General features: G+C 68.3%; 57 protein-coding genes, 4 tRNA genes and 1 riboswitch (1 of these 62 running past the window's edge). Of the genes, 25 read left to right on the top strand and 36 right to left on the bottom strand.

Going from position 1 to position 55,517, the window contains the following annotated elements; genetic code table 11:
• The 3 genes in view from valS to E3O42_RS10780 are tightly spaced (at most 10 nt apart) and all read left to right on the top strand, a layout consistent with a single transcriptional unit that may run on beyond the window.
• Positions 1-348, top strand: partial view of a valine--tRNA ligase gene (gene valS / locus E3O42_RS10790; protein WP_134453949.1) — the final stretch only. It extends 2,235 nt beyond the left edge of the window; 348 of the gene's 2,583 nt are visible here — the last part of the coding sequence; the start codon falls outside the window, past its left edge; it ends in the stop codon at positions 346-348.
• A gap of 10 nt (positions 349-358) precedes the next feature.
• Positions 359-805 carry a GNAT family N-acetyltransferase gene (locus E3O42_RS10785; RefSeq protein ID WP_134453948.1) on the top strand — a complete coding sequence of 149 codons (447 nt, stop codon included), beginning with the start codon at positions 359-361 and terminating at the stop codon, positions 803-805.
• Positions 806-807: 2 nt separating this feature from the next.
• Entirely contained in the window at positions 808-1,074 is a 267-nt protein-coding gene (locus E3O42_RS10780) for a hypothetical protein (RefSeq protein ID WP_134453947.1), read from the top strand.
• 83 nt (positions 1,075-1,157) lie between these two features.
• Here the strand turns inward: E3O42_RS10780 and E3O42_RS10775 are convergent, their stop codons facing one another.
• The 3 genes from E3O42_RS10775 to E3O42_RS10765 form a co-directional block, all read right to left on the bottom strand.
• Complete coding sequence (locus tag E3O42_RS10775) at positions 1,158-2,369, bottom strand: thiolase family protein (RefSeq protein ID WP_134453946.1); 1,212 nt, start codon at positions 2,367-2,369, stop codon at positions 1,158-1,160.
• Positions 2,350-3,813 (bottom strand): class I adenylate-forming enzyme family protein, encoded by a 1,464-nt coding sequence (locus tag E3O42_RS10770; RefSeq protein ID WP_134453945.1) that lies wholly within the window; start codon positions 3,811-3,813, stop codon positions 2,350-2,352. Before E3O42_RS10770 ends, E3O42_RS10775 begins: the two co-directional genes overlap by 20 nt.
• An 86-nt stretch (positions 3,814-3,899) precedes the next feature.
• A complete protein-coding gene (locus E3O42_RS10765) occupies positions 3,900-4,766 on the bottom strand; it encodes a class I SAM-dependent methyltransferase (protein ID WP_134453944.1) in 867 nt (288 codons plus the stop codon).
• A 67-nt stretch (positions 4,767-4,833) separates the two neighbouring features.
• Here E3O42_RS10765 and E3O42_RS10760 point away from each other — a divergent pair, with 67 nt between their 5' ends.
• Complete coding sequence (locus E3O42_RS10760; RefSeq protein WP_134453943.1) at positions 4,834-6,879, top strand: M3 family metallopeptidase; 2,046 nt, start codon at positions 4,834-4,836, stop codon at positions 6,877-6,879.
• Between the two features lie 136 nt (positions 6,880-7,015).
• Here E3O42_RS10760 and clpX read toward each other — a convergent pair whose 3' ends face one another.
• The 5 genes from clpX to E3O42_RS10735 all read right to left on the bottom strand — a co-directional run bounded on the left by clpX (position 7,016) and on the right by E3O42_RS10735 (position 11,437).
• On the bottom strand, positions 7,016-8,296 hold the full coding sequence (clpX, locus tag E3O42_RS10755) for an ATP-dependent Clp protease ATP-binding subunit ClpX (protein ID WP_134453942.1): 1,281 nt from the start codon (positions 8,294-8,296) through the stop codon (positions 7,016-7,018).
• Between the two features lie 157 nt (positions 8,297-8,453).
• A complete protein-coding gene (locus E3O42_RS10750; protein ID WP_134453941.1) occupies positions 8,454-9,125 on the bottom strand; it encodes an ATP-dependent Clp protease proteolytic subunit in 672 nt (223 codons plus the stop codon).
• A gap of 12 nt (positions 9,126-9,137) precedes the next feature.
• Entirely contained in the window at positions 9,138-9,737 is a 600-nt protein-coding gene (locus E3O42_RS10745) for an ATP-dependent Clp protease proteolytic subunit (protein WP_104166568.1), read from the bottom strand.
• A 165-nt stretch (positions 9,738-9,902) separates the two neighbouring features.
• Positions 9,903-11,306, bottom strand: coding sequence for a trigger factor (tig, locus tag E3O42_RS10740; protein ID WP_134453940.1), 1,404 nt, complete (start codon positions 11,304-11,306; stop codon positions 9,903-9,905).
• 54 nt (positions 11,307-11,360) lie between these two features.
• Positions 11,361-11,437 (bottom strand) — tRNA-Pro (locus E3O42_RS10735).
• Between the two features lie 207 nt (positions 11,438-11,644).
• Here E3O42_RS10735 and E3O42_RS10730 point away from each other — a divergent pair.
• Positions 11,645-11,718, top strand: a tRNA-Gly gene (locus E3O42_RS10730).
• A 28-nt stretch (positions 11,719-11,746) separates the two neighbouring features.
• Here E3O42_RS10730 and E3O42_RS10725 read toward each other — a convergent pair.
• Together E3O42_RS10725 and E3O42_RS10720 are read right to left on the bottom strand one after the other, a co-directional pair.
• Positions 11,747-12,700, bottom strand: a complete 954-nt coding sequence (locus E3O42_RS10725) for an oxidoreductase (protein ID WP_134453939.1) — start codon at positions 12,698-12,700, stop codon at positions 11,747-11,749.
• 3 nt (positions 12,701-12,703) lie between these two features.
• Positions 12,704-13,687, bottom strand: coding sequence for an L-lactate dehydrogenase (locus tag E3O42_RS10720; protein WP_134453938.1), 984 nt, complete (start codon positions 13,685-13,687; stop codon positions 12,704-12,706).
• Positions 13,688-13,770: 83 nt separating this feature from the next.
• Between E3O42_RS10720 and E3O42_RS10715 the strand changes: the two genes are divergently transcribed.
• Entirely contained in the window at positions 13,771-14,502 is a 732-nt protein-coding gene (locus E3O42_RS10715; RefSeq protein ID WP_134453937.1) for a hypothetical protein, read from the top strand.
• Here the strand turns inward: E3O42_RS10715 and E3O42_RS10710 are convergent.
• The 7 genes from E3O42_RS10710 to E3O42_RS10680 form a co-directional block, all read right to left on the bottom strand.
• Positions 14,499-15,173, bottom strand: a complete 675-nt coding sequence (locus tag E3O42_RS10710) for a response regulator (RefSeq protein WP_134453936.1) — start codon at positions 15,171-15,173, stop codon at positions 14,499-14,501. The two genes, E3O42_RS10715 and E3O42_RS10710, sit on opposite strands and share 4 nt — an antisense overlap.
• A 20-nt stretch (positions 15,174-15,193) precedes the next feature.
• Positions 15,194-16,702 carry a sensor histidine kinase gene (locus E3O42_RS10705; protein WP_134453935.1) on the bottom strand — a complete coding sequence of 503 codons (1,509 nt, stop codon included), beginning with the start codon at positions 16,700-16,702 and terminating at the stop codon, positions 15,194-15,196.
• 78 nt (positions 16,703-16,780) lie between these two features.
• Positions 16,781-18,262 (bottom strand): amidohydrolase, encoded by a 1,482-nt coding sequence (locus tag E3O42_RS10700; RefSeq protein ID WP_134453934.1) that lies wholly within the window; start codon positions 18,260-18,262, stop codon positions 16,781-16,783.
• On the bottom strand, positions 18,259-18,987 hold the full coding sequence (locus tag E3O42_RS10695) for an FMN-binding negative transcriptional regulator (RefSeq protein WP_134453933.1): 729 nt from the start codon (positions 18,985-18,987) through the stop codon (positions 18,259-18,261). The genes E3O42_RS10700 and E3O42_RS10695 overlap by 4 nt, the downstream gene beginning before the upstream one ends.
• Before the next feature lie 66 nt (positions 18,988-19,053).
• Entirely contained in the window at positions 19,054-20,040 is a 987-nt protein-coding gene (locus tag E3O42_RS10690; protein WP_134453932.1) for an Fpg/Nei family DNA glycosylase, read from the bottom strand.
• A 56-nt stretch (positions 20,041-20,096) separates the two neighbouring features.
• Complete coding sequence (locus E3O42_RS10685; protein WP_134453931.1) at positions 20,097-20,585, bottom strand: ribose-5-phosphate isomerase; 489 nt, start codon at positions 20,583-20,585, stop codon at positions 20,097-20,099.
• 41 nt (positions 20,586-20,626) lie between these two features.
• Entirely contained in the window at positions 20,627-21,253 is a 627-nt protein-coding gene (locus E3O42_RS10680) for a mycothiol-dependent nitroreductase Rv2466c family protein (protein WP_134453930.1), read from the bottom strand.
• 283 nt (positions 21,254-21,536) lie between these two features.
• Here E3O42_RS10680 and E3O42_RS10675 point away from each other — a divergent pair, with 283 nt between their 5' ends.
• From E3O42_RS10675 to E3O42_RS10665, 3 genes are all read left to right on the top strand, one after another.
• The gene (locus E3O42_RS10675; protein WP_134453929.1) at positions 21,537-23,111 is read left to right on the top strand and encodes an MFS transporter; all 1,575 of its coding nucleotides are present in this window, start codon (positions 21,537-21,539) and stop codon (positions 23,109-23,111) included.
• Between the two features lie 169 nt (positions 23,112-23,280).
• A complete protein-coding gene (locus tag E3O42_RS10670) occupies positions 23,281-24,792 on the top strand; it encodes an SDR family oxidoreductase (protein WP_134453928.1) in 1,512 nt (503 codons plus the stop codon).
• A 141-nt stretch (positions 24,793-24,933) separates the two neighbouring features.
• The gene (locus E3O42_RS10665; protein ID WP_241984769.1) at positions 24,934-25,689 is read left to right on the top strand and encodes an exonuclease domain-containing protein; all 756 of its coding nucleotides are present in this window, start codon (positions 24,934-24,936) and stop codon (positions 25,687-25,689) included.
• A gap of 35 nt (positions 25,690-25,724) precedes the next feature.
• On the opposite strand, the gene E3O42_RS18740 is transcribed toward E3O42_RS10665, so the two are convergent.
• The gene (locus E3O42_RS18740; protein ID WP_255455058.1) at positions 25,725-25,850 is read right to left on the bottom strand and encodes a hypothetical protein; all 126 of its coding nucleotides are present in this window, start codon (positions 25,848-25,850) and stop codon (positions 25,725-25,727) included.
• 182 nt (positions 25,851-26,032) lie between these two features.
• Here E3O42_RS18740 and pepN point away from each other — a divergent pair, with 182 nt between their 5' ends.
• The 4 genes from pepN (at position 26,033) to E3O42_RS10645 (ending at position 32,484) form a co-directional block, all read left to right on the top strand.
• Complete coding sequence (gene pepN / locus E3O42_RS10660; RefSeq protein WP_134453927.1) at positions 26,033-28,576, top strand: aminopeptidase N; 2,544 nt, start codon at positions 26,033-26,035, stop codon at positions 28,574-28,576.
• Positions 28,577-28,702: 126 nt separating this feature from the next.
• Positions 28,703-30,247, top strand: coding sequence for a mechanosensitive ion channel domain-containing protein (locus E3O42_RS10655; protein WP_134453926.1), 1,545 nt, complete (start codon positions 28,703-28,705; stop codon positions 30,245-30,247).
• Positions 30,240-30,740, top strand: a complete 501-nt coding sequence (locus E3O42_RS10650; RefSeq protein ID WP_134453925.1) for a globin — start codon at positions 30,240-30,242, stop codon at positions 30,738-30,740. The genes E3O42_RS10655 and E3O42_RS10650 overlap by 8 nt, the downstream gene beginning before the upstream one ends.
• 58 nt (positions 30,741-30,798) lie before the next feature.
• On the top strand, positions 30,799-32,484 hold the full coding sequence (locus E3O42_RS10645) for an FAD-binding dehydrogenase (RefSeq protein WP_134453924.1): 1,686 nt from the start codon (positions 30,799-30,801) through the stop codon (positions 32,482-32,484).
• A gap of 89 nt (positions 32,485-32,573) precedes the next feature.
• On the opposite strand, the gene E3O42_RS10640 is transcribed toward E3O42_RS10645, so the two are convergent.
• Positions 32,574-33,251 carry a DUF8185 domain-containing protein gene (locus E3O42_RS10640; RefSeq protein ID WP_134453923.1) on the bottom strand — a complete coding sequence of 226 codons (678 nt, stop codon included), beginning with the start codon at positions 33,249-33,251 and terminating at the stop codon, positions 32,574-32,576.
• A 63-nt stretch (positions 33,252-33,314) separates the two neighbouring features.
• On the opposite strand from E3O42_RS10640, the gene E3O42_RS10635 reads away from it, so the two are divergent.
• Complete coding sequence (locus tag E3O42_RS10635) at positions 33,315-34,190, top strand: acyl-CoA thioesterase (RefSeq protein WP_174844255.1); 876 nt, start codon at positions 33,315-33,317, stop codon at positions 34,188-34,190.
• A gap of 93 nt (positions 34,191-34,283) precedes the next feature.
• On the opposite strand, the gene E3O42_RS10630 is transcribed toward E3O42_RS10635, so the two are convergent.
• From E3O42_RS10630 to E3O42_RS10615, 4 genes are all read right to left on the bottom strand, one after another.
• Positions 34,284-34,760 (bottom strand): acyl-CoA thioesterase, encoded by a 477-nt coding sequence (locus E3O42_RS10630; RefSeq protein WP_134453922.1) that lies wholly within the window; start codon positions 34,758-34,760, stop codon positions 34,284-34,286.
• Positions 34,761-34,767: 7 nt separating this feature from the next.
• Positions 34,768-36,450 (bottom strand): energy-dependent translational throttle protein EttA, encoded by a 1,683-nt coding sequence (ettA, locus tag E3O42_RS10625; RefSeq protein ID WP_134453921.1) that lies wholly within the window; start codon positions 36,448-36,450, stop codon positions 34,768-34,770.
• A gap of 5 nt (positions 36,451-36,455) precedes the next feature.
• Positions 36,456-36,938, bottom strand: a complete 483-nt coding sequence (locus E3O42_RS10620; protein ID WP_134453920.1) for a DUF6993 domain-containing protein — start codon at positions 36,936-36,938, stop codon at positions 36,456-36,458.
• A 70-nt stretch (positions 36,939-37,008) separates the two neighbouring features.
• Complete coding sequence (locus E3O42_RS10615) at positions 37,009-37,494, bottom strand: single-stranded DNA-binding protein (RefSeq protein WP_134453919.1); 486 nt, start codon at positions 37,492-37,494, stop codon at positions 37,009-37,011.
• Between the two features lie 198 nt (positions 37,495-37,692).
• On the opposite strand from E3O42_RS10615, the gene E3O42_RS10610 reads away from it, so the two are divergent.
• From E3O42_RS10610 to E3O42_RS10595, 4 genes are all read left to right on the top strand, one after another.
• A complete protein-coding gene (locus E3O42_RS10610) occupies positions 37,693-38,700 on the top strand; it encodes an aldo/keto reductase (protein WP_134453918.1) in 1,008 nt (335 codons plus the stop codon).
• A 94-nt stretch (positions 38,701-38,794) separates the two neighbouring features.
• The gene (locus E3O42_RS10605; protein ID WP_134453917.1) at positions 38,795-39,130 is read left to right on the top strand and encodes a hypothetical protein; all 336 of its coding nucleotides are present in this window, start codon (positions 38,795-38,797) and stop codon (positions 39,128-39,130) included.
• Positions 39,131-39,193: 63 nt separating this feature from the next.
• A complete protein-coding gene (locus tag E3O42_RS10600) occupies positions 39,194-40,003 on the top strand; it encodes an EI24 domain-containing protein (protein ID WP_134453916.1) in 810 nt (269 codons plus the stop codon).
• Between the two features lie 162 nt (positions 40,004-40,165).
• Positions 40,166-40,852, top strand: coding sequence for a hypothetical protein (locus E3O42_RS10595; RefSeq protein ID WP_174844254.1), 687 nt, complete (start codon positions 40,166-40,168; stop codon positions 40,850-40,852).
• Between the two features lie 94 nt (positions 40,853-40,946).
• Here the strand turns inward: E3O42_RS10595 and nadE are convergent, their stop codons facing one another.
• Positions 40,947-41,768 (bottom strand): ammonia-dependent NAD(+) synthetase, encoded by an 822-nt coding sequence (gene nadE, locus E3O42_RS10590; protein WP_134453915.1) that lies wholly within the window; start codon positions 41,766-41,768, stop codon positions 40,947-40,949.
• A 160-nt stretch (positions 41,769-41,928) separates the two neighbouring features.
• On the opposite strand from nadE, the gene E3O42_RS10585 reads away from it, so the two are divergent.
• The gene (locus E3O42_RS10585; RefSeq protein WP_134453914.1) at positions 41,929-43,017 is read left to right on the top strand and encodes a YeeE/YedE family protein; all 1,089 of its coding nucleotides are present in this window, start codon (positions 41,929-41,931) and stop codon (positions 43,015-43,017) included.
• An 87-nt stretch (positions 43,018-43,104) separates the two neighbouring features.
• Positions 43,105-43,332 (top strand): sulfurtransferase TusA family protein, encoded by a 228-nt coding sequence (locus E3O42_RS10580; protein WP_134453913.1) that lies wholly within the window; start codon positions 43,105-43,107, stop codon positions 43,330-43,332.
• A 52-nt stretch (positions 43,333-43,384) separates the two neighbouring features.
• On the opposite strand, the gene E3O42_RS10575 is transcribed toward E3O42_RS10580, so the two are convergent.
• The 3 genes from E3O42_RS10575 to E3O42_RS10565 form a co-directional block, all read right to left on the bottom strand.
• A tRNA-Arg gene (locus E3O42_RS10575) sits at positions 43,385-43,457 on the bottom strand.
• A gap of 54 nt (positions 43,458-43,511) precedes the next feature.
• Positions 43,512-43,772, bottom strand: a complete 261-nt coding sequence (locus E3O42_RS10570; RefSeq protein WP_134453912.1) for a thioredoxin family protein — start codon at positions 43,770-43,772, stop codon at positions 43,512-43,514.
• Between the two features lie 8 nt (positions 43,773-43,780).
• Positions 43,781-43,999: an SCO4848 family membrane protein gene (locus E3O42_RS10565; protein WP_104167361.1), complete on the bottom strand. Its 219-nt coding sequence runs from the start codon at positions 43,997-43,999 to the stop codon at positions 43,781-43,783.
• 74 nt (positions 44,000-44,073) lie between these two features.
• Here E3O42_RS10565 and orn point away from each other — a divergent pair, with 74 nt between their 5' ends.
• The 4 genes from orn (at position 44,074) to E3O42_RS10545 (ending at position 46,546) form a co-directional block, all read left to right on the top strand.
• Positions 44,074-44,694, top strand: a complete 621-nt coding sequence (gene orn, locus E3O42_RS10560) for an oligoribonuclease (RefSeq protein ID WP_134453911.1) — start codon at positions 44,074-44,076, stop codon at positions 44,692-44,694.
• Between the two features lie 46 nt (positions 44,695-44,740).
• Positions 44,741-44,816: transfer RNA gene (locus E3O42_RS10555), tRNA-His, on the top strand.
• A 63-nt stretch (positions 44,817-44,879) separates the two neighbouring features.
• Complete coding sequence (locus E3O42_RS10550) at positions 44,880-45,230, top strand: metallopeptidase family protein (protein ID WP_134453910.1); 351 nt, start codon at positions 44,880-44,882, stop codon at positions 45,228-45,230.
• 23 nt (positions 45,231-45,253) lie between these two features.
• Positions 45,254-46,546 carry a D-alanyl-D-alanine carboxypeptidase family protein gene (locus E3O42_RS10545; protein ID WP_134453909.1) on the top strand — a complete coding sequence of 431 codons (1,293 nt, stop codon included), beginning with the start codon at positions 45,254-45,256 and terminating at the stop codon, positions 46,544-46,546.
• A 39-nt stretch (positions 46,547-46,585) separates the two neighbouring features.
• On the opposite strand, the gene E3O42_RS10540 is transcribed toward E3O42_RS10545, so the two are convergent.
• The 9 genes from E3O42_RS10540 to E3O42_RS10500 form a co-directional block, all read right to left on the bottom strand.
• Complete coding sequence (locus E3O42_RS10540; RefSeq protein ID WP_134453908.1) at positions 46,586-46,846, bottom strand: hypothetical protein; 261 nt, start codon at positions 46,844-46,846, stop codon at positions 46,586-46,588.
• 9 nt (positions 46,847-46,855) lie between these two features.
• A complete protein-coding gene (locus E3O42_RS10535) occupies positions 46,856-47,446 on the bottom strand; it encodes an AAA family ATPase (protein WP_166787967.1) in 591 nt (196 codons plus the stop codon).
• Between the two features lie 13 nt (positions 47,447-47,459).
• A complete protein-coding gene (locus tag E3O42_RS10530) occupies positions 47,460-48,254 on the bottom strand; it encodes an energy-coupling factor transporter transmembrane component T family protein (RefSeq protein WP_134453906.1) in 795 nt (264 codons plus the stop codon).
• Positions 48,251-49,903 carry an ABC transporter ATP-binding protein gene (locus E3O42_RS10525; RefSeq protein ID WP_134453905.1) on the bottom strand — a complete coding sequence of 551 codons (1,653 nt, stop codon included), beginning with the start codon at positions 49,901-49,903 and terminating at the stop codon, positions 48,251-48,253. Before E3O42_RS10525 ends, E3O42_RS10530 begins: the two co-directional genes overlap by 4 nt.
• 10 nt (positions 49,904-49,913) lie before the next feature.
• Positions 49,914-50,534 carry an ECF transporter S component gene (locus E3O42_RS10520; RefSeq protein ID WP_134453904.1) on the bottom strand — a complete coding sequence of 207 codons (621 nt, stop codon included), beginning with the start codon at positions 50,532-50,534 and terminating at the stop codon, positions 49,914-49,916.
• Between the two features lie 78 nt (positions 50,535-50,612).
• Positions 50,613-50,723: riboswitch (TPP riboswitch) on the bottom strand.
• Between the two features lie 399 nt (positions 50,724-51,122).
• Positions 51,123-51,449 carry a hypothetical protein gene (locus E3O42_RS10515; RefSeq protein WP_134453903.1) on the bottom strand — a complete coding sequence of 109 codons (327 nt, stop codon included), beginning with the start codon at positions 51,447-51,449 and terminating at the stop codon, positions 51,123-51,125.
• Positions 51,450-51,458: 9 nt separating this feature from the next.
• Entirely contained in the window at positions 51,459-52,742 is a 1,284-nt protein-coding gene (gene dinB, locus E3O42_RS10510; RefSeq protein ID WP_134453902.1) for a DNA polymerase IV, read from the bottom strand.
• A gap of 85 nt (positions 52,743-52,827) precedes the next feature.
• Positions 52,828-53,469 (bottom strand): hypothetical protein, encoded by a 642-nt coding sequence (locus E3O42_RS10505; RefSeq protein WP_134453901.1) that lies wholly within the window; start codon positions 53,467-53,469, stop codon positions 52,828-52,830.
• A 28-nt stretch (positions 53,470-53,497) separates the two neighbouring features.
• Entirely contained in the window at positions 53,498-54,532 is a 1,035-nt protein-coding gene (locus E3O42_RS10500; RefSeq protein WP_241984768.1) for an LLM class flavin-dependent oxidoreductase, read from the bottom strand.
• Between the two features lie 191 nt (positions 54,533-54,723).
• On the opposite strand from E3O42_RS10500, the gene E3O42_RS10495 reads away from it, so the two are divergent.
• Positions 54,724-55,359 carry a TIGR03086 family metal-binding protein gene (locus tag E3O42_RS10495; RefSeq protein WP_241984767.1) on the top strand — a complete coding sequence of 212 codons (636 nt, stop codon included), beginning with the start codon at positions 54,724-54,726 and terminating at the stop codon, positions 55,357-55,359.
• Positions 55,360-55,517 lie beyond the last annotated feature (158 nt).

The raw sequence follows: 55,517 nt of genomic DNA, 5'->3' as shown, positions 1-55,517 counted from the left end.
GTGCCGTTCGCCACCGAGGAAGCCTGGTCGTGGTCCAACGACGACTCGGTGCACCTGGCCCCGTGGCCCGTGGCCTCAGGCACAGCGCCGGATGCCGACAGGATCGCGCTTTTGGACCTGGCCAGCCGGGCACTCACGGGCATCCGCCGTGCCAAGACCGACGCGAAGGCGTCACAGAAATCTGCCGTCACCTCCGCCACCATCGGTGGACCGGAAGCAGAGGTTGCCCTGCTCGCGCAGGTCGCCGCCGACTTGAAAGCTGTAGGCCGCATCACTGACTTGACCTTCGTCAAGGCCGAGGAACTGGTCGTAACTGATATCGTGCTCGCCACGGTGTCGGAAATCTAAGGAGAACCGCATGTCAATCAAGGTCCGCCCGCTGGGCGACAAGGACTTCTTCCCGTGGCTCGGCCTCTTCGAAGGCTATAGCGAGTTCTCCAAGAGCGAACTGACCGATGAGAAGGCGCTGCGCGTGTGGAGCTGGATCATCGACAAGAACCATGACCTCGACGGCGCTGTCGCGGTCGACGACAACGGTGACTTCGTGGGGTTCACGCTCTACCGAGCGTTCCCGCGCACTCTCAGCGGCGATGTCGGACTGTTCATCGACGACCTGTTCGTCACCTCCGCCGTTCGGAACGGTGGGGTGAGCAAGTCCCTGCTGGAGTTCGCCCGCGAGTACGCCAAGGCGCACAACTACCGCAAGCTGCAGTGGATCACCACGGCAGATGACAAGCCCGCCCAGAAGCTCTACGACGAGGTCGGCGCCCGCACCAGCTGGGTCACCTACGAGGCCGAGGTCTAACCATGCAGCTCGGAACCCGCTGGCCCCTCGGCGCAGACCCGCCGTCCGGGCTGCCCGAGGTCGTCGTCATCGCCCTGCAGGCCGTGGAGGGAGACCTGGCGGCGCTGCCGGACGACACCAGCGCCTGGCGCTGGACGTTGACCTGGCTGGAGGGCAACCCGGTCATCGAACTCGATGACGGCACCGTCATCAGGTTCGACCCCAAGGAAGACAGCGCCACCATCACGCAGCCCGCCATCGTCGTGGAGGACGACGAAGACTGGATCTAGACTCCGTCCTCCCACTGCCACAGTTCTCCCACCCCCTAGTTCCCCACTGCCCTAGTTCCCCACTGCCCTAGTTCCCCACTGCCCTAGTTCTCCCACCGCCACAGGGCGGCGAGGCCCAGTCCGCCCGCGATGCTCAGGGCGCTCAAGGATAGCTCACCCGCCGAAGCCCCGGCGCGGCACTGGCTGAGCAGGCGCAGAACCAGGAGCGCACCGGACGCTCCGTAGGGGTGCCCGAGCGCGATGGCACCGCCCTGCTGGTTGGCGCGCTCCACCGGGACCTCCATCAGGTCCAGCGACGCCAGCGTCTGCGACGCGAACGCCTCGGTAAACTCGACCCTGCCCAGCTGCGCGGCCGATACACCGGTACGAGCGAAGAGCCCGAGTGCAGCCGTCGCGCCGCCGATCCCGAGCAGGTTGGGGTCGACGCCCGCCGGCACCGCATCCACGAAGGCCAGGCAACCGGATGCGCCGAGAGCGGCCGCCCGCGCCCGGCTGGTGACAACCACCACCACGGCGCCATCCGCGTCGCCGCAGGAGTTACCGGCCGTGACGGTTCCCCCCGCCGCGAACACCGCGGGGAACCGGGCCAGGAGGCTCGGGGCCAGGGCCGGCCGCGGTCCGGAGTCCACTGAGACCGGCCCGTTCGTCGTCCCAACGTCGACGATCTCGGTGGCGAAGTAGCCCGCCTGCCCGGCCTCAACAGCGAGCCGGTGGCTGCGGAGGGCAAAGGAATCCTGCCGCTCGCGTTCGATGCCGTAGGCGGCCGCGACGGTCTCGGCCGCAACGCCCATGTCCGGGTCGCCGATGTCGTCGGGCGAGAATCTCACCCGGTCATAGAAGTCCGGGGCGCCCTCCGTGGAACTGAGCCGGTGGGCCCGCAGCGGCGCCGTGCTCGTGCTCTCGACCCCGCCCGCGAGGTACAGGCTGCCGGCACCGGCCTGCACGAGCCGGCAGGCGAGAACGATGGCCTCCAGGCCGGATCCGCACTGCCGGTCGATGGTCACCCCGGGAACGGCCGGCGGAAGTCCCGCCGTAAGCAGGGCCAGTCGTGCCACATTGCCGCCGCCAGCCACGGCATTGCCGATGATCACGTCATCGACGTCTGCGGCGGGCAGGCCGCTGTCGGCCAGGACCGCCTCGAGCACCGGCGCCAGCAGCTCTGCGGCGGTCAGGCCGCGCAGGGCCCCGTTGCGGCGGGTGAACGCCGTGCGACGGCCCAGCAGGATGACGGGCTGCCGGTCATCAGGGACGACACCCGGAGTGGGGCGGAGCGGATCAGCGGAGGCGAACGACACGGGGGTCCTCCTCCTCGATCCACCGGGCAAGCAGGCCGCGACTGACCTTGCCGGCCGTCGTCACGGGAAGCTCGGTCAGCCGGAAGAAATCACGCGGCCGGTGCTCGCCGGCCAGCGCCGAGATGCAGGCGTTCCGCAGCCGGGCGGCGTCCACCGCGGGCTCGGCGACCACGGCGGCGACGACCCGGGTGCCGACAACGGCATCGGGGCATCCCGTCACCACGGCGGCCTGCACACCTGGCACCCGGTGCAGGGCGGCCTCCACCTCCTGCGGATACACATTGGTGCCGGCGCTGACGATCATATCGGCACGGCGACCCAGCACGTGAAGCACGCCGGACTCGTCGAGAAAGCCCTGGTCGCCGACCGTGCACCAGCCGCCGACGCGCGTGAACGCCTCGCCGTCATCGCCCCACAGGTAGCCGTCACAGACGAAGTCGCTGACAACCTGGATGGTTCCGGTCGCGCCGGCGGGGAGCGGTCGGCCGTCGTCGTCCGCGATACGGATGCTGACCCCGGGAAAGGGTTGGCCCACGGCGCTGTCGGCGCCGGCGCTGCCGCTGCCGCTGCCGCTGCCGCTGCCGGCAGCGTCGCCAGGGGCCACCGACGACGCCGCGACGAAGCCCAACTCGGCGGCGCCGTAATAGCTCACGATGGTGGCGTGGGGCGCCCACCGTTGCAGCAGCCCAGCGGTGGCCGCGTCGAGCCTGGCCCCACCGCTCACGATGCAGGTGAGCCCGCGATCCACCCGGCCGGCCGCCACTGCCCGGTCGGCGAGGAGCCGCAGCACGGTGGGAACGGCCACCAGCCTGGTGATCCGTTCTCGCTCGAGGCAGCCCAGCACGGCCGCCACGCCAAACCTCTCCAGGGTATGGAAGCTGCCGCCGGCCTGCAGCGATTCGGCCAGCGCGTAGAGGTTGAGGCTGGCAGTGAGCGGACCCGGTGCGAGAGTGCGGTCATGCCGGGTGAGGTGCAGCACCTCGGCGCTGTGCTCGAGTGACCGCTGCCAGGACCGCCGCGTGCGGCGGAAGGCCTTGGGCAGGGAGGTTGTTCCCGAGGTGAACCCGTAGAGGAAGGTGGACTCTGCCGGACCGTCGGTAAGACGCTCCGCGGTGCGTCCACCGGGACCGGGCGCACCCGGCGCACTGGGCGCATCGGATCCGGTGGCGATGCCGCGCAGGCGCTCCTCGACCTCGGCGCGCTGCCCCGCCGGCCAGTGCGGGTCGAGCATGGCGACGCATCCGCTGCCCGACACACCCGCGAGGAAGTCAGCGACGACGTCGACGCTGTTGACCCGGTTGAGCACCGTGAGGCCGGTAGTGCCGTGGTGGTCGAGGATGCGTTGGCGCAACTGGGCGTAGCTGACCTTGTCGTCGTCGACGGCTACGGCGACCTGGTCGGGGAACGACTCGGCCCAGCGTTGGAGGGACGTGAGAATGGGCATCGGTACCATTTCTACAGCACTGTGCTGTTCTGCTGCTTCTACAGCACTGTGCTGTTCTACTGCACTGTGCTGGTTCCTCGGCCCTGTTAGGACGGACGGACGGCGATGATCTCCCCGTGCGGCATGCCGAACCAGCCGTCCGGATCCTCCGTCCATTGGTGCCACGCGGCGCTGATCTCGTGCAGCTCGCTCAGCCGGGCAGCACCGGACTCGACGGCGTGAGAGGCGAAGTCCGCCTCGATCACGCGCGCCGCCCAGGATTCGCCCCACCATTCCCGCTCCGCCTCCGACGAGAAGCACCAGATCGATGCGCTGACGCTCACCGTGTCGAAGCCGGCCTGCCTGGCCCACGCCTTCAACGCCCGACCGGCGTCGGGGTCGCCGCCGTCGAACCTGTGCACGGCCCGGTACACCTGAATCCAGGAGCTGAGTCCGGCCAGCTTCGGGTACCAGGCCACGGCGCCGTAGTCCGCATCGCGGGCGGCGAGAATGCCGCCGGGCTTGAGGACCCGCCTCATCTCGCGCAACGCCGCCACCGGGCTGTCCAGGTGCTGCAACACCTGGTGCGCATGCACGATATCCACGGATGCGTCCTCCGCCGGCAGCGCATAGGCGTTCCCGACCGCGAACCGGGCGTTGTGCACTCCCTCATCGAAAGCCAGGCCCGCCGCCTGCTGCACGGCCAGGGCCGACGTGTCCACGCCGAGAACGGAGCCCGGCGCGAGCCGTCGGGCCAGATCGAGCGTGACGGTGCCCGCTCCGCTCGAGACGTCGACCAAGCTGAGGCCGGGTCGAAGGTGCGGGAGCAGGTAGCCGGCGGAATTCTCGGCGGTGCGCCAGGTCAATACCCGTTGCGGGTGCTCGTGACCGAACGGATGCCCGGCACGGGGTGCGGTCTCCTGTCGCTCCGGGGTGTCACCCCGGCCTCCATTGCTCGTGCCGACACTGTTCATGCCGACACTGTACGACGCCTGGCCCCCTTGTGAGCGGCCCCGCCGACCGGCGTCCTAGGCTGAGTCCATGGCCGACTCCGCGAATCCCTTCCTTGCTCCCAGCACCCTGCCCTACCAGCTGCCCCCCTTCGGTGAGATCCGCGACGAGCACTATCGTCCGGCGTTCGACGCCGGGATGGCCGAGCAGCTCGCCGAGATCACGGCCATCACGGCAGACCCAGCTGAGCCGACCATCGAGAACACCCTCGTCGCCCTCGAACGCAGCGGACAGGTTCTGCAGCGCGTGGCCACGGTGTTCTTCTCGCTGAGCTCGTCGGACGCGACAGAGTTCGGCACCGCACTCGAGGAGGAGCTCGCACCGCTGCTCGCAGCGCACGCCGACGCCATCCGGCTCGACCCTGCGCTGTACGCCCGTATCGCGTCGTTGCAGGAGCGACGCGACTCCCTGGATCTCGACCCGGAGACCGCGTACCTGCTCGAGCGGTATCACACCGAGTACACCCTCGCCGGCGCGGCGCTCTCCGACGCTGACAAAGCATCCCTGCGCGACCTGAATATGCGCCTGTCCACCCTCTCCACCCGGTTCGAGAAGAACCTGCTCGCCGACACCAACGACCTCGCCGTCGTTATCGACGACGTCGCCGAGCTCGACGGGCTCGGCGACGGCGAGATCTCGGCGGCTGCCGGCGCCGCCGCCGAACGGGGTCTCACCGGCAAGTACGTCATCACCCTGGTGTTGCCGACCTGCCATCCGTACCTCGCCTCCCTCACCGACCGCGCGGTTCGGGAACGCCTGTTGACCGCATCCCGGTCACGCGGCATCCGCGGCGGCGAGCACGACAACCGCGAGCTGGTGCTCGAGATCACCCGGCTGCGGGCCCGGCGCGCGCGGCTGCTCGGCTTCGCCAGCCACGCCGCATACGTCACGGCCGACGAAACAGCGAAGTCCCCCGAAGCCGTCGCCCGGATGCTGGATCGACTCGCGCCGGCCGCGGCACGCAACGCGCGCGACGAACAGCAGGCGCTGCAGGCCGCGGTACGAGACGCCGGCGGCGACTTCGAGCTCGCCGCCTGGGACTGGGCGTTCTACACCGAAAAGGTTCGACTGGCACGGTACGACGTCGACACGAGCGCCATGCGGCCGTACTTCGAACTGGAGCGGGTGCTGCACGACGGGGTCTTCTACGCTGCCACCCGGCTCTACGGGATCACCTTCACCGCACGGCCCGACCTCACGGCCTGGAATCCCGAGGCCCGGGTCTTCGAGGTCGCGAATGAGGACGGCTCGCCGGTGGGCCTGTACATCGCCGACTTCTACACCCGCGACTCCAAGCGCGGCGGTGCCTGGATGAATGCGCTGATCTCACAAAGCACCCTGCTGGGCACACCGACCATCGTCACGAACACCCTCAACGTGCCCAAACCCGCCGCCGGCTCCCCCACCCTGCTCAGCTTCGACGAGGTCACCACCCTGTTCCACGAGTTCGGGCATGCCCTGCACGGTCTTTTCGCAGAGGTCACCTATCCGCGCTTCGCCGGTACCAACGTCTACCGGGACTTCGTCGAATTCCCCAGCCAGGTCAACGAGATGTGGATGCTCTGGCCCGAGGTCCTGGCGAACTACGCCAGGCACTACCGCACCGGCGAGTCCATGCCGCAGGAGCTCGTGGACCGCATCCGCGAGTCGGCCACGTTCAACGAGGGCTTCGCCACCAGCGAGTATCTCGCCGCCGCCCTACTCGACCAGGCCTGGCACCGCATCGGCGCCGACGACACCGTTGGCGATGTGGCCTCGTTCGAGGCGGCCGCGCTGGCCGCGGTGGGCCTCGACAACCCCGTGGTACCCACCAGGTACGCGAGCACCTACTTCGCGCACACCTTCTCCGGCGGCTACGACGCCGGCTACTACTCCTACATCTGGAGCGAGGTGCTCGACGCCGACACCGTGGCCTGGTTCACCGAGAACGGCGGCCTCACCCGGGCCAACGGCGACAGGTTCCGCGACCGGCTGCTCAGTGTGGGAGGCAGCGGAGACCCACTGGCCGCGTACCGTTCCTGGCGCGGCCGCGACGCCGACATCCAGCCCCTGCTCGATCGCCGCGGCCTCAACTAGGCGTAACTGTTGCCCGCGCGGACAACTGTTGCCGGCACACCGGCCGCAGTTGTCCGTTGCGGGAACAGTTGTCGGTGGCAGACGCAGAACCGCCCCCAACGCGAGGTCGGGGGCGGTCCGGAACGTGCGGGTCTGGCTACGCGGACTTGTCTTCGCGGCGAGCCGAGTGCAGCACGATGGTGGGGGCCGCGTTCTCGAGGACCGACTCGCGGGTGACCACGACCCGGGCGACATCCGTGGCGGACGGCACCTCGAACATGATCGGTCCTAGCACCTCCTCCATGATGGCTCGGAGGCCTCTGGCGCCGGTCTTGCGCAGGACCGCGAGGTCGGCGATGGCCTCGAGCGCAGGCTGTTCGAAGTCCAGCTCCACACCGTCGAGTTCGAACATGCGCTGGTACTGGCGCACCAGGGCGTTCTTGGGCACCGTGAGGATCTGCATGAGGGCCACCTGGTCGAGCTGGGTGACCGTGGTCACCACGGGCAGCCGGCCGATGAACTCGGGGATCAGCCCGAACTTGTGCAGGTCTTCCGGCAGTACTTCGCTGAAGAGGTTGATGTCGTCGCCCTTGCTGTGCAGCGGGGCGCCGAAGCCGATGCCCTTCTTGCCGGCACGCTGGGAGATGATGTCGTCGAGCCCGGCAAAAGCGCCGGCCACGATGAACAGCACGTTGGTGGTGTCGACCTGAATGAACTCCTGGTGCGGATGCTTGCGCCCGCCCTGCGGCGGCACCGAGGCGACAGTTCCCTCGAGGATCTTCAGGAGCGCCTGCTGCACGCCCTCCCCCGACACGTCGCGGGTGATCGACGGGTTTTCGGCCTTGCGGGCGATCTTGTCGATCTCGTCGATGTAGATGATGCCCGTTTCGGCGCGCTTCACGTCGTAGTCGGCGGCCTGGATGAGCTTGAGGAGGATGTTCTCGACGTCTTCGCCCACGTAGCCGGCCTCCGTCAGTGCCGTGGCATCGGCGACGGCGAACGGCACGTTAAGCCGCTTCGCGAGGGTCTGCGCGAGGTAGGTTTTGCCGCAGCCGGTGGGGCCGATCAGCAGGATGTTCGACTTGGCGATCTCGACGTCGTCGTGGATGGCGTCGGCCGCGGTCAGGGTGGCGCGGCTGCGCACGCGCTTGTAGTGGTTGTAGACGGCAACGGCCAGGGCGCGCTTGGCGGCTTCCTGCCCAATGACGTACTCCTCGAGGAATCCGAAGATCTCCCGGGGCTTGGGCAGCTCGAATTCGCTGCCGACTTCCTCGGCTCCCGCCTCGGCCAGACGTTCTTCGATGATTTCGTTGCAGAGCTCAACGCATTCATCGCAGATGTACACGCCGGGTCCGGCAATGAGCTGCTGCACCTGCTTCTGGCTCTTTCCGCAGAAAGAACACTTCAACAGGTCGGCGCTCTCGCCTATTCGGGCCATCCGTGAGCCTCCTCCATCAGTGACGCTGAATTCGAGCCTAGCTTGTGCGTGTGACAGATGCGTGCAGCCACGGAACAAAGCGAAACGGCGCGCCGCCGGTGGGCGACGCGCCGTTCGGCGAACAGGCTGGCCAGAGAGCCAACCCGTCGTTGGGGTGCTACTTGACCAGCGTGGGAACGTTCTTACGGCTGGTCAGGATCTGGTCGATCAGGCCGTATTCGAGGGCCTCTTTCGCGCCGAGGATCTTGTCGCGGTCGATGTCCTTGTGGACCTGCTCCTTGGTGCGGTTGGAGTGACCGGCGAGGGTCTCTTCCAGCCATTCGCGCATCCGCTGGATCTCGGCCGCCTGGATCTCGATGTCAGAGGCCTGGCCGCCGCCCTGGCCGCCGGCCGAGGGCTGGTGGATGAGGATGCGGGCGTTCGGCAGCGCGAGGCGCTTGCCGGGCGTGCCACCGGCCAGCAGCACGGCGGCGGCGGATGCCGCCTGGCCGAGGCAGACCGTCTGGATGTGCGGACGAATGTACTGCATGGTGTCGTAGATCGCCGTCATGGCCGTGAACGAGCCACCCGGTGAGTTGATGTACATCACGATGTCGCGGTCGGGGTCCTGGCTCTCGAGCACAAGAAGCTGGGCCATGACGTCGTCGGCGGAGGCGTCGTCAACCTGCACGCCGAGGAAGATGATGCGGTCCTCGAAGAGCTTGGCGTACGGGTCCTGGCGCTTGTAGCCGTAGGCCGTGCGCTCCTCGAACGTGGGGAGGATGTAGCGCGACTGCGGGGCCTGTGTTGCCGAGCCGCCGGCCTGGTGGCCAAAATTAGTGAATTCCATTTTCTGCCCGTCCTACTTCTTGTTCACTGAGTCGTCGGTGCCGCCGCCGCCGACTACCTGCGTCGCAGATTCGCGCAGGTGGTCAACGAATCCATAGGCCAGGGCCTCCTGGGCGGTGAACCAGTTGTCGCGGTCGTTGTCGATGAGGATCTGTTCGACCGACTTGCCGGTCTGCTCGGCGGTGAGTTCGGCCATCCGCTTCTTCATGTCGAGGATGACCTTGGCCTGGGTCTGGATGTCGGCCGCCGTGCCGCCGAATCCGCCGGACGGCTGGTGCAGCAGCACTCGCGCGTTCGGGGTGATGTACCGCTTGCCCTTGGTGCCGGAGGAGAGCAGGAACTGGCCCATCGAGGCCGCCAGTCCGATTCCCACCGTGACGATGTCGTTCGATACGAACTTCATCGTGTCGTAAATTGCCATGCCCGCGGTGATCGAGCCACCGGGTGAGTTGATGTAGAGGAAGATGTCCCGCTGCGAGTCCTCTGCGGCCAGCAGCAGGATCTTGGCACAGATCTCGTTGGCGTTATCGTCCCGCACCTCTGAGCCGAGCCAGATGATGCGGTCGGCCAGCAGTTTGTCAAAAACGCCGGGTGTAAGTGCCATTTCGGCCATGTCGCGCTCCGTTTCGCTTGTCGCTTCAGAATGAATCTATAGGGTCCAACGCGCACAAAAGGCTCTGTTCGCCCTCGGCAGATTCACGCCGGCGGCGGTGCACGAAAAACGGGCCGGATGTCCGAAGACATCCGACCCGTTTGCTGGCGCCATCAGGCGTCAGGGTTACTTCTTTGCTGCAGCCTTCTTCTTCGGCTTGGCCTCGGCGGCGGGCGCCTCCTCGGCGGCTTCGTCGGGAGCAGCCTCGTCGGCAGCAGCCTCGTCGGTGGCCTCATCCGCTGCGGGCTCGTCGTCGACGACGGCCGTGAACTCGGACAGGTCGACAGCGGCACCGTTGGAGTCGGTGACTTCGGCCTTGCCCAAGGCGATCGCGAGGGCCTTGTTACGGGCGACCTCGGCGACCATGGACGGGATCTGGCCGTTGCCGGAGAGGGCCTGAACGAACTCGCTCGGGTCCATGCCGTACTGCGAGGCACCCTGGATCAGGTACTGGGTGAGCTCGTCCTGGCTCACCTTGACCTTTTCGGCCTCTGCGATGGTGTCGAGCAGGATCTGCTGACGGAAGGTCTTCTCGCTGGCCTCGGTGACCTCGGCGCGGTGGGTCTCGTCCTCGAGGCGGTTCTCGCCCTCGAGGTGACGGTGCACCTCGTCGGCGATGATCGCCTCGGGGATCGGGACCTCGACGGAGGAGAGCAGCTGCTCGATGAGCAGCTCGCGGGCCTGGTTGCCCTGGCCGAAGACCTTGGAACGGCCGACCTGGACCTTGAGGCTCTCGGTGAGCTCGTCGATGGTGTCGAACTCGCTGGCGATCTGCGCGAAGTCGTCGTCGGCGGTGGGAAGCTCGCGCTCCTTGACGGCGATGACGGTGACCGTGATCTCTGCCGTCTCGCCCTCGTGGTCGCCGCCGAGGAGCTTCGACGCGAACGTGGTGGTCTCACCGGCGGTGAGGGACTCGAGGGCCTCGTCGATGCCCTCGATGAGGTCACCGGAGCCGACCTCGTAGGAGATGCCGCTGGCGTTGTCGACCTCGACACCGTTGACGGATGCGACGAGGTCGATCTGGGCGAAGTCACCAGACGTGGCGGGACGGTCGACCGTGATCAGCGTGCCGAAGCGGCTGCGCAGGGTGTTCAGCTCTTCGGTGACCTCGTCGTCGGAGATCTCGACGGCGTCAACGGTGAGCTTGAGGCCCTCGTAGGCGGGCAGGTCGATCTCGGGACGCACATCGACCTCGATGGCCAGCAGCAGGTCGCCGGAGAAGTCCTTGTCGCTGGGCCACTCGACGATGTCGGCCTCCGGACGGCCGAGCGGTCGCAGCTTGTGCTCGTCGACGGCCTTGCGGTAGAAACCGTCGAGGCTCTCGTTGACGGCGTGCTCCAGCACGGCGGACTTGCCGACGCGCTGGTCGATGATGGGCGGCGGAACCTTGCCCTTGCGGAAGCCGGGGATGTTGATGTCTTCGGCGATGTGCCCGTAGGCGTGGGTGATGCTGGGCTTCAGCTCTTCCGGAGTCACCGAGATGGTGACCTTGGCGCGCGTGGGGCTCAGCTTTTCTACCGTGGACTTCACGTTTAAATCTCCTGTGTTCGACAGATTATGTTCGACAGATGTGCAGGGGGGTGATGGTCGGGGCGACAGGATTCGAACCTGCGACCTCTCGGTCCCAAACCGAGCGCTCTACCAAGCTGAGCTACGCCCCGGATGTCATCTCACCCGTTGGGGCCACCAACTTGGCGCGCATACTCACGCGACAGGCGGATTGACCTCCGTCAGTCTAGTGCACGACCCGAAGCCCGGGGCGTCCCTGAGCGAATTCCGGGCGCGTTCCGGGGCGTTTGTCGGCGCTGCGGCACATCCTGCGCCGAAACCTGTACTACGATATTCGAGTGCCAGCACGTGTGGCACATGGGGATGTAGCTCAATGGTAGAGCCTCAGTTTTCCAAACTGATGGCGCGGGTTCGATTCCCGTCATCCCCTCCATATTGCAAGGGTCTTGGGCCCTTCCGGCTCAGGCGAAGGCGTAGGTCACACCGGTGAGGCGTTCGCTCTCGGTCCAGAGGCGGCGGGCGTCGTCGGTGTTCTGTGCGCGCTTGGAGCGCGTCACCGGCACCGGATGCCCGTGCTGCTGCCCGAACCCCTCTGGCCCGACGAACGAGTTGCCCGCCAGCCCGGGCAGAGTGGCCGCATACAGCGTGGGCAACGCGCCCCACACGGCCGGCTGGGCGAATTCCCTGGTGAGCGCCGCGACCAGGCGGCTGCGCCTGGTGGTGGTCTTCGCGCCGCGCATGGCGGGGCCGGCGGTCTGCAGGTTCGTCAGGGCGAATCCGGGATGCGCCGCCACCGCCCGCAGGGACAGCTTCGCTGCGGCCGACCGGCGTTGCAGCTCGCTGGTGAACAACAGGTTGGCGAGCTTGCTCTGCCCGTACGCCGGCCACGGCCGGTAGCGCTTGGCGCCCATCAGGTCGTCGAAGTTCATCCGCCCGATGCGGTGCACGGCCGACGACAGCGTCACAACGCGCGCATCCGGGCTGGCCACCAGCAGCGGCAGCACGCGCCCGGTGAGCGCGAAGTGACCCAGATGGTTGGTGCCGAACTGCATCTCGAAACCGTCTGCCGTGCGCCGCTGGGGCAGGTTCATCACGCCGGCGTTGTTCACCAGCAGGTCGAGGCGACCCGTGTCGGCCATGAATCCCGCGGCGAACGCGGCGATGGAGTCCAGGCTGGCCAGATCGAGTACCCGCACGGTGAGGTCTGCGTCTGGCAGGCGGGGGCGCATCCGTTCGACGGCCGCCGTTCCCTTGGCGGCATCCCGCACGGCCAGAGTCACTGAGGCGCCGTGCGCGGCCAGCTGCGCCGCGGTCACGAAGCCGAGGCCCGAATTGGCCCCCGTCACGATGGCGGTGGTGCCGGTGAGATCGGGGATCTTGTCTTCGGTCCAGCCGTATCCGAGTTTCGGCTCCATGGGTCAGGCCAGCCCGAGGGTGTCGAGAGAGGCGCGCAGGGTCGCGGCTGAGTGTTCGAACAGGGCCTGTTCCTTGGCCGAGAACGGCACGTCGATGACGCGGGCGATGCCGCTGGCGTCGATGACGCTGGGCACCGACAGGGCCACCCCGCTGACGCCGCGGTAGTCGGTCAGCACCGAACTGACCGGCAGGATGGCGCCCTCGTCCCGCAACACCGCCTCGACGATCCGTGCGCCGGAGAGGCCGATGGCGTAGTTCGTGGCGCCCTTGCCTTCGATCACCTTGTATGCGGCGTTCTTGACCTCGTCCGAAATCGACTCGAATTCGGCCTCGGAGAACGGGACGGAACCGGTGGCTGCGGATCCCGAAGCGCCGCGGGCGAGCATCCAGTCGGCCAGGGAGATCGGACCGACACGCGCCTGGGACCAGAGCGGGAACTCGGAGTCACCGTGTTCGCCGACGATGAGGGCGTGCACATTGGAGATTGCCACGCCGACCCGTTCGGAGAGCATCCAGCGTAGCCGGGAGGAGTCGAGCACGGTGCCGGAGCCGAACACCCGCGCCGGCGGCAGCCCGCTGAACTGCTGGGCGGCCACGGCGAGCACGTCGACGGGGTTGGTCACCAGCACGAAGATGGCGTCGGGGGCCCGCTTGACGAGCTTGGGCATCAGGTCGCGCAGGATCTCCACGTTCACGCCGGCCATCTCGAGCCGCGACTGGCCGGGATGCTGGCGGGCGCCGGCGGTGATCACGACCACGTTGGCGTCGCTGACCACGTCGAGGTCGTCACCGCCGGTGACCCTGGACGCGCCGGTGAACTGGGTGCCGTGCGCGAGATCGAGCACTTCGGCGGCCACCTTGGCCGAGTTGATGTCGTACAGGGCCACCTCGCGGGCGGACTCGCGGATCAGGGCCGCATAGGCCAGGGAGGTGCCGACGGCACCGGCTCCGACGATGGCCAGTTTGGAGTTCTCAATCACGCTCATGGTCCTAGTGTCCTCCATCACGGGTCTGCTCCATCACGGACTGTGCCCTGTGCGGCCGGAAGGATGCGGGCCAGTATGGCTGCATGTCCGACGAGGAGCCGGCGTCGCCTGAGCCGAAACCAGAGGTTCCACCCGCGGTGCGCGCGCAGCTACTCGCCACCGAGCACTGGAGCCTGCTCGCCTCGCGCAGCACCACCCAGGGTGAGGTGCTCACCCGCATCAGCATGTTCCTCTACCTGGTCTCGGCCGGACTGGTGAGCCTGGCCCTGGCCGGTCAGGCCACCAAATTCGACGAGGGCTTCCCCGGCTTCGCGCTCACGGTACTCAGCATCATCCTGCTCGTTGGCGTGCTCACCCAGGTGCGGGTGACGAATGTGGGCATGGAGGACCTGGCCTATGTGCTCGCGATGAACAGGTTGCGGGCGGCGTACGTGGATCTTGACCCGGGCGTCGCGCCGTATCTGATGGCGTCCCGCTTCGACGACCTACCGGGCACCCAGACCACCTACTACTTCCTGGGCGGCCGGCCGAGGAATTTCAGCCAGGTGCTGGGCAGCAGCATGATGTTCATCATCGCGGTGAACTCCACCCTGCTCGGCCTCTTGCTGGCCGGGATCACCCTCGGGCTGGGCCTGCCGCTGCTCATCTGCGTCGCGATCTCGGTCGCGGGCGGCGTGGGCTTCCTTGCCGGCTCGATCACGGTGGGCCGAAACCGGTTCCTCGGCTTCTGGCGCCGGTACACGCCCCTGTTCCCGTCGCCACCGCCGGCAGCATCACCCCGGGGCGGGCCGGGAAACCGGGAACCGACCAGCTAAGCCTGCAGGAAGGCCAGCACCGCGAGCACCCGGCGGTGATCGGACCCGGTGTCGTCTAGGCCGAGCTTGACGAAGATCGCGGTGACGTTCTTCTCCACCGCCCCCACCCCGATTACGAGGCGTTCGGCGATGCCCACATTTGTGCGCCCCTCCGCCATCAGGCCGAGCACGTCACGCTCCCGCGGAGTGAGCGCCGCCAGCGGGTTGGTCCGCCTGGCCAGCAGTTCCCGCACCACCTGGGGGTCGAGCACGGTGCCGCCGGCGCTCACTCGGGCGACGGCATCCTGCAGCTCGTCAAGCGACGCGACCCGGTCCTTGAGCAGGTAGCCCAGGCCGCCCTCCCCCGACGCCAACAGTTCCTGCACGTAGGTGCCCTCGACGTACTGGCTGAGCAGCAGAATGCCGATGCCCGGCAGCCGGCGTCGCAGCTCGATGGCTGCGCGCACACCCTCGTCGCGGAAGGTGGGCAGCATCCGCACGTCGAGCACGGCCAGGTCGGGCCGCAGGGAGTCCACCTCGGCGAGCAGAGAGTCGGCGTCGCCGTAGGCGGCCACGGTTTCGAAACCCGCCTCGGCGAACAGCCGCACCAGGCCCTCACGCAGCAGCACGGAGTCTTCGGCCAGGACCAGGCGTAGCGGTTGGGAAGGGCCCGGCTGCGGAAGGGTGCTCACCCGTTCAGGATAGGGCGCACTCACGGCCGAGTGAGCGAACTGCCCGGGTCGCTGACCAGCGGGATGTGTGCGCCGACCGCGGTGGGACCGCCGTGAGGGCTTCGCACGGAGAGCACCCCGCGCAGGCCCTTGAGGCGTTCGTCGAGGCCGGCCAGGCCGTGGCCTTCGCGGAGCACGGCGCCGCCGTGGCCGTTGTCGATGACCCAGAGGTCCAGCCAGGTGGAGTCGTCCTCCGGCACCCGGCGCAACTCCAGGCGCAGCCGCAGACTCGTGGCGTCGGCATGCTTGGCCACGTTGGTGAGCAGTTCGGCGGCGATGAAGTAGGCGCTGCGTTCGATCTCCGACGGCAGGCGCAGGTCCCGGTCGACCTGCAGTTCCCGGTGCACGGGCACGGTGCTGCGGGCGGCCAGCGACTCCAGGGCCACGATCAGGCCGCGGTCCTGCAGGATCGGCGGCACCAGTCCCCTGGACAGCGCCCGCAGTTCCTCGAGGGTGTCGCGAGCCTGTTCGCGGGCTTCCACCAGAAGTTGGCGCGCGGCATCCGGATCGTCGTCGAGGCGGCGTTCGGCGCTGGCGAGGTCCATTTGCAGGCGCACCAGGCGCTGCTGGGGCCCGTCGTGGATGTCACGTTCGAGCCTACGCAGCGACTGGTCTTCGGCCGACACGGCGGCGCCACGCGACGCGCTGAGGTCGGCGACCTCGCGCTGCAGGACCTCGGAGGACCAGGCGCCGAGCATCACGCGGGCGATGCCCTGGTGCATCAGGACCATGCCGCGGGTGACGAACGGCAGGGTGAGCAGGAAGGCCAGGCCCAGGGCGGCGTTCAGCACGTTCTCGGCGGCCAGATTCTGGGTGCTTCCCGGGCCGAACGAACCGGTGACCAGCCCGAAGAGCCCCACGGATTCGGTGTTGTCCGGCAGCGACCAGCTCCAGGTCCAGTAGGTGAGTCCGCCAAGAGCGCCGAACATCCACACGATGGTTATCGACCAGGACACGACACCCACGATGAAGTTCACGATCATGCCGTGCAGCAGGTAGAGCCAGTAGTGCCCGGACACCAGCGGGCCGAGGATGGCGCGCAGCGGTGTCGCGGGTTCGCCGCGCGGCGTCCACTGCGGCTGGGTGATGACCGGCTGGCCGGCCCAGCGCAGCCGGGTGAGTTCGACGACGCCGAAGCCGCGGGCGGCGTACAGGGCGGCCACGACGATGAACAGGCCGACGAAGACGGCGACCAGGCTCAGCCCCGTGGAGAACAGGGTCACCAGGACCGTCAGGGATGCGATGACGATGAGCAGGGTGGGCAGTAGGAACCCCAGTTCCCTGGGGATGCGCGCCCACAGGCCGAGGTAGCCGCTTGGCCCGGTGTCGGAGGGGTGAGCGGGGGTCTGGCCGGAGGGGGTCTGGCCGGAAGTGGTCAGGCCGGCATCGGCGGGCTTGCTGGTGGGCTGCACGAAGCCCAGCGTGGCAGAGTTCGGGCTCCCGGTGGTGTCACTGGCGCCGGTAGTGGAATTGAGGGTGTCGTTCGTCATTGTTCCAGCGTGCTCTGCGCCGCGCCGGGTGCCCATCCCCCCAGCCGCCGGATCGGCCTGGGGGTTATCCCCCGCACCTCAGAGCGTGTCGTGCGTGAACCGGCCGCCGAGCAGTGTCGCGGCCACGGGCATCCGTCGCAGGTCGGCCACCGACGCCACAAACGGGTCGATCTCGCAGATCGAGAGGTCGGCCGTCTGACCCACAACGATGCCGTGCCGGCCGCGGGCGGATGCCGCCAGCGCCGCCTGCCGGGAGATCGCCTGGTCGGGGTGCCAGGCGGCACGCTCGCCCCGGCTGCGGCCCACGGCGGCCGAGATCGCCACCCAGGGGTCGAGCGGGGCGACGGGCGCGTCGGAGCCGAGCGCCAGGTGCACCCCGGCGGCGAGCAGGTCGGCCAGCCGGAACGCCCGGTCGGTTCGGCCGGCCCAGTACCGGTCGGCCACGTCGCGGTCGTCGAGGGCATGCTCGGGCTGCACGCTGGCCGTGACGCCCAGGCGTGCGAACCGGGCCACGTCGGCCGCGGTGAGCAGCTGGGCATGCTCGATGCTGCCGGTGCAGCCCACGGCCTCGAAGGCGTCGAGGGCGAGGCTGTTAGCGTTGTCGCCGATGGCGTGCACGGCCGGGCGGATGCCGGCGGCGTCGGCCCGCCGCATCAATTCGACAAGCTCGACGGCGGGCACGGTGAGCATGCCGCGGTCGTGGTCGCCGGCGAGACCTGGGTAGGCGTCGAAGCAGTACGCGGTTCGGGTGTTCAGTGAGCCGTCGGTGATCACCTTGTACGGGCCGACGGTGAGGAGTCCCCCGGTGCCGTCGATCACCTGGCCGCTGGTGAGGCCTTGCTCGATCGCGTCGTCGAGGTGGTGCGTGTAGAGGCCGAAGTCCACCCGCAGCGAGTCGGTGCCGGCACTGATGCGGCGCCGCCACACGTCCAGGTTCCAGGTCATCTCGAGGTCGACGATGCCCACCACACCGCGGGCGGCCGCGGCGCGGGCGGCCTCGTCGGCCCAGGCGTCGAGGTCGGCGTCCGGCACGTTGTCGATGGCGTGTTCCACCGCGAAGGCGTCATCCTCGCGCAGCAGCCCGGTCTGGTGGCCGGCGAAGCCGTACACCGCGAGGGCGGCGGAGTTCAGCCAGCAGCTGTGCAGGTCGCCGCTGACCAGCACCACCGGCACCGGCCCTGAGGCGGCGTCGAGCAGGGTGCGGCTCGGGGTGTCTGTCCACAGGGCGTCCCGAAAGCCGAATCCGACGAGCCTGTCGTGCTCGCCGACGGCCGGCACGGCGGCCAGCCGGTCAGCCACCAGGTCGGCGGCCGCCCGGGCGCTGGTCGCGTCGGACACGTCGAGCCGCCTGGAGGTCTGGGACCACTGGCTGAAGTGAACGTGGTTGTCCCAGAGCCCCGGCGTGATCCATCGCTCGCCGAGATCCACGGTCCGGGTCGCCGCTGAGCGGTCGCTCGTGGGTGCGAGGTAGCCGATCGAGGTGATCAGGCCGTCGTCGATGCGCACGTCGACGAGGTCGTCGCTGCCGGGCAGTCGACCGTTGCGCAGCACCAGGCTCATTCGGCGGCTCGGTCGGAGGCGCTGTGTTCAGATGCGCTGTGTTCCGAGGCGCTGTGTTCGGAGGCGCTGTGTTCGGAGGCGCTGTGTTCGGAGGCGCTGTCGCGGGCGCGGCGCATCCGGGCGGCCAGCGCCGGGCTCGCGTAGGGGCCGTCGCCGTCGAGTTCGGCGAGGATGCGGTCCACGGTCTCGGCCGGCTTGTTCTGGCTCATTTTGTCCTTGGCCGTGAAGCGGGTCACCCGCAGGCGGAACCCGACTGTGCCGGCGACGATGCGGGCGGCGTAGTCAGCGTTCTCGGGGGTACCGTTCAGGCGCCGGGGTTCGTCCAGGCGGTCTTCGAAGTGGTCGACCAGGGCGGCCAGAACCCGCAGGTTCTCGGCATTGGAGAGGATCTCCGGGGTGCCGTGCAGGTGCGCGGTGACGAAGTTCCAGGTGGGCACGGCGGGCCGTGCGTCGTACCAGCCGGGTGAGATGTAGCCGTGCGGGCCCTGCACGATCACGAGCATCTCGTGCGCGCCCAGTTCGTGTAGCTGTTCGTCTGGCCGGCCGACGTGGCTGAGCAGCACGATCTCGCCGGCGCCGGCGGCGGGGTCGAGGATCACGGGATAGTGCGAGGCGACGAGCTCGCCGGCGACGGTGGAGCTCACCAGGGTCACCCAGGGGTACTCCCGGATCAGCCGGCGCACCTCGTCGACCTGGTCGAGCGCGAAGCTGGGGTTGGTTCTCACGGGGCAGGCTCCTGGGGTGCGGGCGGGGTCAGCGGCGAATGAAGCAGGTGCGGCGGATGGGACGGGTCAGGCCTGGCAGGACGGGCAGTAGTAGAGCTTGCGGGCGCCCATCTCCTCGAGGGTGATGTGGGTGCCGCAGATCCGGCAGGGCAACCCCTCGCGTTTGTAGACCCAGTGCCGGTCGGCGCGGTTCTTCATCGCGAGCCGGTAGTCGTCACCGGTCAGGTCATCCATGGTCATCATCTGGCCGGTGTTCACACCGATGGCCAGCAGGTGCGCCCAGTCCCGCCAGAGGGAGCGCAGGCCCTCCTCGCTCAGGGACTTGCCCGGGGCGTGCGGGTTGATCCTCGCCCGGAACAGCAGCTCGGCGCGGTAGACGTTGCCGATGCCGCTGACCACGGACTGGTCCATCAGCAACAGGCCGATGCGGGTGGGCTTCTTGTCTACGGTGTCGACGAAGCGCTGCTCGGCTTCGGGGGTGTCGTCCAGCTGGGGGTCCGGGCCGAGCCGGGCCATCACGGCGTCCACCTGGGCGGGGTCGAGAACCTCGCAGGCGGTCGGGCCGCGCAGGTCGGCCGAGACGGTGTCGGTGAGCAGGCGCACCCGTACCTGGCCGACCGGTTCCGGCGGGAAGGTATCGAGCTGGTCGATCTCCTTCTCCTGCTCGGCCATGCGCACCCGGGTGCGGCGGGGCGCACCGATGCTGTGCATGGAGTTCTCGCCGGCGGAATCCAGCACCGGCGCGAGGTCCGTGCCGCGCTGGTTGGTCTGCCCCATCCGGCCGTTGCTCGAGGCGATCGTGGCATCCATGATGATGTCGCCCGCGAAGTCCCAGGCCCCGTACATGCCCAGGTGCACGCGCAACCAGAGCCCGTTGTCGAACTCGAGGAACATCTGCTTGCCCACGGCGCGGGCATCCGTCATCACGTGACCGCTCAGTTGGGCCGCACCGGCCGCGAACCGGCCCTGCGGCGATGACAGCTCCACCGTGCGGCCCACGAAGTTGCGCACGAACTGCCGGGTGATGCGGTGGACGGAATGACCCTCTGGCACGGCGACGCCTTTCGGATTCGGTGACTCAGGTGATGGCGGTTCGGCTACTCAGCCGCTCAGACGGCCAGGACGGTGCCGGCAATGGTGCCCGTTGTCTCGTATTCGGCGAGCTGGTCGATGCGGCGCTGGTGGCGTTCCTCGCCGGGGAACGGGGTGGCGATGAACGTGTCGATGAACGCGATGACGTCCTCGATGGGGTGTTGGCGGGCGCCGATCGCGATGACGTTGGCGTTGTTGTGCTCGCGGGCAAGGGCGGCTGTGGCCGGGTTCCAGACCAACGCCGCGCGGGCGCCGCGCACCTTGTTGGCCGCGATCTGCTCACCGTTGCCTGAGCCGCCGAACACCACGCCGAGGGCCTCAACGCCGGCCGCCTGGTCGGCGACGACGGCCGCGGCCGCACTGATGCAGAACGCCGGGTAGTCGTCGAGCGGTTCGTAACTGGTGGGCCCGTGGTCGATGACCTCATGGCCGGCCGTACCGAGGTGGCTGATCAGGAGGGTGCTGAAGTCGAGGCCGGCGTGGTCGGTGGCGATGTGGATGCGCATGATGAGCAGTCTATTTAGTCGCGCGGGATGCTGCAGCGCGGCTACTCGGCGACCGCGACGAGGGCGGGCGCAAAGATCGGGTCGCGGGTGCGGCTGCGCTTGATCTCGAAGAAGCCGTCGTAGCTGGCCACCGCGACCACGCCGTCCCACAGGGCCAGTGCCGCTTCTCCAGTGGGTGCCGGTGAGATGACCGGTCCGAAGAAGGCCACGTCGTTCACGGCGATCACGGGGGTGCCGACGTCCTGGCCCACCCGGTTGATGCCGTCGAAGTGGCTGGCGCGCATTTGCAGGTCGAACTCGTCGCTCTCGGCGAAGCGGGCGAAGTCGGCCGGCAGGCCCACCTCGGCGAGCGCCGCGGGAATCACGGACGCGGCATCCGAATTGCCCTCGTGGTGGATACGGGTGCCCAGGGCGTCGTAGAGGGCCTTCACCGTCTCCTGGCCGTGCAGCTCCTGCGCGGCCTGCACGAGGCGGGTGTATTTGAGGGCTCGGGGGAAGAGCGCGCGGTACTCCTCGGAGACGTCGGTGTTCTCGTTCAGCACGGCCAGGCTCATGACCTGCCAGCTCACCTCGAAGCCGCGTAGATCGCTCACCTCGTCTACCCAACGAGAAGTCATCCATGCCCAGGGGCAGGAGGGGTCAAACCAGAAGGTCACAGAGTCACTCATCGAACCAGCCTAAGCGAGTCGAAGGCGCCGAATTGCCGCCAAACCGGCACGCCCCGTACCCGGCTAAAGCCCTGTCCAGAGCAGCTATCGAAAGAGAAATGCCTGATTCTGAGGCAAATTGCGCTAAAATTGACGCTTATGCCCGCTGAGGGGCTGCTCCGCATCCGGGGCACATGACCTCGATCTGAGGCATCTCATGACCTCTACACGAGGCCTGATATGTCTGCGCAAGAGTCATGTCATGACCTCCAAAAGAGGCATCTCTATTGTCAGAAAGTGACGTATGTCAAACGCAATCAACGGAGCGGATCACACCGTGAAGAAGATCAAGAAGCCGCTGCTTCGACGGCGCCTGAAGGTGTCCGACGTGAACGTCGTCGACCGCCCGATGCTGAAGAAGGCTCTCGGCGGCACCATCGTCGGAAACACCATGGAATGGTATGACGTCGGTGTCTTCGGCTACCTGATCACCACCATGGGTCCCGTCTTCCTCCCCGAGGCAGACCCGACCGTGCAGACCCTGTTCCTCCTCGGCACCTTCGCCGCCACCTTCATCGCCCGCCCGCTCGGCGGCGTGTTCTTCGGTTGGCTGGGCGACAAGCTCGGCCGACAGAAGGTGCTCGCCATGACGCTGATGCTCATGGCCGCGTCCACCTTCGTTGTCGGCATCCTGCCCGGCTATGCGCAGCTGGGCATCTGGGCCGCCGTGCTGCTGGTGCTGACCAAGCTCGTACAGGGATTCTCCACCGGTGGCGAGTACGCCGGTGCCACCACCTTCGTGAGCGAGCACGCCCCGGACAAGAATCGCGGCTTCCTCGCCAGCTTCCTCGACATGGGCAGCTACCTCGGCTTCGCCATGGGTGCCGCTCTCGTGTCGATCCTGCAGGTGACCCTGGGCCAGGCCGCGATGGAAGAGTGGGGCTGGCGTCTGCCGTTCCTGCTCGCGGGCCCCCTCGGCCTGATCGCGATCTACTTCCGGATGAAGATCGAGGAGTCGCCGACCTTCCAGGCCAGCCTGGACGCTCAGGAGATCGCGCTGAAGGATCCGAACTTCGTCAACGACGACAGCATCCCCAAGGGACCTGTCGCCATCTTCAAGAACTACTGGCGCGGAATCGTCCTCGCGATGATCCTCGTTGCCGCCGCGAACACCGTCGGCTACGCGCTCACCTCGTACATGCCGACCTACCTCACCAGCACCATGGGGTACGACGAGCTGCACGGAACGCTGCTGACGATCCCGGTCCTCGTGATCATGGCCTGCTGCATCCCCCTCACCGGCCGTCTGAGCGACAAGATCGGCCGTCGCCCGGTGCTCTGGATGGGCTCGATCAGCGCCGTGGTCTTCGCCATCCCCGCGTTCCTGCTCATCGGAGCCGGCTCCGTCTGGACGACACTGCTGGGTCTGGCCCTGATCGCCCTTCCGGTCACGTTCTACGTCGCCAACCTCGCCTCCGCGCTGCCGGCCCTCTTCCCCACCGCCAGCCGCTACGGGGCCATGGGCATCGCGTACAACTTCGCCGTCGCGATCTTCGGTGGCACCACGCCGTTCATCATCGCGGCGCTCATCGCGGGAACCGGCGACGACATGATGCCGGCCTACTACCTGATGGCGACCTCGTTCATCGGTGGAATCAGCATCTTCTGGCTCAAGGAATCCGCCAACCGCCCGTTGCCCGGCTCCATGCCGAGCGTGCAGACGGTCGAAGAGGCGCATGAACTCGTCGCCGGCCAGTTCGAGAACCCGCTGCTCGACCACGACGAGATGCCGTTCGACGCCACCTTCGAGCCGCCGACCTCGTCGATGGACCTGAGCGAGCTCAAGACCGAGACCGACGCAGAGCCGGCCAAGGTCTAGCTCCACCTCGCACCGCCTCCTTCCTCATCGGAGGGTCGCCTCTTCGGAGGTAACTGTGGCCGGTGCGGACAATTGTTACCCGCACGCCGGGCGCAATCGTCCGCACCGGCCACAGTTGTCTGTATGCCCGGCAGTATGACGGGCGGACGCACCGTCGTAGAATTCTCTGATGACCACCGAGCAACACCCGCAGAGCGCGCCCGCCGAGAGACCCGCCGACGCCACCGCCCCCGCGATCGACCCCCACGACCTCGAGGTAGCCCTGCGCGTGCTCGCCTCCCTGGCGACCATCGACCCGGACGACCCCGATTTCGTCACCGTTCGCCAGGCCACTGCCAAGATGTTCAAATCGGTGAAGACCGTGCGCCGGCACGAGAAGCGCCAGCTGATCGCCGACGCCGACCGCGAGGTCATCGCCGCCACCGCCACCGGTGCTCCCACCCGCATCGACGACGAGACCATCGGCGCCCAGCTGCGACTCGGCACGGACCGGCCCTCCGCCGGCGAATTGCTCGTGCCGCGAGCCTGCTACATCTGCAAGCAGAAGTACACCCTCGTCGACGCGTTCTACCACCAGCTCTGCCCGAGCTGCGCGGCGATGAGCCACACCAAGCGCGACGCCCGCACCGACCTCACCGGCAAGCGCGCCCTGCTCACCGGCGGCCGCGCCAAGATCGGCATGTACATCGCCTTGCGGCTGCTACGCGACGGCGCCCACACCACGATCACCACCCGGTTTCCCCGCGACGCCGTACGACGCTTCAGCGCCATGCCCGACTCCAGGGACTGGCTGCACCGCCTCCGCGTGGTGGGCATCGACCTGCGCGACCCGGCCCAGGTGATCGGCCTGGCCGACTCCGTCGCCGCGCAGGGCCCGCTGGACATCCTGATCAACAACGCCGCCCAGACCGTGCGCCGCTCCCCCGGCTCGTACTCCCCGCTGGTGGAGGCCGAGTCGTCGCCGCTGCCGGAGGGCGAACTGCCCGAGATCGTCTCGTTCGGGCACACCAACGACGCGCACCCCACCGCGCTGGCCGCTTCCGTCGCGAGCCACCCGATCCTCGCCGCCGCGGCGACCGGCGCCGCGCTCACCGCAGACGACCTCACGGCGCTGGCCCTGGCCCCCGGATCCTCCTCGCTGGCGCGGCTCGCCGCGGGCACCGCCATCGACGCGGGTGGCCTGGTGCCCGACCTGCACGAGGAGAACAGCTGGACGGCCAACGTCGAAGACGTCGACCCCCTCGAAATGCTCGAGGTCCAGTTGTGTAACACCACCGCGCCGTTCCTGCTGGTCAGTCGCCTGCGCGCCTCGATGGCGGCATCCGACGCCCGGCGCACCTACATCGTGAACGTGTCGGCGATGGAGGGTGTCTTCGGCCGCGGCTACAAGGGTCCCGGCCACCCGCACACCAACATGGCCAAGGCCGCGCTGAACATGCTTACCCGCACCAGCGCGAAGGAGATGCTCTCCGACGGCATCCTGATGACCAGCGTCGACACCGGCTGGATCACCGACGAGCGTCCGCACCCCACCAAGATCCGCTTGGCCGAGGAGGGCTTCCACGCCCCGCTCGACCTGGTCGACGGCGCCGCCCGGGTGTACGACCCCATCGTGCGCGGCGAGCACGGCGAAGACGTGCACGGGGTCTTTCTCAAGGACTACCGCCCCGGCACCTGGTAACCCCGCCCACATCCCGCGAGCCGTGAGAAAAGCACCACAGGATGCGATTTCCTGGGGCCAATCTCACAGCTCGCGGAACACTTCCGCGGCACTCCCACGCACCTGCCGGGCAGTGTCGGTGGGCGCCGATAGGGTCGGAGCGTGCAGACAACTATCGCGAAGACCGCAATCGCCGACATCCCCTCGCTGTGCGTGTTCGACCTCGAAACCACCGGGGTCAACACCGACGAGGACCGCATCGTCACGTGCTTCATCGGCCGGGTCATGCGCGACGGCGCGGTGAACGGCTCGTACAGCTGGCTGCTCAACCCCGGTATCCCCATTCCGGACGGGGCGTCCGCGATCCACGGCATCACCGACGAGGTCGCCCAGCGCGACGGGGTCGACCCTGCCACCGCCATCGCCGAGATGCTCACGGTGTTGCGCCGCAGCATCGAGGGCGGCCGCCCGATCGTGGCGTACAACGCCAGCTTCGACCTGTCCATGCTCAACGCCGAGGCCCGCCGCTACGGCCTGGTGCCCATCGAGGACTTCGGCCCGGTGCTCGACCCGTATGTGATTGACAAGGCTGTCGACCGCTACCGCAAGGGCAAGCGCACCCTCGTGGCGACCGCCGAGTACTACGGCGTGCTGCTCGAGGGCGCCCACGACGCCGAAGCGGATGCGGTGGCCACCGGCCGGGTGGCCTGGGCGCTGCTGGCCAAGACCGAGGAGACCGACCTGCACAACCTGCACGACCGCCAGGTCGGCTGGGCGCTGGAGCAGGCCGAGAGCTTCCAGGCGTACCTGCGCAAGTCCAAGGGCGACGACCTGATCGTCATCGACGGCGCCTGGCCGATCAGGGTCGGCGCCGACCGTGCCACGGCCGTGCCCGTGCTGGCGGCACCCCAGGTCTAAACACCCGCCCGCCCGGCGATTAGCCGGGCCGTTCCTCATTCGAGCCAGTGCACCGCACGTCCGTGCGGTTGGGCGAGTGCGAGCGCCCTGCCGTCCAGGGAGAGCACAAAATCAATCGAGCCGGATACCGCGGGCAGGATCGACGGCAGCGTCCCTGCCACACCCGGCACCTGGCCTCAACCTCGGCGAATGCCCGATAGCGCAGCGCGGTATCGGCGCCGGCATCCGTGCTTGTTCTCATGCCGTCAGCATAATCAGGCGCGCCATCGTCGCCACCGTGGCTAGGCTTGTTCTCTATGCGAAAAGCGCCAGAAGCGCCCGCGAAACGAAGATGGAGAAACCGTTGCCCGGAGAAAACCTCACCAGGATCGAAGCCCAGGAGCGCAAGGCGCTCGTCAGCGTGACCAGTTACGACGTCACCCTTGACCTGACGACGGGTTCCACGACCTTCGCCAGCACGACCACCGTCGCCTTCAGCGCCGTGGCCGGTAGCTCGACCTTCATTGACGCGATCACCGAGAGCGTGCACAGCGTCACTCTCAACGGTGCCGAGCTCGACCCCGCCGTCGTCACCGATGGCATCCGCATTCAGCTTGACGGTCTCGCAGCCGAGAACGTGCTCACCGTCGTCGCCGACGCCGCGTACACGAACACCGGCGAGGGCCTGCACCGTTTCGTCGACCCCGTCGACAACGAGGTCTACCTGTACAGCCAGTTCGAGGTGCCAGACTCCCGCCGTGTCTTCGCCGTGTTCGAGCAGCCCGACCTCAAGGCCGTCTTCAACTTCACCGTCACCGCGCCCGGCGCCTGGGAGGTCATCTCCAACTCGGCCACACCAGAGCCCACGGACGCCGGCAACGGCAACAAGACCTGGGCGTTCCCGCCCACCCACACCATCTCCAGCTACATCACCGCCCTCGTGGCCGGGCCGTACGCCGTTGTGCGCAGCGAGCTCACCTCCAGCGACGGCCGCGTCATTCCGCTGGGCCTGTTCAGCCGCAAGAGCCTGTTCGAGTACCTGGATGCCGACTACATCTTCGAGAAGACCCGCCAGGGCTTCGCCTACTTCGAGGAGAAGTTTGACTTCCCGTACCCGTTCGACAAGTACGACCAGATGTTCGTGCCGGAGTTCAACGCCGGCGCCATGGAGAACGCCGGCGCGGTCACCTTCACCGAGACCTACGTCTTCCGCTCCAAGGTCACCGACGCGATCAAGGAACGCCGCGTCGTCACGATCCTGCACGAACTGGCGCACATGTGGTTCGGCGACCTGGTCACCATGAAGTGGTGGAACGACCTGTGGCTGAACGAGTCGTTCGCCGAGTGGGCGTCGACCATCGCCACCGCAGAGGCCACCGAGTGGACCGAAGCGTGGACCACCTTCGCGGCGATGGAGAAGAGCTGGGCGTACCGCCAGGACCAGCTGCCCTCCACCCACCCCGTCGTGGCCACCATCACCGACCTCGAAGACGTACAGGTGAATTTCGACGGCATCACCTACGCCAAGGGCGGCTCGGTGCTCAAGCAGCTCGTGGCCTGGGTGGGCATCGACGCGTTCTTCACCGGCGTCGCCTCCTACTTCAAGAAGCACGCCTGGGGCAACACCGAGCTCTCCGACCTGCTCGTCGAGCTTGAAGCCGCCTCCGGCCGCGACCTCTCCGACTGGGCCGCCCTGTGGCTCGAGACCGCCGGCGTGAACACCCTGCGCCCGCAGATCGAGGTCGACGAGGCCGGTGTCATCACCGCGTTCGCGGTACTGCAGACCGCCACAGAGGACTACCCCACCATTCGCCCGCACCGCCTCGCGATCGGGTTCTACGATCTGGTCGACGGCGCGCTGGTGCGCACCCACCGCGTCGAGCTCGACGTCGACGGCGCCCAGACGGATGTGCCGGAGCTCGTCGGTCGCAGCCGCGCCGACCTGATCCTTCTCAACGACGACGACCTCGCCTACGCCAAGGTGCGCCTCGACCCCTCCTCGCACGCCGTCGCCCTCGAGCACCTCGCCGCGATCGCCAGCCCGCTGGCCCGGTCGCTGGTCTGGGGCTCCGTCTGGGACGCCACGCGCGACGCCGAAACGTCGCCGCGGGACTTCGTCAAGCTGGTCCTCGGCAACATCGCCACCGAGACCGAGTCCACGACGCTGCGCACGGTGCTCGGCCAGGTGTCGCTCACCGCGCAGTATTACGTGGCGCCCGAACACCGCGACGCCACCGTCGCGGCGGTCGGTGACGCGCTGTGGGCCCTGGCCCAGGGCGCTGAGGCCGGCAGCGACGCCCAGTTCCAGTTCGTGAAGTTCTTCGCTTCCGTCGCCGAGACGCCGGCCCAGCTGGCCGCCGTCTCGGGCCTGCGCACCGGCTCATTCGCTCTGCCGGGCCTCGACATCGACACCGACCTCAGCTGGGAGCTGCTCGCAGCGCTGGTCGCCGGCGGCGAAGCGGGCGAGGCGGAGATCGCCTCCGCGCTGGCCGCCGACAACACCGCCACCGGCGCCCAGTCCGCCGCCAACGCGCGCGCCGCGATCCCCACGATCGAGGGCAAACAGGCCGCCTGGGCGTCGCTTATCGACGTTGACACCGCACCGAACACCATCGTGCGGGTCACCGCCGCCGGGTTCCTGCGCGCGCATGACACGAGCCTGCTCGAGCCGTTCGTCGGCCAGTACTTCGCCGTGCTGCAGAAGGTGTGGGCCGAGCGGAGCTATTCCATCGCGGAGAAGCTCATCGTGGGTCTCTACCCGTCGCCGCTGTCCAACCAGGCCCTGGTCGACGCCACCCGCGCGTGGCTGGACGCCAACCCGGAGCCCGCAGCGCTTCGCCGTCTCGTGGTGGAGAACCTCGCCGGTGTGGAGCGGAGCTTGCGTGTGCAGGCCCGCGACAAGGACTGACAACGCCCGTCGCTGTATCGATAGCGCCGCACCGTTCCCCAAGGACGGTGCGGCGCCATCGTCTTTCGGCTGCCGTGCGTGGCCCTCAGGAAGCACGGAGTGGTCGCTCGGTAGACTGGCCGAGCTATGAATTGGGATACCTTCTGGGCTGCGGCCGACTCCATCTATAACCTGACGATCGTGCAGGTCGCCGTCATCATCATCTTCTCGCTGGTGGCGCGCTGGCTGCTGCTCTTCGTCATCCACCGCGTGGTCGCCCAGATCGTGTCTGGTGTCAAGAAAACTCAGAACGTCGACGACACCCAGGCGCTGAACGTGTCGCCGGTGGCGGCCGTGCGAACCGTGCAGCGCACCCGCACCCTCGGTTCGGTGCTGACCAACATCGTGAACGTTGTGGTGGTGGTGATCGCGATCCTGCTCATCGTGACCGAGCTCAACCCGGAGATCCTCACGTCGTTCGCCCTGCTCACGGCAGCGCTCGGCGCCGGCCTCGGGTTCGGCGCCCAGAACATCGTCAAGGACGTCCTCAACGGCCTCTTCATGGTGATGGAAGACCAGCTCGGTGTCGGCGACGTGGTGGACCTCGGCCCGGCGACAGGTGTCGTCGAAGCCGTCGGCATCCGCATCACCCAGGTTCGCGACGTCAACGGCACTCTTTGGTTCGTGCGCAACGGTGAGATCCTGCGCGTGGGCAACATGTCGCAGGGTTGGGCCCGCGTGATCATCGACCTCGCCGTGCCGTATAAGACCGACGTCGAGGCCGTGCAGACCGAGATGCTGCGCGTGGCCGTGGAGATGGCCACCAACAGCAAGTGGCGCTCCCGTGTGCTCGAGAAGCCCGAAATCTGGGGAATCGAGTCGATCGCCGAGGATGCCGTCGTCATCCGTATCGTCATCAAGACCCGCACAACAGCCAAGGACGACGTGGCGCGCGAACTTCGGCTGCGTCTCAAGAGGGCTCTCGACGCGATGGGAGTCGAGCTGCCCTCGCTCACCAGCATCGTGCTCACCGGTTTCGAGGGCGCCGCGAGCGTGCAGGGTGCCCGCCCGCCGCGCACCACTCCGTTGCCCGTGATTGCTCCGCCGAAGAAGGCGCCGCGCAAGAGCCGCGCGGCCAGGGCTGCCGAAGCTGCCGCCGCGGCGGCATCCGCGTCACCGCACGCCGCGGCACCGCAGTCGGCAGCACCGCAGTCGGCAGCACCGCACCCGGACGCACGGCACCCTGCGACGCCGCAGCCGGCTGCACTTCGCTCCGCGAAGACGCCGGCGTCGCCGCTCGTTCCGGCCACACCGCAGACCATCGACGCCGCCGCCCAGCCCACCACCCGCATCCCGTCGATCGCCCGCAACCAGGCGCCCCGGGCGCCCCGCACCGTGCGCCTGCCGGTGCAGGATGCGTCACCCGAGTTCTCTGACTCACCTGACGGCCCGGCCACAGCATCGAACGATACGACGGCCGTCGCCACACCGCCTGTCGCCACACCGGCGCAACAGGCCGCCACACCGCCACAACACCCCGCCGCCACCGACTCGACGGCCAAGCCGACCGCCAAGCCCGCCACGAAGCAGCCGGCCAAGCCGAAGACCCGGCCGATCGACAAGCAGGCCGAGCCGCAGCCGGAGGTGTCGTCCGGTACGGCCACAACCCGCGATGGAGACACCCATGACTGATCCGACGTCGACGAATCCAGCCATCCGTGCCGCATCGGCCCAGGGGCCGGTCCTGATACCGGCCGCCGGTCCGTCAGCGGTGCACCTTCGCGCCGGCGAGAACGGCGCGGCGATCGGGCCGTCGTTTTACCAGGAGGTCGGCGGCCGGCCGTTCTTCGAGAAGCTCGTCGCCGAGTTCTACCGCGGCGTTGCCGGCGACCCGGTCCTCAAGCCCATGTACCCGGAGGAGGACCTCGGTCCCGCAGCGGACCGGCTCACCGGCTTCCTAGAACAGTACTGGGGCGGGCCAGGCGCCTACAGCGAGCAACGCGGGCACCCCCGCCTGCGCCAGCGGCACCAGCCGTTCAAGGTGAACCCGGATGCCCGCGACCGCTGGTTGCTGCATATGCAGAGCGCCGTTGATTCGTGCGACTTGCCCCCGCTGCAGCGTGCCACCCTGTGGGACTACCTCGAGCGCGCCGCACACGCTATGGTCAACACCTTCGACGAGTAACTCCGCCCCGAAGTCCCCGCCGCACTGACAAGCCCGCCTCACTGACAATGGAGTCACCATGAGCCCCTCCCGCCCCGGCCTGCCCACGCACCCGAACATCTCCGCCGATGTGATCGTGGTGGGGGCCGGCCTGGCCGGTCTGGTCGCCACGGCCGAACTCGTGGACGCGGGCAAGCGGGTGCTGCTGGTCGACCAGGAGAGCGCCGCCTCGCTCGGCGGACAGGCCTGGTGGTCATTCGGTGGCTTGTTCCTTGTCGACTCCCCCGAGCAACGCCGGATGGGAGTGAAGGACTCCCTCGATCTTGCCCGGCAGGACTGGTTCGCCAGCGCCGGCTTCGACCGAAGCGAGGACTATTGGCCGACCCGGTGGGCCGAGGCGTACCTCAACTTCGCCGCCGGCGAGAAGCGGGCCTGGTTGAAGGAACGCGGGGTGACGTTCTTCCCCGTCGTCGGCTGGGCCGAACGTGGCGGATATACCGCCCTGCAACACGGTAACTCTGTTCCTCGCTTCCATATCGTCTGGGGAACCGGGCCCGCGATTCTGGAACCGTTCATCACCCGGGTCCGCGAGGGGGTGCGCGCCGGCCTGGTCACGGCCCTGCACAGGCACCAGGTCGACGAGCTGATCGTCGAGAGCGGCACCGTGGCGGGGGTGCGCGGCAGCCTGCTTGCTGCGAGTGCTGCGGCCCGCGGGCAGGCCAGCAGCCGGGAAGTTGTCGGCGAGTTCGAGCTGCGGGCGTCGGCGGTCATCGTGACCAGCGGGGGCATCGGCGGCAATCACGACCTGGTGCGCGCCCAGTGGCCGGCCCGACTGGGCGCCGCACCCGCGAACATGCTCACCGGCGCGCCCGCCCACGTCGACGGCCGGATGCTGGGGATCAGCGAAACGGCCGGCGCCCGCCTGATCAACGGCGACCGCATGTGGCATTACACCGAGGGCATCGTCAACCACGACCCGGTGTGGCCCGGCCACGGCATCCGCATCCTGCCCGGGCCGTCATCGCTGTGGCTGGACGCCACCGGCAAGCGCCTGCCGGCCCCGCTGTTTCCCGGCTTCGACACCCTCGGAACGATGGAGCACCTGCTTAAGACCGGCCATGAGCACAGCTGGTTCGTGCTCACCCAGAAGATCATCGAGAAGGAGTTCGCGCTCTCCGGCAGCGAACAAAACCCCGATCTCACCGGCAAGGACCTGCGCCTGCTTGCCCAGCGGCTCGGACCGGGCGCGCCCGGCCCGGTGGAGGCATTCAAGAGCAAGGGCGAGGACTTTGTGGTGGCAGACACCCTGCACCAGCTGATCGCGGGCATGCAGCAGCTCTCCCCCGAGGTACGAATTAACGCCGCACAGGTGGAACGGGAGATTCTGGCCCGCGACCGGGAGCTCGACAACGACTTCAGCAAGGATGCCCAAATCAACGCGATCCGCCAGGCCAGGCACTACCGCGGCGACAAGCTCATTCGGGTGGCGAGCCCGCACAAGCTGCTCGACCGCGCCAACGGGCCGCTCATCGCGGTGAAGCTGCACCTGCTTACCCGCAAGAGCCTGGGCGGCATCGAAACCGACCTCTCCGCCCGGGCGCTCGGCGCCGATGGGCAGCCGGTCCCCGGACTCTACGCGGCGGGCGAGGCCTCCGGCTTCGGCGGTGGTGGCGTACACGGCTACCGCTCGCTGGAGGGCACCTTCCTCGGCGGCTGCCTGTTCTCCGGCCGCACCGCCGGCCGGGCCGTCGCCGCGGCGCTCTGACCCGTTCGGATCACGCGAGCCGTGACTTAAGCACCAGAAAACGCCAAGTTTTGGGGCTTATCTCACGGCTCGCGGGGGTGGGTGGAGCGTTAGGCGCGCAAGGACCAGGGCTTGCGGCGCACCAGGATGTGGCCACGGGCCGTACTCAGGCGCGTCCAGGGGCCGGTCTCGAAGAGCTGCACCGGCTCGTCCACCGCCAGGAAGCCCAGGCTCACCGCGGCGAACCCGGCACCGGAGGGCACGAAGTCGAGCGCCTCGATCGGGCGGCCCCAGACCTCGGACCGCACCCGCTGCACGATCTGCTCGCCGGTGCCGGTCGGGATGACGGAAGCGACCTCGGCGATGCCCTCACGGGCTGCGGCCTCCAGGACGGCCGGTGATGCGCTGCCCTGGGACGTCCAGCCTCCCCGAGGCGGGGTGATGCCCGCCCAGGTGACCGACGAGACCTGCAGCGGCACCGTGACGGTGACCGGGGCATCCACATCGGTGACGGCCGCCTCGAGGCGCAGCAGCCGGTCCAGCAGCGACCGCACCGGAACGACGACGTCGAGCTCAACGGGTTCGGTCAGCGCGAAGGTGCGAAGGCCCAACACCGTGGGGCTCGAGTCGAGCAGGCCACGCGGGTACAGGATTGCGGTGTACACGGCAAGCACGCCCGCCGCGGAGACGAGCCGCACCGAACCGTCCTCCACGCGACTGGCGCGCGAAAGATAGACCTGGAGGTCGCCGAGGGACAGGGAATCTGAGAGGGAGAATGACTGGCTCATCTGCTGTCTAAACTACCAAGGTACGTCGGTGTCCACGGACCCGAGCTCGAACAAGGAGGCAGCATGCACGCACCACTGGAGGGTCTTCTGGCCGCTCTCGACCTGACCGACACCGGTGCCCGCACCAGTGAGGACATCTTCACCGGTCCGTCGCAGTGGATGCCGCAGGGGCGCGTCTTCGGCGGACAGGTGCTCGCGCAGTCCCTCGTCGCCGCCATGCGCACCGTGCCCGACGAACGGCACGTGCATTCGATGCACGGATATTTCCTGCGCCCCGGTGACGTCAACCATCCGATCACCTTTTCGGTCGACCGGATCCACGACGGCCGGTCGTTCTCCACCCGCCGTACCCAGGCGTACCAGAACGGGGTGCCGATCCTGTCGATGATCGCGTCGTTCCAGGACAACGACGAGGGCCTCGAGCATCACATCGAGATGCCGACCGACCTTCCCGAACCCGAATCACTGCCGACCACGGCAGACACCCTCGGTCACATCGACCACGACTTCGCGCGCGCCTGGGCCAACGACCGCCCGTTCGACATGCGCCACGTGCCCTCATCGATCTACCTCACCGTGGACGGCGAGCACACCAGCAAGCAGATGATCTGGATGAAGACCTTCGAGCCCATCCCCGACGACCCCGACCTGCACCGCGCCGCACTGGCCTATGTGAGTGACTACTCGATCATGGAACCCGTGATGCGCCGGCACGGCCTGCCCTGGGCCACCCCGGGACTGAAGGTAGCCAGCCTCGACCACGCCATGTGGTGGCACCGCTTCGGCCGGGTCGACGAGTGGATGCTGTACGTGCAGGACTCCCCCTCCGCCCAGGGCGGCCGGGGCCTGTCCACCGGCAGCATCTACAGCCGCGAAGGCCTGCTTCTGGCCACGGTGGCCCAGGAGGGCATGGTGCGGGTTCCCAAGCCCGGCGACTAGGCACCCAGCCAGGTTTGCGTCTGCTCGCGAGCTGTGAGTCAAGCCCCGAAAACTCGAGGTTTTCGGGGCTTAATTCACGGCTCGCGGGAAGGGCTACTTGCGGGTGAAGGCGACTGCGGGCTCCAGGTACGGGCTCCAGGCGGCTCGTTCGACCTCGTTGATCTTGCGGGGGCGCTCCGTCGCCGCATCCACCAACACGATCGTGGTGGTCGCACGGGCGTACAGCTGCGCGGGCTCCTGCCCGGCCGGGCCGAACACCTCGTAACACACGTCGAGGCTGGCACCGCCGAGCTTGCCGATCCACAACTGCACGTCGATGGGCTCCCGCAGATACGGGATCGGCGCGAGGTACTCGATCTCCATACGTGCGATCAGGGTGAGCGTCGCCGCACCCGGTCGCCCGTCCAGCACGGCGGTTCCCTGGGCCCCGGCCGCACCGGCCGCCTCGTCGTTGACCCAGAACGCCTGGATGCGCGCCTCCTCGAGGAGGCGCAGCATCTCGGCGTTGTTCACGTGGGCGTAAGCGTCTAGGTCCGACCAGCGCAGCCGGATGGGAACGTGCAGCCGCATGGGGCTCCTAGTCGCGTGTCAGTTTGCGGTACGCGGACCGGTGCGGCTTGGCCGCGTCCGGGCCGAGACGCTCGATCTTGTTCTGCTCGTACGACTCGAAGTTGCCCTCGAACCAGTACCAGTTGCCCGGCGCATCGGCGGTGCCCTCATACGAGAGGATGTGCGTGGCGATACGGTCGAGGAACCACCGGTCGTGGGTGATGACCACGGCGCAGCCCGGGAACTCGAGCAGGGCGTTCTCGAGCGAGCCGAGGGTTTCGACGTCGAGGTCGTTGGTCGGTTCGTCGAGCAGCAAGAGGTTGCCGCCCTGCTTGAGTGTGAGCGCCAGGTTCAGGCGGTTGCGCTCACCACCGGAGAGCACACCGGCCTTCTTCTGCTGGTCGGGGCCCTTGAAGCCGAACGTCGACACGTAGGCGCGGGAGGGCACCTCGGTCTTGCCGACCTGGATGTAGTCCTGGCCGTCGGAGACGACCTCCCAGAGCGACTTGTTCGGGTCGATGCCGCCGCGGCTCTGGTCGACGTAGGAGATGTCGACGGTCTCGCCGATCTTCAGGTCACCGGCATCCAGCGGCTCGAGGCCCACGATGGTCTTGAACAGTGTCGTCTTACCGACACCGTTCGGGCCGATCACGCCGACGATGCCGTTGCGCGGCAGGGTGAAGGAGAGATCTTCGACCAGTACGCGGTCGCCGAAGCCCTTCTTGAGCTTCTTGGCGTCGATGACCTGGGCGCCCAGGCGTGGGCCGACGGGGATCTGGATGTCTTCGAAGTCGAGCTTGCGTCCGCGCTCGGCCTCGTTCACCATCTCCTCGTACCGGGCCAGACGGGCCTTCGACTTGGCCTGACGGCCCTTGGCGTTGGAGCGCACCCAGTCGAGTTCCTCGGCGAGGCGCTTGGAGAGCTTGGCGTCCTTCTTGCCCTGCACCTGCAGTCGTTCCTGCTTCTTCTCCAGGTAGGTGGAGTAGTTGCCCTCGTAGGGGTACAGGTGGCCGCGGTCGATCTCGGCGATCCACTCGGCCACGTGGTCGAGGAAGTACCGGTCGTGGGTGACGGCGAGTACGGCGCCGGAATACTTGGCGAGGTGCTGCTCGAGCCACAGCACGCTTTCGGCGTCGAGGTGGTTAGTCGGTTCGTCGAGGAGGAGCAGGTCGGGCTTCTGCAGCAGGAGCTTGCAGAGCGCCACGCGGCGCTTCTCACCACCGGAGAGGTCAACGACGGGGTAGTCGCCCGGCGGTGTGCGCAGAGCATCCATCGCCTGCTCGAGCTGGGAGTCGAGGTCCCAGGCGTCGGCGGCGTCGATCTCTTCCTGCAGGGTGCCCATCTCGGCGAGCAGGGTGTCGAAGTCGGCGTCGGGTTCGGCCAGCGCTGCGCTGATCTCGTTGAACCTGTCGACCTTGGCCTTGATCGGGCCAACGCCTTCCTGCACGTTTTCGAGCACGGTCTTGGTCTCGTCGAGCTCCGGCTCCTGCATGAGGATGCCGACGGAGTAGCCGGGCGAGAGCCTGGCCTCACCGTTGCTCGGAGTATCGAGCCCGGCCATGATCTTCAGAATCGTGGACTTACCGGCACCGTTGGGGCCCACCACGCCGATCTTGGCTCCGGGGAAGAACGACATTGTGACGTCGTCGAGGATGAGCTTGTCGCCGATTGCCTTGCGCGCACGCACCATCGAGTAAATGAATTCAGCCATAGTGTTTACCAGTCTATTTGGCGCGTGGCTCCGACGAGACACGTTCCGGTTGCGAGCAGGGGGGCGACGACGCTGTGATAGCCGCCGGTGGAGGGGCCGTGTTGGCCGATCAGGCACCCTCCGGTGACGTTCACGGAAAACTGGATGGAGTCCGCCGGTTCACCCTTGGTGGTGGCGTCGGCGGTGACCTCCATCTTCGTCTTGTCGAAGCCGGCGGCGACCAGCGCGTCGATGTAGCTGCGGCCGGCCGCGTTGGGGTCCGCGGAGAGGGCCGCCGTGATGACCGAGTCGAAGTAGGGCAGGTTCTCAGTGGCGGTGCCCGCCGGCACGAGCGCCGGCGGCGCAGCCTCTGTCGGGGTGGGACTTGCCATAGCGGACTCGGTCGGCGCCGGGCCGTCAACGGGGGCGGCGGAGCATCCGGCCAGGCCGAGGCCCAGGCCGAGGACAAGACACGCTGCCCAGGTCGTCGCTCTGCGGCTACGCCGCACGGGTGCGTCCAAAATCCGGCCCACGCGTCGTCCTCCCCCGCGGCCACACGCTGCGACCGAGAAGTCGAGTCTAAGCGGACTGGGTTTCCGATTCCCCCTGCGAGGTGTCCGGTTCGGCATGTGCGGAATCGGACTGACCGGCGGCCTCACCCGCAGCCCCGCCCGCCGGGTCGGCATCCCGCTGCTCGACGGCCGACGGTGCAATGCTGCGCACGAGTGCGGTCGTGCCCCAGGACAGATTGTGGCCCACGGCGTCTGCCTCCACCTCCACGGAGGTACCGGAACGGTCCTCGTTCTCCCAGTCACGGATGCGCAGGCGCCCGGTCACAAGAACCGGCTCGCCCTTGTGCACCGACTGCTCCACATTGTGGGCGAGCTGCCGGAAGCTGGAGACCGTGTACCAATTGGTGTCGGCGTCCACCCAGGCGTTCTTCACCCTGTCGAAACGGCGTTGCCGACAGGCAAGCCGGAAGGAGGTGATGGCCAGGCCGGAACTCGTGACGAGGTGGCGCGGGGTGGTGGCCACGATTCCAGTCAGGGCGATGGTGTCGGTCACGGGAGTCTCCTGGGCGGCACGAGGCGGGTGGCGGTGTGGAACGCGACCCGGGAACAGTCCTCGTGCCGGGTTCGTGTTCCCGGGCCGCGCTGCACCCACCCTCCGCTTCCCGGCCCCGATCACCGGGCCGGTAGCCCAGGGTGTGGATAACCCGAGCCGCAGCTACGTGGGGAGGAACCGCGGATCTAGAGTGAGGTCATGACCTTCAATGCTGCAGAGAACCGTTATTCCGAGATGTCGTACCGCCGAACCGGGCGCAGTGGCCTGAAGCTCCCCGCACTGTCGCTGGGGCTGTGGCACAACTTCGGCCACGAACGCCCCATCGACAACCAGCGCGGTATCCTGCGCCGGGCCTTCGATCTGGGCGTGACGCACTTCGATCTGGCCAACAACTACGGTCCGCCTCCCGGCTCCGCCGAAACCAACTTCGGCCGCATTTTCGCCGAGGACTTCCGTCCGTATCGCGACGAGATGATCATCTCCAGCAAGGCTGGTTACGACATGTGGGCAGGTCCCTACGGCGACTTCGGCTCGCGCAAGTACCTGTTGTCGTCGCTGGATGCCAGCCTCGGCCGGCTGGGACTGGACTACGTCGACATCTTCTACTCTCACCGCCCCGACCCGGAGACCCCCATCGAGGAGACCATGGGCGCCCTGGCCACCGCCGTGCAGTCGGGCAAGGCGCTGTACGCCGGCATCTCGAACTACAGCCCGGAGCAGACTGTGGCGGCCTACGCCGCCCTGGCCGAGCACAAGATCCCGCTGCTGATCCACCAGCCGCGCTACTCCATGTTCGACCGGCACATCGAGGACGGCCTGTTCCCGGTGCTCGACGACCTCGGGATGGGCAGCATCGTCTTCTCCCCGCTCGCCCAGGGCCTGCTCACCGACCGCTACCTCGGCGGCTCGGTGCCGTCGGACTCCCGGGTGGCCACGAGCCGGTTCCTGAACGAGAGCTCACTCAACGCCACCTACCTCGAGCACGCCCGGGCCCTGAACGCCATTGCGGCCGACCGCGGCCAGACCCTGGCCCAGCTCGCCGTCACCTGGATCCTGCGCCAGCCGCAGGTCACCAGCGTGCTCGTGGGCGCCAGCAGCATCGGCCAGCTCGAGCAGACCGTGGCGGCGCTCGAGGCGCCGGCACTGGACGCCGATGAGATCGCCGCCATCGAGCCGCACGCCGTGCACGGCACCGGCATGAACTAGCCCGGCACGCCGGTCCCGGGTGGGGCGAGGGCGGATGTCGGTGGCCGGTTCTACGGTGAGTCCACCGGCATCCGCCCTCGCATTGGAGCACACCATGACCACTCTCACCATGGCTGGACAACCCACCGCACTCGCCAGGACCGCACAGCTCAGGACCGCACAGCTCAGGACCGCGCTTTCCGCGGCCGCACGGCCCACGACCATCGCCCACTCGGTCGGCCCCGCCCGGTCCAGCGGTCCCAGCCTGGTCGCCGTGCGCGACGGACTGTGGCGCGTCGTCGACCGTTCCGGCGCGGTCCTCGGCCACATCGAGCGCGAGACGCACGCGGATGGCGAGCGGTATCTCGCCCGCCGCCTGGTGATGCCCACCCGACGCATCGACCTCGGTGCCTTCTGGCGCATCGACGAGGCGGCCGACTGCTTCCGCTGATTCCGCCGCACCCGCGCCTGGTCGCGCCTGCACGCGACAGCGCCACCCCGCTACGCTGAAACGATGCTGCCACAGCCGAAATCCGCACCCCCAGTTCCGGCCCGTCGCGGGCTGGTTCCCGACCTCCTGGCAGGGGTGGGCTACCTCGGTCGCGGTTTCGGCATGTGGATCACCTCGCCGCGGCTGATGCTGCTCGGCGCTATTCCCGCCCTCCTCGTGGGCCTCGTGTACCTGGTCGGAATCGTCTTCCTGGTCGCCAACCTCGACACCATCGTCGTGTGGGCGACCCCGTTCGCCTCCGGATGGGCCGAACCACTGATCCTGAGCACCAGGGTGGCGGCTGCCCTCGTCTTTGTGATCGTGGCCGCCCTCTTCGCGGTGTACACCTTCACCGCCGTCACCCTCGTGGTCGGCGACCCGTTCTACGAGCGCATCTGGCGTGCGGTCGAGACCAAGCTGGGCGGTGCGCCGGCCGAGGTCAAGCAGAGCGTGCTCCGGGCCGTCGGCCGTGGCATCCTCGATGGCCTCCGGCTGCTCATTCCCGCCATCGGCGTGGGCATCCTGCTCCTGGCCTCCGGCTTCATCCCCCTCGTCGGCCCCATTGCGGTGGCGGTGTTCGGCGCCCTCCTCGGCGGCTGGCTGCTGGTGGTGGAGCTCACCGGCTTCGCCTTCGACGCCCGCGGTTTCAGCCTGCGGGAACGGCGTCGCGCCCTGCGGTCCCGACGCGCGGTCGCCATCGGCTTCGGAGCGGCGTCGTACCTGGTCTTCCTGGTGCCGTTCGTGGCCGTCGTCGCGATGCCGTCGGCCGTCGCCGGCGCCGCGATGCTCAGCCGGGACACCATCGACGCTCTCGCCGCACCGCCGGCACGCTGAGCGCCCGCCGGGCCAGGGCGGCCGCGCGGGAGCCGTTTATGACCGCTTATCCGGCCACGCCGTGACGGCTACCGCTGATCGGCCCGCCTGCGAGGTAGCCTTCCGCACATGCAGTGGTGGAATGATTTCGTAACCTGGCTCACAGCGACCAGGAACCAGCCCATGATCTTCAGCGCCGTCGTGCTGATCGTCGCCATAATCGTGGCCAGCCTCCTGGCGGCCTGGATCGCACGTGGCGCCATCGCGCGCCTGCTCGCCCAGCACGACCGCGAGTTGCGGGCCGCGGCCATCGGGTCGATCGTGGATGCCGCAACCGAGGCATCCGTCTGGAACTCATTGACCCCGCAGGAGCAGGTGATGAACGACCGTGCCGTGGGCATGGCCGACATTCAGATCCGGCTGCTGCCGATCAAGGGATCGAGCATCGCCGCGGATTGGGCAGCGCACCAGCTGGCCGAGCTCAAGCGCACCTCGGCCACCTTCGGTTACCAGCTCGAGCCGGCCCTCGTGGAATTCCGCGACCGCCTCGTCGACTGGCAGAAGAAGCCGTCCCGGGCACGCAAGATCTTCCAGGGCGACCTCGAGCGCTGGAAATCCCAGAACACCTCCACCGAGAAGAACCTCCTGGCCGAACAGGATGCCTGGGTAGCGCAGCAGCACCACGACCAGTTCGCGACTCCTGCCGCACCGGGCAAGGCTCCGGCCGCCCAGCCGCTCGGTTACGTCCCCGCCGCGGCTGCCCCCGGGGCGGCGTCCTCGCCAACCGCGTCTCCCTCGACGGAGACGCAGCGCCTCCTCGACGACGTGCAGGCACTCGAAGTGCGCCCAGCGCCGCTGCCGAACTCCTAATCCCCCACCCGTCAAAAAAACGCCGGTCCGCTTTCGCGGGCCGGTGTTTTTCGCTGCCCGGCCACGATTCACGGACCGGCGCGGCGGGTCGGGTCTACTTCCACCAGTCGTCGAAGAGGGATGCCGGCACCCGGCGCTTGTGCTGGGTGCTCAGGTAGCGCCGCTCGATGGCCTCCGCCACGTGGTCCTCGACGGGCTTGCCCTCGAGGAAGTCGTCGATGTGCTCATACTGCATCCCCAGGTTCGCCTCATCGGTCTGACCGGGGTTGTCGTCGAGCAGGTCGGCGGTCGGTGCCTTCAGGTAGAGCTGCTCGGGGGCGCCCAGCTCCATCAACAGCAGCCGGCCCTGCCGCTTGGTCAGACCGGTCAGCGGCAGCAGATCGGCGCCGCCGTCACCGAACTTGGTGAAGAACCCCGTCACGGCCTCTGCCGCGTGGTCGGTGCCGACCACCAGCAGTCCGTGGGCTCCGGCGATGGCGTACTGCGCGATCATCCTGGCGCGGGCCTTGACGTTGCCCTTGTCGAAGTCCGGCATCCGGGTGCCGGTGCTGACGCTGAATTCGGCCTCGAAGCCGTCGACCGCACGCTCGATGTTGAAGGTGAGGTTCGATTCCGGAGCGATGAACTCCAGGGCGAGCTGTGCGTCGTCCTCGTCCCGCTGCACCGCGTACGGCAGGCGCAGCGGGATGAAACGAACGGAGTGCCCCTCGACGGTGAGCTCCTCGATCGCCAGCTGGCACAGGCGCCCGGCCAGGGACGAGTCCTGTCCCCCGCTGATCCCGAGGACCAGACCATTCGCCCCGCTGGCGAGCAGGTAGTCCTTGAGGAAGTCGACGCGGCGCCGAATCTCGGCGGCCGGGTCGATGGACGGGGTCACGTGCAGTTCCTTGATGATTCGCACCTGTTGTTCTCGCATCTGACGAATCTATCAAGTCGCGGCGAGTAGATGTCTGCAGGATGCCTGCACATCCGCCCGGTCACACGGCGACGCATTGGCCCGCGTCTGGCGGCTGGACTCGTAGCGTCGTGAGTGCGTCCTCCCACAGCGTGGGAGGCGAAACGAATGGGGAAACTGCATGCTGGTCACTGGATTGCTCATCGGGATAGCTCTCGGCTTCGTCATGCAGAGGGGGCGGTTCTGTGTCACCGGGGCGTTCCGGGACCTGTGGGTCACCGGCAACACGAGGTGGCTCACCGCGTTCCTCATCGTCATCGCCGTGCAGAGCGTCGGCGTCTTCACCCTGGACGCCCTGGGCGTCATCTCACTGTCCTCCAGCCCGTTCCCCTGGCTCTCCACCATCGGCGGGGCCTTCATCTTCGGGTTCGCCATCGTATTGGCCGGCGGTTGCGCGACGGGAACGTACTACCGGGCCGGTGAGGGCCTGGTGGGCAGCTGGCTGGCCTTGATCTTCTACGCGCTGTTCTCCGCCGTCTCCAAGACCGGTGCGCTCGCCCCCGCCGTGACCGCAATTCGCGGCGTGACGGTCGAGGCGTCCACGGTTCACGGCGTCCTCGGCGTGTCACCGTGGCTTCTGGTGGCGGCTCTCGCCGTGGCCGTCGCCGCCCTCGCCCGCCACCACCTGCGCCGCCGTCCGGCAGCACCGATGGCCACCCTGCCGGCTCGCAAGCGGGGCATCGCCCATCTGCTCTTCGAGAAGCAGTGGGGCGCCTTCAGCACCGCCCTGGTCATCGGGGTCCTGGCCATTCTGGCGTGGCCGCTGAGCTGGGCAACCGGCCGCGAGGCGGGCCTGGGCATCACGGGTCCATCGTCGAACATCGTCAATTACCTCGTCGCCGGCGACGCCGAAGTGATCGACTGGGGCGTCTACCTCGTCATCGGCATCCTTCTGGGCGCGTTCATTGCCGCGAAGGCCAGCGGCGAATTCCGTGTTCGGATTCCTGATGCGCTCACCACTGTGCGCAGCATCGGCGGCGGGGCGCTGATGGGAATCGGCGCCAGCCTGGCCGGCGGCTGCACCATCGGAAATGCGATGGTCAACACAGCTACCTTTCAGTTGCAGGGCTGGGTGGCGTTCGGGTTCATGATCGTGGGAGTGGGCGCTGCGACCCGGCTGTTCATCACGGGACCGTCGAAGGCCCGGCTCGCGGCCGCCGGCCAGGGTTCGGCGAGCACCGCATCCGAACACGAGTCGATGCGCTCCTGACCGTCAGGTGACTGCACCCCAGGCGACAGCACGACCCCACCCAGTTACCAGCAGCATCCAATTCCGACCAGCAAGGAGACAGCCATCATGGCCCAGCACGTACTCGAAACCGACGGTCAGGTCTGCCCGTTCCCCCTCGTCGAGGCCAAGGAAGCCATTGCCCTGCTGGCGATCGGCGACGAGTTGGTGATCAACTTCGACTGCACCCAGGCGACGGATGCACTGCCCAGGTGGGCGGCGGATGCCGGCTACCCCGTGACGAACTTCGACAGGGTCGGCAGCGCGGCGTGGACCATCACGGTGCAGAAGGCCTGAGTCTCGTCCACCAAGAAACAACCCCGCCGGCATGACCGGCGGGGTTGTGCTGTGCCCCCGGCAGGATTCGAACCTGCGACAAAGAGATTAGAAGGCTCCTGCTCTATCCCCTGAGCTACGGGGGCGCATAGCGCTTCAACGATACCGCAGTCCGGACGACTGCCCCGGCGTCGGCGCGCTTAGAGCGCTTTGGCCGTGGCGGCCAGCACCTGAGCGAGGGTCGGCACGCCCGTGGCGCGGAACACCTCGTCGCCGGCGGCGTTCTGCACGATGATCGTGGGAGTGTTGCGGATTCCGGCCTCCTCGGCCGCGGCATTGTCGTGCGCCACGTCGAGTTCGCGCACCGTCGCGGCCGGCACCAGTCGTTCGACCTCTGCCAGGACGGAGCGGGTCTGCAGACACGGTTCGCAGAAGGCCGAGGAGAAGAAGATGAGTTCCATGACGGCTCCTAACCGTTGACCAGTGCGAGGACGGCCACAACCGCGGAAACGGCGGCCAGCAGCAGCGACACCCCGACCAGCACCGCGTGCACGATCAGGAACGACGTCGGCTTGCCCGACGCATCCCGAGCCCGGTCGTCCTGACTGACCCTCTTGTAGAAGCGTGGCCAGACCACGACGTTCCAGACGGCGTTGAGCAGCAGCAGGATAGCGAGTGTTGTAAGCATCAGCATCAGTCTACGAGCGCCGGGGCGGCCGCCGGTAAGGGAGCCGTGTCGGGGCCCACCGCTAGACTCGCCCCATGACAAACAGCAGTGACCGGTTGGTATGGATCGATTGTGAAATGACCGGGCTCGACATCAACAATGACGAATTGGTGGAGATTGCGGTGGTCGTCACCGACTTCGACCTCAACATTCTCGACCCGGGCCTCGACATCGTGATCAAGCCCGATGCGTCCGCCCTGGCGAACATGGGCGACTTCGTGCGCAATATGCACACCTCATCCGGGCTGATAGAGGAGATCCCCAACGGTGTGAGCGTGGCCGAGGCGGAGTACCAGGTGCTCGAATACGTGTTGCGTTTCGTTCCCGAGGACCAGCGCGCTCCCCTGGCCGGCAACTCGATCGGAACTGACCGGGCATTCCTGGCCCGGTACATGCCGCGCCTGGACAAGCAGCTGCACTATCGCAACGTCGATGTCTCCTCGATCAAGGAACTCGCCCACCGCTGGTTCCCGCGAGCGTACTTCAACGCACCGGCCAAGGACGGCGGCCACCGCGCTCTCGCCGACATCCTGGAGTCGATCCGCGAGCTCGCGTACTACCGCCAGAGCGTCTTCGTGGCCGACCCCGGACCCACGAGTGCCGAAGCAAAATCGCACGCGACGGCCGTTGTGAACAACTTCACCCAAAACGTGTAATAGAATTCTGGAGTTGCCTTCGCTTGCAAGAGCGAAGCGGCACTTGGTGGGTATAGCTCAGCTGGTAGAGCGCCTGGTTGTGGTCCAGGAGGTCGCGGGTTCAAGCCCCGTTACTCACCCCAAGTAGATCTTTCCGAGAGATTGTTAGACCCGGATCAGTCCTGTGAACCTGTCATGCTGAGTGGATGCTCACGCTCAGCCACGACGACTTCGAACGCCTCGTCATCGACGAGCTCGATCTGCTCCCCGACGACATGGTCGACGGCCTCGACAACGTGATCTTCGTGGTCGAGGACCGCCCGGAGGACGGCACCCTGGACACCCTGGGCCTCTACGACGGCGTCGCCCTCACCGAACGCGGCCAGTACGGCTTCGGAGAGATGCCGGACCGCATCATCCTCTTCCGTGAACCGCTGCTGGCCATCGTCTCCGACATGGACGAGCTCCGCGATGAGGTTCACGTGACCCTCGTGCACGAAATCGCCCATTTCTATGGGATTGACGACGACAGGCTGCACGAGCTGGGCTGGGCCTGAGCGCTGTCGGGCTACCCTGAACCATGAGTAGATTTCGACCTGGCCGTGTCATCGGCGTTTCGGTGGGAACTCTCATCATCCTGATGATCGGGGTGTACGGGCCCGCCACGTTGCTCGGCCCTCTCCCCGTCGCCGCGGTCACCCTCACCCCACCGAAACCCGCCGTGCCGGCGTCCACCCCGGTGCTACCCGCCGCCGGCTCCAGCGGCCTGCTCGCCATCACCGCGGTGGACAGTGCCGAGACCGGCGATGCCGCCGTCGAGCCCGCCCCAGCGACGTTGGGCGTGGACACCATAGCCGTCGGCGGCGGCAGCGACCCGCTGCCGATGGCATCCGCCGCCAAGATCATCACGGCCCTCGTCGTGCTCGACGCCAAGCCCCTCGCGGCGGGCGAACCCGGTCCGGCCTACTCGTTGGTCACCGCCGACTACCAGGACTACCTCGACTACACAGCGGAGGACGCCCGCACCGTGATCGTGTTCCCCGGCGAAAGCTGGACGGAGCGCGAGTTGCTTCAGGCCATGATCCTCGGCTCCAGCAACAACCATGCCGACACCCTGGCCCGTTGGGCGTTCGGCTCCGTCGACGCCTATCTCACCGCCGCCAACACGTGGCTGGCCGCCAACGGCATGCCGGACACCACGGTGGTCGACGCCAACGGCCTTCTCGACGGCAGTGCCGGAACCGGCACCGACCTGGCCCGCATCGCGGGACTGGCCGCCACGAATCCCGTGATCGCCGACATCATCGCGCAGCCGGCATCCGCCCTGGTCGGCCAGCGCGGCGTCAAGAACACCACGCCCTACCTGCCCGAAGAAGGCATCGCCGGCATCTCACGCAGCTACACCGACGAAGGCGGGGTCTGTTTCCTGTTCACCGCCACCGTCGCCACCGGGGACAAGGCCTTCACCTTCGCCGGCGCCTTCCTGGGCGAGCCGGACTACGACACCCTCACCGCCGACCTGACGGCCCTGATGGCCTCGGCACGGGCCGGGGTGACGGAGTTGCCGGTCCTGGCGGAGGGTGACGGCTACGCGACCCTCACGACGGCGTGGGGCGATTCGGCCGATGCCGTCGTCGCCACCCCCAAGACCCGATTCGGCTGGCAGGCCGCGGCCCCCACCGACGCCCAAGTGACGCTCGACGACGTCGCCACGGGGCGTGCGGGAGCCAAGATCGGCCGGGTCACGGTGGATGCGTTCGGCGAGAGCGTCTCGTCCACGTTGGAGCTCGACAGCAACCTGACCGACCCCGGTCCGGGCTGGCGTCTGCTGCACCCCGTCCCCCTCGTCAGCGCCCTCGTCGCCACCTGGTAATCGGCAGGGCGGGTGTCAGCAGGCTCGCGAAACCGCGGTTCAGTCCGGCGCGTCGTTCGATTCGATCGGGTCGCTGTCAGACGAGTCGAAGGCGTATCGCACGTGCAGCTTGCCCTGTACCTCTCGGCTGTCGACCTCGTCGTACCAGAACAGCGATTCCATGCTGTCTACGGCGGCGACCATGCTGATCCGGGCGTCATGCTTGCCGTGCAGGAGCACGCGGCTGTCGGTCTGGCCCTCGAGCGGGCCGTCTACGAATTCCACGGTGTACTCGGTGTTCTCACTCTGCGGGGTAGTCATGACCCCAACCTACTGCGGAGGCACGGCTTTCGGGTGAGCCGGCACCGGAGCGTCTGAGCCGAGGGGCGTACCCGTGAGTCTCACGGTGGCCCAGCGTTCGGGCTGGTCCCGAGTGCGGTAGGCCACCCAGTCGTGCTGCCACTGGTCCCAGTGCGCCTCGAAACCGCCGCCGTCGCGGGCCAGCGCCCGCTGCTTGCGGATACCGTCGTCGGCATCCAGCCATACCCTCACGTCGCTCACGAGAGCATGGGCCCTGGCCAGGGCCCCGCAGCCCTCGATCACGAGCGGCCGGCCGGGGTCGACGCTGTGCCATTCGGCCGGGCTCGCCGCCGCCCAGTCGTATCGTTGCCAGGCCGCGGGCCGGCCGGTGTGCCGGGCGCCCAGTACCAGCCTGCCGACCAGGTCGACGGCGGCGTCCAGGCCGCCCCAGCCCGGATAGACGTCGTCGAGGCGTACCAGCGTCGGCGGTACCGGTCCCGGCCAGGCGGCTACCACGGCGTCGGCGAGAGTGCTCTTGCCCGCACCACTGGGACCATCGATGAGGATCACGGCCCGGTCGCCCACCGGATTCCGGCCCAGTGCCCTGACGGCATCGAGCACAGGTACGACCAGGTCAGGCGAGCACAAAATGCCACGTCCCCAACAGAACGGCCGCTGTGATCGCGGCGGCGGCGATGGCGGCCCCGATGGTGACGATCAGGCCGTCGCGCACGCCGAAGACCGACTCCCTGGCCCAGGTGCGCGGTTCGTCGCTGCCGAAACCCCGAGCCTCCATGGCCGTGGCAAGCTTGCTGCCGCGTCGCACGGAAAGAACCAGGAGCGCGAACGCGAGTCCGCCGAACCGGCGGGCGTGGCCGCGCAGCCCGCCGCCGTCGCCCACCCCGCGGGCCCGCCTGGCGAGGGCGAGGGTGTGCCAATCGTCGATGAACATGCCCACCAGCCGCAGCCCGGCCAGGGCGCCGAGCACAAAACGGGCCGGCAGGCGCAGCACCTGCGCGAGGCCGTCGCCGAGGTCCGTGGGGTCGGTGGTGGCCAACAGCACGATCCCAGGGATGCCGATGGCCAGGATCCGCAATCCGATCGCGAAGGCCAGCGACACCGAACCCTCCGTCACCGACACGAACCCGGCGCTGAACAGCATGGCGCCGGAATCCTGCCCGTAGAGCACCGTGGTGAGCACGGCGAAGGGCGCGGCAATCCACACCGGCGCGGTGCGCAGCCAGAACTGGCGGGCGCTCAGGCCGCACCAGGCCAGCAGCACGGCCTCGAGCGCGAGGGCGACGGCGGCCGAGACCCAATCGATGGACAGCATCAGGGCACAGCTGATCAGCAGCGCGACACCGAGTTTGGCCACCGGGTTCACCCGGGCGATCGCACTGGGCCGGATCTCCGGCGTCATCAGGCTCACGACGCGTCCGTTCCGGCGCGCTCGCGCGGCCCGGTGGTCACGCTGTGGGTGGACACTCCAGGGGTGGACACGCTGCGGTTGGACACGCTGCGGTTGGACACGCTGCGGTTGGACATACTGCGGTTGGACATACTGTGGCCGCTGGCCGGACCGGTCCCCGGCACCAGGGTGAGGCGCACATCCGCCAGGGCGGTCACGAACTGCTCGTCGTGGGTGACAGCCAGCACGGCGGTGCCGGTGTCCAGGAGTTCGGCGAGCAAGCGCACCAGCTCGGCCCAGGTGCGGGAGTCCTGTCCGAAGGTGGGCTCGTCGAGCACGAGCAGTCGCGGCCGGGTGGCCAGCACTGTCGCCACGGACAGCCGCCGCTTCTCGCCCCCAGACAGGGTGAACGGGTTCGCGTCGGCGAGGTGGTCCAGGCGCAGCCTGTGCAGCAGCGCGTCCACCCGCTCCGCCTGCTCGGCCCCGCCCAGGCCGAGGGCGCGGGGGCCGATGGCGAGCTCGTTGCGCACGGTCCCGGCGAGGAACTGATGCTCAGGGTCCTGGAAGACCGTGCCGATGCGCGCCAGCAGATCGCGGGAGCGCCATCGGTGCGGGGCCGCCCCGAGTCCCGCTGCTAGGGCATCCGTAGCGGCCAGCCGCCCGTCGGCCGGCGGGAGAAGCCCGGCCAGGGTGAGCGCGAGGGTCGACTTGCCGGTGCCGTTGGGACCGGTGATGGCGGTGGCCGTACCGGCTGCCACGGCCAGGTCGAGGCCGTGTGCGACGACAACGGCCCGCTTGCGGGCGAACGGGACCCGCCCGACGGCGAGATCGTCGGCGCTGAGCAGGACCTCCTCGCCTCGGGTGTCGGGGCTGCCGCGGCGCTCGGGCGGTGCCGGCGGGAACCTCGGTATCCACACGCCGGCGGCGGCGAGCCGTTCGCCTTCGGCGCTGAGCACACTGTCGGTGGGCCCGTCGGCGAGGATCCCGCCGACCGGGTCGAGCACGACGATGCGGTCCACGACGTTCTGCCAGACCGCGACGCGGTGCTCGATCACGATGAGGGTGGCGCCGGACGCCTCCACCGAGCGCAGCACGGCGTCGCGCACCTCGACCACCCCCTCGGGATCGAGGTTGGCGGTGGGTTCGTCGAGCAGCACCAGGCCGGGGCGCATGGCGAGCACCCCGGCCAGGGCCAGGCGCTGCTTCTGGCCACCGCTGAGCGCGCTCGTCGGGTGACGCAGGGGCAGGTCCAGGCCCACGGCGGCGAGGGCCTGGCCGACCCGCGGCCAGATTTCTGCGCGGGGAACGGCGAGGTTCTCACAGCCGAACGCGACGTCGTCGCCGACCCTGGCGAGCACGACCTGGGAGTCCGGGTCCTGCAGCACGAGGCCCACCCGGCCGCGGGAGGCGCTGGGCCGCCGGCCGTCCACGAGGAGTTCGCCGGTCTCGTCGCCGTCCTCGTCGTCTCCGAGCACGCCGGCGAGGGCGTGCATCAGTGTGCTCTTGCCGGCGCCGCTGGGCCCGAGCAGGAGCACCCGCTCCCCCGGGCGAATGTCGAGGTCGAGCTCGGACACCGCGGGGCGGGCCCGGCCGGCGTGCCGCCAGCCCCAGCCTGAGGCCGTGACCCTGGCGCCGGTCATGGCCGGGCCACGGCGACGCGGGGCGGGCATCCGGTGGGGGTCACCGGGCGGACACGGTCCGGGCCCGGTCGGTGGGGCCCGATTCACGGCCGGCGGCGAAGCGGGTCAGCGCGCCGGTGCGGGCGAGTCCTCGCACCGCCAGCCAGGACAGCAGCCCGGCCAGCACGGTGCCGGAGACGACGGCGGAGACGAAGTAGACGGCCTTGTAGCCGATGTCGAGGGCTGCGTAGCTGGTGAAGGTGGTGTCGAGCAGTCCGACGGCAACGCCGGCTCCGGCACCGGCCAGGAGGGCGACGCCCAGGCGCCAGTTGGCGTAGAGGAACAGCGCCAGCACGATTTCGGCGCCCAGACCCTCGACGACGCCCCAGATCAGGGTGGAGAAGCCCCATTGGGTGCCGATGAGCATGGAGACCACGGCGGCGACGACCTCGGTGTAGACGGCGGCGCCGGGCTTGCGGATGATGAGTCCGCCGAGCACTCCGGCAAAGAGCCAGCCACCAGCCAGAAGCCCTTCGAGCCCGGGGGTGAAGGCCAGCAGGGCGCTCAGCGGCGACCAGGCCAGGCCCCACGCCCAAAAGATCACGCCGCTGGCGACGCCGATGACGCTGGCCACGACGATGTCGACGACCCGCCACTTCAGCACCCGCGATTTGCCCGGCATGGACGGGGTCTGAGAGTCTGACAACAGGGTGTTAATTGATGCGTGCACTGTACGTGCCCTTTCCGTAGAGGAATACTGGGCACGGGATGAGAAGCCTCCCTGCGCTGGCATGATCCAGATCAGGTTCGACGGTCGAAGCTGAAGTAGCTTCCTCTCAGCCCGGTTCACCGGACTCCCGTGTTCAGGTACGAGTATAGAACTCCAGGGACGCATCCGGGTACTTCGGGTCGTCGCGCGACATTTTCTTCGCGCGGCGGTTCTGGAAATCTGGGCCGATCCACTTTTCGGCCCATCCGCTGATCGACCGATCCGCTGATCGAGTTTGTCGAGATCGCGCGGGCCGGCCGCGTTCGCAGGACACGGTCACCAGGTCTCGACGAGCTCGACCAACGAGACGGGAACCGACCGCAGGACGCGTCGCCTGGGCGGGAGGAGCTCGACCCACCCGCTGATCGAGCGTGTCGAGATCCCGGGAGCCGACCGTGTTCGCGAGAACCGGTCATCGGTTCTCGACGAGCTCGACCAACGGGGCGGGAACCGATCGCAAGACTGGGTCACCTGGGCGCGAGGTACCCGATCAAACGGCAGCTAGCGCTTGAGCGCGCGGATGATGCGCGCGATGGCCTTGCCGCTGACCCAGACGAAGGGGATGCCGACGGCGAGCAGCGAGATCACGTTCGGCTCGAAGCGGGCCGCTCCGCCGGACTTCACGTAGGCGCCGATCGGAACGGCCATGCCCCCGCCGCCGCCGCCGGCCGCAGCGGATTCGTCGCCTTCGCCGCCGCCGCCGAAGCCGTACTGCACCAGGGCCACCGGAACGATGGTGACGCCCTCGATCTGCACGGGGTCTCCGTAGGCCGACCTGACGCCGATGGATCGAGCGTTTTCTGCGAGCTTCAAGGCGAGATTAGTCATGGTGAGAGGCTACTCCCCCTCCCCCTTCGGTGTCCCGGCGTCCGGTGTTCCAAAGGGATGCACATCACGCTTCGGGGCACTCCCGCCGCCCAGCTGCGAGGCCGGCCGCACGATCCCCCGGCCGAACCGGGCGGTCACGGTGTCCACTGCGAGTTCGGCCTCACGCCAATCGTCGTCATCGTCCCACAAGCCCATTCCGGCACCGTCGCCGGAGCCGAGTTGCTCGGCTCGCACCCCGATGAGGCGCACCCGGATGCCCCTGGCCGCGAGAACGTCGAAACTCGCGGCGACCTCCTCGTAGATCCGCCGACCCACATTGGTGGGCTCGGCCAGGGTGCGGGACCTGGTCACCGTACTGAAGTCGGCATAGCGGAGCTTCAGCACCACGGTGCGGGCGACGAGGCCGTTACCGCGCAGTGTGGCGGCCACCGCATCCGCCTGCCGGAGGAGTTCGCTGCGCAACCGGGCGACATCGGTGACGTCATGTTCGAACGTCACTTCGTGGCCGACGCTCTTCTCCTCGCGTACGAGGTTGATCGTGCGCGGGTCGATGCCCCAGGACAGGTCGTGCAGCTTGTGGGCGGAAGCGACCCCCACGGCACGCTGCAGCATCTCGAGGGGTGCGTGCGCGATGTCGCTCACGTGCCGCAGACCGAGCCCGAGCAGCGCCTGTTCGGTGGTGGCGCCCACACCCCAGAGGGCACCGACGGGCAGCGGATGCAGGAACGCGATGGTGTCCTCCGCGGGTATCACCAGCAGCCCGTCCGGTTTGGCCCGTCCAGAGGCCAGCTTGGCCACGAACTTGGTCGACGCGGCACCGACCGAGCAGGTCAGTCCGGTCTCGGCGAACACTCGCGCGCGGATCTTCTGCCCGATCTCGGCCGGTGAGCCGTGCACGCGTCGGGCGCCCGCAACATCCAGGAAGGCCTCGTCAATGCTGAGGGGTTCGACCATCGGCGTCATGTCGGTGAAGATCCCCATCACCTGGCGGGACACCTCCGTGTACCGGCTCATATGCGGCTCGAGCACGATGGCGGCCGGGCAGCGGCGCAGGGCGATGGCCATGGGCATGGCCGAATTCACCCCGTATTTGCGGGCAACATAGTTGGCAGCGGTCACCACGGACCGGCCGGAGCGGTGGCCGATGACGACGGGCAGGTGCACGAGTTCGGGGTGGTCAAGCAGTTCGACGGACGCGAAGAACGCGTCCATGTCGATGTGCAGCATGGTGGCGGTGGTGTCGTCGACGTCGGCGCCGGTCGTCTGCCGGTCGCTGCCATCCTGCCTGCTCATGCCGCACCACGCCCTTCTACCGCCCCGGCCGAATCCAACTCGAAGCTACCTTCGAGAGTACAGGCTTGACGCGGCCGGCGTTCGGCTAGAAGCCGCCGAAATCCCCACCACCGAAGTCGCCGCCACCGCCGAAGTCGCCGAAACCGCCGGAGTCGCCACCGAAATCGCCGCCGGAGTCCGCCGTGGTCTCGGTGCCAGAGTCGGTGCCAGAGTCTGCTTCCTGGTCGGCTCCGGTTTCCCCGGACTCGCCAGACTCGCCGGACGCATCCGCCCCGCCACCCATATCCGGCAGGAACGCGCTCACCAGAGCAGAGCCGACGACATAGCCGGCCACGGTGCCGAGCAGCGAGGCGCCGAGCATACTGCCGAAGCCGGGTCCTTGCCGGCCGCCGGCCTGTTCACCGCCGAACGCCCGGTCCAGGGTGCCCGGCTGGCGGAGTTCGGCCCGGGTGGCGGCCTTGGCCAGGGTGGCCGGTTCGGCGTCGGCCGGGCGCTCGCCCTCTATCGCGTTCTCGGTCAGCTGCTGGAAGAGCAGGTCACGCTGCTCGTCGGTGAGCTTGCTGAACGCTTCGGTGTGCACCTGCTCAATGGTCTCCGGCGGCGCGGTGCGCAAGAGGTACCGGTAGCGCTCCACGGCGATCTCGTCGTCGGTGCGCTGCGGGGCCGCCGCGCGGCGGGGCGGCTCCGGCTGTTCGGGTCGGCCCAGAAGGCGATCGAGGAATCCCATGAGTCTGCTCCTTCGCTTTGGTTTCAGCCTAAACGGCAGCCGGGCGCACCGACAGGACCGCGGCCAGCGACTCCAGCGCATTCACAGGGTCGGGCCCGGCCGGGATCAGGACGACGCTTGTGGCCCCGGCGGCGTGCAGCTCATCGATGCGCCGACGAGCGGCTGCGGCGGTGCCGACCACCGCGAGCTGGTCGATCCAGTGCTCGGGCAGCGCTGCCGCGAAATCCGCTCGGCTCGCGCTGTCCGAGCGCAGGGCGGCGAATTCCTCGGCGAACGGCAGAACCCTGATGTGCGGAGCCCAGTCGGGGTCTCCGATCCATTCCAGCGCCGGGCGCACCAGGTCGCGGGCCACGGCGGGGTCCTCGTCAACGGCGGCCACGTTATAGGCCACGACGTGTCGGCGCCCCAACGGCGGGCGGAGGCCGGGGAACCCGAAGTCGCCGGGAGGAGCGTCGCGGCCGCCATCGAGCGCATCGATCGCCGCCGCCAGGTACTCGGGCGTGACAGGTTCCGCCAACACCACCCCGTCGGCGCAGGCGCCGGCCAGTTCGAGGGACTTCGGTCCGCGTACACCGGCGAGGATCGGCGGAACCGTGGACGGCACGGCGGCGAGAGCCACGGAATCCGCCTGGGCATAACGGCCGGCTGCCGTGACACTCGCCCCGCGCATCAGGGCGCGAATGAGGTCGACGTTCTCGGCGAGCATGGCCAGCGGGCTGGCCGGCCAGCTGCCGGTCTGCCGCATCCAGGAGGGCATCCCGTGACCGATGCCCACCTGAAGCCGGCCGGGGAAGAGCTCGGCGAGGGTGGCGATCTCGAGGGTCGCGAAACCTGGGTTCCGGGCGGCGGCGGGCAGGATCCCGATCCCCACCACGATGTTCGTGGTGGCGGCGAGCACGACCGCGGCCTGTGCGATGCCGCCGCGGAAGAAACAGTCCTCCACCACCCAGATCTCCTCGAAGCCCAGCTCCTCGGCGCGGCGTGCGTACGTCACGAACTGCCCGGCGGGCAGGTCTCGCGGCAGCATGACAGCGATGGCGCCCGGGGAAGTGGAAGCTGGCACGTGGACCTCGTCTCGGTAGGCCGCGGGCAACGCCCGCCGGTGTTCTACGTCGAACCTAGCTTCTCTGCGCGATTTTCCACCACCGATTTTCTGCGGGCCCGGAATGCCGGCGGACACATTGCCGTTGCACCCTGCACGGGACTTTTCCCTCTGGGCGGATGCCGCATGACAATCAACGAAGTGAGCCCACTGTGCCTGAAACAATTGCGACCACTGAGACCACCGACACCACCTCGACGCCCGACGGCGCAGCCGCAACGGCTGCCCCGGCGTTTGACTGGTACACCCTGCAGAAACAGGCCCACCGCGAGTTCGGCCGACGCGTGGCCGCCGTCGGCGACTGGAACGCACCGACCCCCGACAAGGAATGGACCGTCGGCGATCTCGTGCGCCACGTCATTCAAGAGCAGCAGTGGATCCCGCCGCTGCTGGCCGGGCTGACCCTCAACCAGGCTCGGCGCCGTGTTGACCCGCTCGGTGACGACCTCGCTGCCGAATGGCAGACGCACTCCTCACGCGCCACGGCGGCGTGGCAGGCTGCCCCGGCGGATGCCTCGGTGCAGCTTTCCTACGACACCGTCACGGTGCTGGACTACCTGCGCGAGCAGGTCTCCGACGTGACCATCCACTCCTGGGACCTGGCCCGCGCCACGGCGGCCGACGAGGTCCTGGATGACGGGCTGATCGAGGCGGTCTGGACGGTCTTCGAGCCGCAGCGTGACGCGCTGGAGGCCAGCGGCCTGTTCGACTCCCCGGTGCCGATGCCCGAGGATGCGCCGCTGCAGTCCCGCCTGCTGGCCCTCACCGGCCGCGACGACCGCCGCTGACCCGCAGGCCCCGCCACCTGTTGCTCGTGCGGACAATTGCGCCCGTTACACCGGGGGTGGATTCAACCGGTCGATGCAACACTGCCGTCTTGTTGGTCTGAGAGTAGCTGGTTCAGGGCTTCGCGGGGCGTGGCTGCGTCGAGTCGTTTTCGGGGGCG

The sequence above is a fragment of the Cryobacterium adonitolivorans genome (genome assembly GCF_004402695.1).
Taxonomy (GTDB): Bacteria; Actinomycetota; Actinomycetes; order Actinomycetales; family Microbacteriaceae; genus Cryobacterium; species Cryobacterium adonitolivorans.
The sequence above is the reverse complement of the archived record's forward strand: the minus strand, read 5'-3'. Positions and strand labels throughout refer to the sequence as shown.

Coding starts and splice junctions, on each gene's coding strand:
- E3O42_RS10785 (WP_134453948.1), top strand. CDS start 359: ATGTCAATCAAGGTCCGCCCGCTGGGCGACAAGGACTTCTTCCCGTGG.
- E3O42_RS10645 (WP_134453924.1), top strand. CDS start 30,799: ATGAGCCCCTCCCGCCCCGGCCTGCCCACGCACCCGAACATCTCCGCC.
- E3O42_RS10610 (WP_134453918.1), top strand. CDS start 37,693: ATGACCTTCAATGCTGCAGAGAACCGTTATTCCGAGATGTCGTACCGC.
- E3O42_RS10515 (WP_134453903.1), bottom strand. CDS start 51,449: ATGACTAATCTCGCCTTGAAGCTCGCAGAAAACGCTCGATCCATCGGC.
- E3O42_RS10605 (WP_134453917.1), top strand. CDS start 38,795: ATGACCACTCTCACCATGGCTGGACAACCCACCGCACTCGCCAGGACC.
- nadE (WP_134453915.1), bottom strand. CDS start 41,768: ATGCGAGAACAACAGGTGCGAATCATCAAGGAACTGCACGTGACCCCG.
- E3O42_RS10720 (WP_134453938.1), bottom strand. CDS start 13,687: ATGAGCGTGATTGAGAACTCCAAACTGGCCATCGTCGGAGCCGGTGCC.
- E3O42_RS10765 (WP_134453944.1), bottom strand. CDS start 4,766: ATGAACAGTGTCGGCACGAGCAATGGAGGCCGGGGTGACACCCCGGAG.
- E3O42_RS10770 (WP_134453945.1), bottom strand. CDS start 3,813: ATGCCCATTCTCACGTCCCTCCAACGCTGGGCCGAGTCGTTCCCCGAC.
- E3O42_RS10545 (WP_134453909.1), top strand. CDS start 45,254: ATGAGTAGATTTCGACCTGGCCGTGTCATCGGCGTTTCGGTGGGAACT.
- E3O42_RS10655 (WP_134453926.1), top strand. CDS start 28,703: ATGAATTGGGATACCTTCTGGGCTGCGGCCGACTCCATCTATAACCTG.
- E3O42_RS10585 (WP_134453914.1), top strand. CDS start 41,929: ATGCTGGTCACTGGATTGCTCATCGGGATAGCTCTCGGCTTCGTCATG.
- E3O42_RS10650 (WP_134453925.1), top strand. CDS start 30,240: ATGACTGATCCGACGTCGACGAATCCAGCCATCCGTGCCGCATCGGCC.
- E3O42_RS10565 (WP_104167361.1), bottom strand. CDS start 43,999: ATGCTTACAACACTCGCTATCCTGCTGCTGCTCAACGCCGTCTGGAAC.
- E3O42_RS10595 (WP_174844254.1), top strand. CDS start 40,166: ATGATCTTCAGCGCCGTCGTGCTGATCGTCGCCATAATCGTGGCCAGC.
- E3O42_RS10505 (WP_134453901.1), bottom strand. CDS start 53,469: ATGGGATTCCTCGATCGCCTTCTGGGCCGACCCGAACAGCCGGAGCCG.
- E3O42_RS10670 (WP_134453928.1), top strand. CDS start 23,281: ATGACCACCGAGCAACACCCGCAGAGCGCGCCCGCCGAGAGACCCGCC.
- E3O42_RS10705 (WP_134453935.1), bottom strand. CDS start 16,702: ATGACGAACGACACCCTCAATTCCACTACCGGCGCCAGTGACACCACC.
- E3O42_RS10630 (WP_134453922.1), bottom strand. CDS start 34,760: ATGCGGCTGCACGTTCCCATCCGGCTGCGCTGGTCGGACCTAGACGCT.
- E3O42_RS10715 (WP_134453937.1), top strand. CDS start 13,771: ATGTCCGACGAGGAGCCGGCGTCGCCTGAGCCGAAACCAGAGGTTCCA.
- ettA (WP_134453921.1), bottom strand. CDS start 36,450: ATGGCTGAATTCATTTACTCGATGGTGCGTGCGCGCAAGGCAATCGGC.
- E3O42_RS10780 (WP_134453947.1), top strand. CDS start 808: ATGCAGCTCGGAACCCGCTGGCCCCTCGGCGCAGACCCGCCGTCCGGG.
- E3O42_RS10675 (WP_134453929.1), top strand. CDS start 21,537: ATGTCAAACGCAATCAACGGAGCGGATCACACCGTGAAGAAGATCAAG.
- dinB (WP_134453902.1), bottom strand. CDS start 52,742: ATGAGCAGGCAGGATGGCAGCGACCGGCAGACGACCGGCGCCGACGTC.
- E3O42_RS10760 (WP_134453943.1), top strand. CDS start 4,834: ATGGCCGACTCCGCGAATCCCTTCCTTGCTCCCAGCACCCTGCCCTAC.
- E3O42_RS10700 (WP_134453934.1), bottom strand. CDS start 18,262: ATGAGCCTGGTGCTGCGCAACGGTCGACTGCCCGGCAGCGACGACCTC.
- clpX (WP_134453942.1), bottom strand. CDS start 8,296: ATGGCCCGAATAGGCGAGAGCGCCGACCTGTTGAAGTGTTCTTTCTGC.
- E3O42_RS10600 (WP_134453916.1), top strand. CDS start 39,194: ATGCTGCCACAGCCGAAATCCGCACCCCCAGTTCCGGCCCGTCGCGGG.
- E3O42_RS10680 (WP_134453930.1), bottom strand. CDS start 21,253: ATGAGTGACTCTGTGACCTTCTGGTTTGACCCCTCCTGCCCCTGGGCA.
- E3O42_RS10750 (WP_134453941.1), bottom strand. CDS start 9,125: ATGGAATTCACTAATTTTGGCCACCAGGCCGGCGGCTCGGCAACACAG.
- E3O42_RS10725 (WP_134453939.1), bottom strand. CDS start 12,700: ATGGAGCCGAAACTCGGATACGGCTGGACCGAAGACAAGATCCCCGAT.
- E3O42_RS10640 (WP_134453923.1), bottom strand. CDS start 33,251: ATGAGCCAGTCATTCTCCCTCTCAGATTCCCTGTCCCTCGGCGACCTC.
- E3O42_RS10520 (WP_134453904.1), bottom strand. CDS start 50,534: ATGCCGGGCAAATCGCGGGTGCTGAAGTGGCGGGTCGTCGACATCGTC.
- E3O42_RS10745 (WP_104166568.1), bottom strand. CDS start 9,737: ATGGCCGAAATGGCACTTACACCCGGCGTTTTTGACAAACTGCTGGCC.
- orn (WP_134453911.1), top strand. CDS start 44,074: ATGACAAACAGCAGTGACCGGTTGGTATGGATCGATTGTGAAATGACC.
- E3O42_RS10580 (WP_134453913.1), top strand. CDS start 43,105: ATGGCCCAGCACGTACTCGAAACCGACGGTCAGGTCTGCCCGTTCCCC.
- E3O42_RS10550 (WP_134453910.1), top strand. CDS start 44,880: ATGCTCACGCTCAGCCACGACGACTTCGAACGCCTCGTCATCGACGAG.
- E3O42_RS10540 (WP_134453908.1), bottom strand. CDS start 46,846: ATGACTACCCCGCAGAGTGAGAACACCGAGTACACCGTGGAATTCGTA.
- E3O42_RS10685 (WP_134453931.1), bottom strand. CDS start 20,585: ATGCGCATCCACATCGCCACCGACCACGCCGGCCTCGACTTCAGCACC.
- E3O42_RS10525 (WP_134453905.1), bottom strand. CDS start 49,903: ATGCCCGCCCCGCGTCGCCGTGGCCCGGCCATGACCGGCGCCAGGGTC.
- E3O42_RS10570 (WP_134453912.1), bottom strand. CDS start 43,772: ATGGAACTCATCTTCTTCTCCTCGGCCTTCTGCGAACCGTGTCTGCAG.
- E3O42_RS10635 (WP_174844255.1), top strand. CDS start 33,315: ATGCACGCACCACTGGAGGGTCTTCTGGCCGCTCTCGACCTGACCGAC.